Origin of the sequence: Escherichia sp. MOD1-EC7003, assembly GCF_002965065.1 — a bacterium.
Classification (GTDB): domain Bacteria; phylum Pseudomonadota; class Gammaproteobacteria; order Enterobacterales; family Enterobacteriaceae; genus Escherichia.
Window position 1 is genome coordinate 1 of sequence record NZ_PTRE01000079.1, and the last position, 53554, is coordinate 53554.

44 protein-coding genes, 2 tRNA genes and 3 pseudogenes are annotated in these 53554 nt (G+C 49.7%); 30 read left to right on the forward strand and 19 right to left on the reverse strand.

All coding sequences use genetic code 11. The annotated features are described in order from the left end of the window. Positions 1-235: 235 nt before the first annotated feature. The 4 genes from treA to dhaK form a co-directional block, all read right to left on the reverse strand. Positions 236-1933, reverse strand: a complete 1698-nt coding sequence (treA, locus tag A7090_RS14700; protein WP_105274579.1) for an alpha,alpha-trehalase — start codon at positions 1931-1933, stop codon at positions 236-238. 363 nt (positions 1934-2296) lie between these two features. Further along, entirely contained in the window at positions 2297-3715 is a 1419-nt protein-coding gene (gene dhaM, locus A7090_RS14710; protein WP_105274580.1) for a dihydroxyacetone kinase phosphoryl donor subunit DhaM, read from the reverse strand. Between the two features lie 10 nt (positions 3716-3725). Beyond that, positions 3726-4358: a dihydroxyacetone kinase subunit DhaL gene (gene dhaL, locus A7090_RS14715; protein WP_105274581.1), complete on the reverse strand. Its 633-nt coding sequence runs from the start codon at positions 4356-4358 to the stop codon at positions 3726-3728. A gap of 10 nt (positions 4359-4368) precedes the next feature. Then, positions 4369-5439 carry a dihydroxyacetone kinase subunit DhaK gene (gene dhaK, locus A7090_RS14720; RefSeq protein ID WP_105274582.1) on the reverse strand — a complete coding sequence of 357 codons (1071 nt, stop codon included), beginning with the start codon at positions 5437-5439 and terminating at the stop codon, positions 4369-4371. 227 nt (positions 5440-5666) lie between these two features. Between dhaK and dhaR the strand changes: the two genes are divergently transcribed. After that, positions 5667-7586: a dihydroxyacetone kinase operon transcriptional regulator DhaR gene (gene dhaR, locus A7090_RS14725; protein ID WP_105274583.1), complete on the forward strand. Its 1920-nt coding sequence runs from the start codon at positions 5667-5669 to the stop codon at positions 7584-7586. 98 nt (positions 7587-7684) lie between these two features. Here the strand turns inward: dhaR and ychF are convergent, their stop codons facing one another. Continuing rightward, a complete protein-coding gene (gene ychF / locus A7090_RS14730; protein ID WP_105274584.1) occupies positions 7685-8776 on the reverse strand; it encodes a redox-regulated ATPase YchF in 1092 nt (363 codons plus the stop codon). 116 nt (positions 8777-8892) lie between these two features. After that, positions 8893-9477 (reverse strand): aminoacyl-tRNA hydrolase, encoded by a 585-nt coding sequence (gene pth, locus A7090_RS14735; protein WP_105274585.1) that lies wholly within the window; start codon positions 9475-9477, stop codon positions 8893-8895. Positions 9478-9754: 277 nt separating this feature from the next. On the opposite strand from pth, the gene ychH reads away from it, so the two are divergent. Then, positions 9755-10033, forward strand: coding sequence for a stress-induced protein YchH (gene ychH, locus A7090_RS14740; protein WP_105274586.1), 279 nt, complete (start codon positions 9755-9757; stop codon positions 10031-10033). 54 nt (positions 10034-10087) lie between these two features. On the opposite strand, the gene dauA is transcribed toward ychH, so the two are convergent. The 4 genes from dauA to lolB all read right to left on the reverse strand — a co-directional run bounded on the left by dauA (position 10088) and on the right by lolB (position 14464). Further along, positions 10088-11767, reverse strand: coding sequence for a C4-dicarboxylic acid transporter DauA (gene dauA / locus A7090_RS14745; RefSeq protein WP_105274587.1), 1680 nt, complete (start codon positions 11765-11767; stop codon positions 10088-10090). A 124-nt stretch (positions 11768-11891) separates the two neighbouring features. Then, positions 11892-12839: a ribose-phosphate diphosphokinase gene (gene prs, locus A7090_RS14755; RefSeq protein WP_001298109.1), complete on the reverse strand. Its 948-nt coding sequence runs from the start codon at positions 12837-12839 to the stop codon at positions 11892-11894. A gap of 150 nt (positions 12840-12989) precedes the next feature. Further along, entirely contained in the window at positions 12990-13841 is an 852-nt protein-coding gene (gene ispE, locus A7090_RS14765; RefSeq protein ID WP_105274588.1) for a 4-(cytidine 5'-diphospho)-2-C-methyl-D-erythritol kinase, read from the reverse strand. After that, positions 13841-14464: a lipoprotein insertase outer membrane protein LolB gene (lolB, locus tag A7090_RS14770; protein WP_105274589.1), complete on the reverse strand. Its 624-nt coding sequence runs from the start codon at positions 14462-14464 to the stop codon at positions 13841-13843. Before lolB ends, ispE begins: the two co-directional genes overlap by 1 nt. A gap of 213 nt (positions 14465-14677) precedes the next feature. On the opposite strand from lolB, the gene hemA reads away from it, so the two are divergent. The 6 genes from hemA to kdsA are packed head-to-tail and all read left to right on the forward strand — an operon-like array spanning position 14678 to position 19982. Then, a complete protein-coding gene (gene hemA / locus A7090_RS14775; protein ID WP_105274590.1) occupies positions 14678-15934 on the forward strand; it encodes a glutamyl-tRNA reductase in 1257 nt (418 codons plus the stop codon). A 40-nt stretch (positions 15935-15974) separates the two neighbouring features. Then, positions 15975-17057: a peptide chain release factor 1 gene (gene prfA / locus A7090_RS14780; protein ID WP_105274591.1), complete on the forward strand. Its 1083-nt coding sequence runs from the start codon at positions 15975-15977 to the stop codon at positions 17055-17057. After that, positions 17057-17890, forward strand: a complete 834-nt coding sequence (gene prmC, locus A7090_RS14785) for a peptide chain release factor N(5)-glutamine methyltransferase (protein ID WP_105274592.1) — start codon at positions 17057-17059, stop codon at positions 17888-17890. The genes prfA and prmC overlap by 1 nt, the downstream gene beginning before the upstream one ends. Next, the gene (sirB2, locus tag A7090_RS14790; RefSeq protein WP_105274593.1) at positions 17887-18279 is read left to right on the forward strand and encodes an invasion regulator SirB2; all 393 of its coding nucleotides are present in this window, start codon (positions 17887-17889) and stop codon (positions 18277-18279) included. Before prmC ends, sirB2 begins: the two co-directional genes overlap by 4 nt. A 3-nt stretch (positions 18280-18282) precedes the next feature. Beyond that, the gene (gene sirB1, locus A7090_RS14795) at positions 18283-19092 is read left to right on the forward strand and encodes an invasion regulator SirB1 (protein WP_105274594.1); all 810 of its coding nucleotides are present in this window, start codon (positions 18283-18285) and stop codon (positions 19090-19092) included. A 35-nt stretch (positions 19093-19127) separates the two neighbouring features. After that, the gene (kdsA, locus tag A7090_RS14800; protein ID WP_105274595.1) at positions 19128-19982 is read left to right on the forward strand and encodes a 3-deoxy-8-phosphooctulonate synthase; all 855 of its coding nucleotides are present in this window, start codon (positions 19128-19130) and stop codon (positions 19980-19982) included. A 312-nt stretch (positions 19983-20294) separates the two neighbouring features. Here kdsA and A7090_RS14805 read toward each other — a convergent pair. After that, positions 20295-20925, reverse strand: a pseudogene (locus A7090_RS14805) (cytoplasmic protein); the annotation flags it as partial. Between the two features lie 132 nt (positions 20926-21057). Here A7090_RS14805 and A7090_RS14810 point away from each other — a divergent pair. The 4 genes from A7090_RS14810 to A7090_RS14830 all read left to right on the forward strand — a co-directional run bounded on the left by A7090_RS14810 (position 21058) and on the right by A7090_RS14830 (position 26723). Continuing rightward, a complete protein-coding gene (locus A7090_RS14810; RefSeq protein WP_105274597.1) occupies positions 21058-22614 on the forward strand; it encodes a bifunctional metallophosphatase/5'-nucleotidase in 1557 nt (518 codons plus the stop codon). A 469-nt stretch (positions 22615-23083) separates the two neighbouring features. Beyond that, positions 23084-23965 (forward strand): nucleoside-specific channel-forming protein Tsx, encoded by an 882-nt coding sequence (locus tag A7090_RS14820; RefSeq protein ID WP_095573863.1) that lies wholly within the window; start codon positions 23084-23086, stop codon positions 23963-23965. A 22-nt stretch (positions 23966-23987) separates the two neighbouring features. Continuing rightward, a complete protein-coding gene (locus A7090_RS14825; protein WP_105274598.1) occupies positions 23988-25598 on the forward strand; it encodes a bifunctional metallophosphatase/5'-nucleotidase in 1611 nt (536 codons plus the stop codon). Positions 25599-25691: 93 nt separating this feature from the next. Next, positions 25692-26723, forward strand: a complete 1032-nt coding sequence (locus A7090_RS14830) for a radical SAM protein (protein ID WP_241957273.1) — start codon at positions 25692-25694, stop codon at positions 26721-26723. 71 nt (positions 26724-26794) lie between these two features. Here A7090_RS14830 and chaA read toward each other — a convergent pair whose 3' ends face one another. Then, a complete protein-coding gene (gene chaA / locus A7090_RS14835) occupies positions 26795-27895 on the reverse strand; it encodes a sodium-potassium/proton antiporter ChaA (protein ID WP_105274600.1) in 1101 nt (366 codons plus the stop codon). Between the two features lie 463 nt (positions 27896-28358). Between chaA and A7090_RS14845 the strand changes: the two are divergent. Both A7090_RS14845 and chaC read left to right on the forward strand, forming a co-directional pair. After that, positions 28359-28520 (forward strand): annotated as a pseudogene (locus tag A7090_RS14845) (ChaB family protein); the annotation flags it as partial. Between the two features lie 157 nt (positions 28521-28677). Then, positions 28678-29373 (forward strand): glutathione-specific gamma-glutamylcyclotransferase, encoded by a 696-nt coding sequence (chaC, locus tag A7090_RS14850; protein WP_105274601.1) that lies wholly within the window; start codon positions 28678-28680, stop codon positions 29371-29373. Between the two features lie 43 nt (positions 29374-29416). Here the strand turns inward: chaC and ychN are convergent, their stop codons facing one another. Continuing rightward, positions 29417-29770, reverse strand: coding sequence for a DsrE/F sulfur relay family protein YchN (ychN, locus tag A7090_RS14855; protein ID WP_001169669.1), 354 nt, complete (start codon positions 29768-29770; stop codon positions 29417-29419). A 170-nt stretch (positions 29771-29940) separates the two neighbouring features. On the opposite strand from ychN, the pseudogene A7090_RS14860 reads away from it, so the two are divergent. Further along, positions 29941-30084 (forward strand): annotated as a pseudogene (locus A7090_RS14860) (inverse autotransporter invasin YchO); the annotation flags it as partial. Here the strand turns inward: A7090_RS14860 and narL are convergent. Then, positions 30085-30735, reverse strand: coding sequence for a two-component system response regulator NarL (gene narL, locus A7090_RS14865; protein WP_000070491.1), 651 nt, complete (start codon positions 30733-30735; stop codon positions 30085-30087). It abuts the pseudogene before it with no gap. Continuing rightward, positions 30728-32524, reverse strand: coding sequence for a nitrate/nitrite two-component system sensor histidine kinase NarX (gene narX / locus A7090_RS14870; RefSeq protein ID WP_105274602.1), 1797 nt, complete (start codon positions 32522-32524; stop codon positions 30728-30730). Before narX ends, narL begins: the two co-directional genes overlap by 8 nt. Positions 32525-32862: 338 nt before the next feature. On the opposite strand from narX, the gene narK reads away from it, so the two are divergent. From narK to A7090_RS14935, 12 genes are all read left to right on the forward strand, one after another. Beyond that, a complete protein-coding gene (gene narK, locus A7090_RS14880; protein WP_105274604.1) occupies positions 32863-34254 on the forward strand; it encodes a nitrate transporter NarK in 1392 nt (463 codons plus the stop codon). A 392-nt stretch (positions 34255-34646) separates the two neighbouring features. Next, on the forward strand, positions 34647-38390 hold the full coding sequence (locus A7090_RS14885; RefSeq protein ID WP_105274605.1) for a nitrate reductase subunit alpha: 3744 nt from the start codon (positions 34647-34649) through the stop codon (positions 38388-38390). Beyond that, a complete protein-coding gene (gene narH / locus A7090_RS14890) occupies positions 38387-39925 on the forward strand; it encodes a nitrate reductase subunit beta (protein WP_105274606.1) in 1539 nt (512 codons plus the stop codon). Before A7090_RS14885 ends, narH begins: the two co-directional genes overlap by 4 nt. After that, entirely contained in the window at positions 39922-40632 is a 711-nt protein-coding gene (gene narJ / locus A7090_RS14895; protein ID WP_105274607.1) for a nitrate reductase molybdenum cofactor assembly chaperone, read from the forward strand. The genes narH and narJ overlap by 4 nt, the downstream gene beginning before the upstream one ends. Continuing rightward, entirely contained in the window at positions 40632-41309 is a 678-nt protein-coding gene (narI, locus tag A7090_RS14900; RefSeq protein WP_105274608.1) for a respiratory nitrate reductase subunit gamma, read from the forward strand. The genes narJ and narI overlap by 1 nt, the downstream gene beginning before the upstream one ends. A 235-nt stretch (positions 41310-41544) precedes the next feature. Then, positions 41545-42552: a 3-oxoacyl-[acyl-carrier-protein] synthase III C-terminal domain-containing protein gene (locus A7090_RS14905; RefSeq protein ID WP_105274609.1), complete on the forward strand. Its 1008-nt coding sequence runs from the start codon at positions 41545-41547 to the stop codon at positions 42550-42552. Further along, on the forward strand, positions 42549-43565 hold the full coding sequence (locus tag A7090_RS14910) for an NAD-dependent epimerase/dehydratase family protein (RefSeq protein WP_105274610.1): 1017 nt from the start codon (positions 42549-42551) through the stop codon (positions 43563-43565). Before A7090_RS14905 ends, A7090_RS14910 begins: the two co-directional genes overlap by 4 nt. Further along, positions 43543-44349: an MBL fold metallo-hydrolase gene (locus A7090_RS14915; RefSeq protein ID WP_105274611.1), complete on the forward strand. Its 807-nt coding sequence runs from the start codon at positions 43543-43545 to the stop codon at positions 44347-44349. Before A7090_RS14910 ends, A7090_RS14915 begins: the two co-directional genes overlap by 23 nt. Then, the gene (locus A7090_RS14920; RefSeq protein ID WP_105274612.1) at positions 44346-45632 is read left to right on the forward strand and encodes a F390 synthetase-related protein; all 1287 of its coding nucleotides are present in this window, start codon (positions 44346-44348) and stop codon (positions 45630-45632) included. The genes A7090_RS14915 and A7090_RS14920 overlap by 4 nt, the downstream gene beginning before the upstream one ends. Then, on the forward strand, positions 45629-46231 hold the full coding sequence (locus A7090_RS14925; RefSeq protein ID WP_001296008.1) for a phosphatase PAP2 family protein: 603 nt from the start codon (positions 45629-45631) through the stop codon (positions 46229-46231). Before A7090_RS14920 ends, A7090_RS14925 begins: the two co-directional genes overlap by 4 nt. Beyond that, complete coding sequence (locus A7090_RS14930; RefSeq protein WP_097764408.1) at positions 46224-47348, forward strand: sterol desaturase family protein; 1125 nt, start codon at positions 46224-46226, stop codon at positions 47346-47348. Before A7090_RS14925 ends, A7090_RS14930 begins: the two co-directional genes overlap by 8 nt. Next, positions 47335-48426 carry a fatty acid desaturase family protein gene (locus A7090_RS14935; RefSeq protein ID WP_105274613.1) on the forward strand — a complete coding sequence of 364 codons (1092 nt, stop codon included), beginning with the start codon at positions 47335-47337 and terminating at the stop codon, positions 48424-48426. The genes A7090_RS14930 and A7090_RS14935 overlap by 14 nt, the downstream gene beginning before the upstream one ends. A 16-nt stretch (positions 48427-48442) precedes the next feature. On the opposite strand, the gene A7090_RS14940 is transcribed toward A7090_RS14935, so the two are convergent. The 4 genes from A7090_RS14940 to A7090_RS14955 all read right to left on the reverse strand — a co-directional run bounded on the left by A7090_RS14940 (position 48443) and on the right by A7090_RS14955 (position 50154). Beyond that, positions 48443-48527, reverse strand: a tRNA-Tyr gene (locus A7090_RS14940). A 33-nt stretch (positions 48528-48560) separates the two neighbouring features. Further along, positions 48561-48645: transfer RNA gene (locus A7090_RS14945), tRNA-Tyr, on the reverse strand. A 158-nt stretch (positions 48646-48803) separates the two neighbouring features. Further along, a complete protein-coding gene (gene purU / locus A7090_RS14950; RefSeq protein WP_105274614.1) occupies positions 48804-49646 on the reverse strand; it encodes a formyltetrahydrofolate deformylase in 843 nt (280 codons plus the stop codon). 49 nt (positions 49647-49695) lie between these two features. Then, positions 49696-50154: a YchJ family protein gene (locus A7090_RS14955; protein WP_105274615.1), complete on the reverse strand. Its 459-nt coding sequence runs from the start codon at positions 50152-50154 to the stop codon at positions 49696-49698. A 112-nt stretch (positions 50155-50266) separates the two neighbouring features. On the opposite strand from A7090_RS14955, the gene rssA reads away from it, so the two are divergent. The 3 genes from rssA (at position 50267) to galU (ending at position 53387) form a co-directional block, all read left to right on the forward strand. Then, on the forward strand, positions 50267-51172 hold the full coding sequence (gene rssA, locus A7090_RS14960; RefSeq protein ID WP_105274616.1) for a patatin-like phospholipase RssA: 906 nt from the start codon (positions 50267-50269) through the stop codon (positions 51170-51172). A gap of 91 nt (positions 51173-51263) precedes the next feature. Next, positions 51264-52277, forward strand: a complete 1014-nt coding sequence (rssB, locus tag A7090_RS14965; RefSeq protein ID WP_105274617.1) for a two-component system response regulator RssB — start codon at positions 51264-51266, stop codon at positions 52275-52277. A 201-nt stretch (positions 52278-52478) separates the two neighbouring features. Next, positions 52479-53387, forward strand: a complete 909-nt coding sequence (gene galU, locus A7090_RS14970; RefSeq protein ID WP_088551630.1) for a UTP--glucose-1-phosphate uridylyltransferase GalU — start codon at positions 52479-52481, stop codon at positions 53385-53387. Positions 53388-53554: the final 167 nt, after the last annotated feature.

Below are 53554 nucleotides of genomic sequence, written 5' to 3' on the forward strand. Positions count from 1 at the left end.
TACTTACTCATGCAAGCTCCTGGGGATTCACTCGCTTGCCGCCTTCCTGCAACTCGAATTATTTAGACTATAGAAGCGTAATAATTAACAAATTGATAAAACAAAATTAAAATAGTTTCTGATAAAAGAAAATAAAGACATAGACCGTATAATGAGTGGTGTTTGGTATTTCGTGGCGAAAAAAGAGCAATGCCAATTTTATGCACGTAATGGCATTGCCCGATGTACAGCAAAGTTAAGGCGTAGGTTCCACCTCTTTTTGTTTTACCGGCTGTGTTGTTGATTCGCTGAGTGGACGCGTCGCCGGAACATTGTCACACGGTTGCTCTTTCGGGCAGATCAAATCCAGCATTTTCAGCGTGACGCCATTGGTCCAGCCAAAGCCATCCTGCAATGGATATTCGCCACCGCCGCCCCCCGTTCCGGTGGTGCTGACATCATATTTCTCCACCAGCTTTTTCTCCCGGTCATAGGTGTGCTGAACATTGGTCAGGAAGTGCCAGCTAATGTCCATCGCCACCTCTTTTTGCCCGTAGTTTTGTAATCCTTCTGTCGCGACCCACTGCAACGGTGCCCAACCATTTGGCGCATCCCATTGTTGACCACTTTTCACCGATGTGGTGTTCAGGCCGCCTGGTTGCAGCAGATGTGTTTTCGTCGCCGTCGCCATTTTGCTGGCGCGATCTTTCGCTGCCACATTGACGTACAGCGGGAACAGGGCGGCTGCGGTTAACTGATTGCGCACTTTATGACTTTTCAGGTCGTAATCGGCATACCAGCCTTGTTGATCGTTCCACAGGTATTTTTCGATCCCTTTTTGACGGGCATTCGCCAGCGTATCGTACTGGTTTGCCATCGCGTTATCTCCGGCAGCTTTGCTGGCGCGGGCGAGGATTTTTTCCATTTTAAACATCAGGCTGTTCAGATCGACCGGTACGATGCTGGTGGTGCGTAAGGTATTTAACTGCTGCGGATTGTCCATCCAGCGCGAACTGAAATCCCAGCCAGAAGCAGCGGCAGAGCGCAGGTCGCGGTAAATTTCAGTGGCAGGCCGGTTCGGATTGCTTTTGGCTGTGGCAATATCTTCCACCCATGCCTCCGGTCGTGGCGTATCGCGATCGTCCCAGTAGCGGTTGAGAAGGGTTCCATCCTGAAGTTTTACAACGCGTTTTTCCTGTTGTCCGGCTTGCAGGTTTTCAACACCGTCCATCCAGTAAGCATATTCTTTTTGCATTTGCGGCAGGTATTGCTTCAACGCGGCATCGCCTTCATGCTGCGCCAGTAACTCTACCATCAGGGCAAAGAAAGGGGGTTGTGAGCGACTTAAATAGTAACTGCGGTTGCCGTTGGGAATATGACCGTAGGTGTCTATTTCATGAGCAAAATTGGTCACCATATCCGCGACTTTATCCCAGTGACCGCTTTCGGCAAGTCCTGACATGGTGAAGTAACTGTCCCAGTAATATACCTCGCGAAAACGTCCACCCGGCACGACATAAGGTTCTGGCAGCGGCAACAGAGAATCCCATTTTTCGGTGTTTTCGGTAGAACGCGTTAATACTGGCCAAAGTCCGTCAATATGTTCGCGCAGCGACTGCCCTTCTGGTGGAACATATTTCTCTCCCTCTTTCGGCAGGGTGAAATTGACGTCAACGAAATGGCGCAGATCAAAACCGCTCTGATTTTGCTGCATCCGATAATCAGCAAGGATCATCAGTGGATCGCTGTTCGGTACGGCATCGGCAAAGGTTTTTTGGTCCGGAAAAAGTTTGGCGTTTTGCACATCATTAAACAGCGGCCCTAACAAAATATCAGGCGGCTGTGGCGTTACTGGTGTTTCTTCTGCCTGCACCGATAGCGCAGCGAAACACAACAAAACGCAGGCTGGAATTGACGCCATTTTTTGCGGGCGAGAAGGGGCGGGGGCTTTCATCAATCATTCTCCTTTAGCGAAACCGAATAAAACGGTATTCAAGTATCAGAAAACCTTAGTTCAGGATCGCACTAACTGCATGATCGAAATCTCATTCTGCGAACTGTCAGGCATTTTAGAAAAGGGAATTAAAGGGATAAATCACGGCGAAATAGAGTGATCAAATAACATCTGTTTCTTAGCCAGTCAGCGACGTTAGGTTCGCGATTAGCGAAGAAAAAATCATCATAATTTGGTGAAAAATATTACAGGCAGTTAAAAAACATCCGTGCAGAATTGCACCGGTAAACGTGTTTCTCGGAGCAAATTTATAGCTAAGTAAATTGCCGGATGGCATCAGAACGATGCCATCTTAACGGAGGTTTAACTCTGACGGCTGAAACGTTGCGTTTTAACGTCCAGCGTTAGCGTTTCTTCAGGTTGTATCGCATACAGTTTCTCACCTTGCTGGCAAATCCAGCCAATCCCCAATTCACGGGCGATTAGGGCGCTGTGGGATACCGGACTTCCGGCGCTAAGGCAGATACCTTTTACAACCGCCGGATCCAGTTGCAGTACAGTGGAGGGATAAATGTTCTCTGCTAGTAAAATGGTTGGCGAGTTAAATTGCGGGAGTTCTTCTTTCGTTTGGGTCAGGTGGATCAGGGTGCGATGCAGAAGATCGTCCACATCAATATAGCGAGCCTGTAGATATTCATCATCCAGTTGCTGGTATTGCTGGCTAAGTTCTTTAAGAACGTGCTGCCAGGCATATTCTGCCGTGCAATGTTCATGCTGAAGAAGTTCGCTTGCCGCCGCCAGCAGTTCCTGATCATCTAACAGTGTATGGTGACCGGAAAAGATCGCGGCAATATCGTCAAGCCCACTGGCTTCAGCTTTCGCTGTTAACGTCATCAGATCTAATAACGTGAAATCAATGGCCTGACGTAATCGTTCTTGTTCTTCTTCCACGGTCAGGGTTGATTTTGCCTGTACCGTACATAAAACCGGTTGATAATAAAAAACTTTACCCGAAACAGGAGGAACGGGACGCAGAGTAAGTGGAGCAATTTCCTCCGTTTCACCAAAGTTGTCTTCAGCCAGCTGACGGAAAGCGACCAGCGCCTCTTCAGCCTCTGGCCCTTTCGCAATCAGGCGCAGCGTATCGTTATAGCGAACTTGTAGTAGCGCGATCTGGTTAATACTCTCCGGTGTGACGCATTTGCCGTTTTTCTCCAGCAACATATCGGCATTAAATGTCGATAAGGTATAAACCAACCGGGAGGCCGGACGTACGTGAAGGCCGTTGCGGTTTTTAATTACTATAGCCAGAGAACGGGCTTCTTCATCGTACGGTGAACATGTATTAGAGATTCCAGTGTCGGAGGACGGTAAACCCAGTTGTTCACGTTTGGCTTCCAGCGCATGCATGGCGTCATAGATAACTTTGTCGATATCTGCCCCTGAGGCCGCGCTGACCGTTGCTGCCAGTGTACCTTCGACCAAGGGTGCAGCACACAAACGTACTTTTGTGGCGATCTCGGGAGCCAGCAATTCCAGCGCAGTTTCAGCACTCAATAATGCGCTACCCATATCCATCATGACCAGCACATGGTCGGCATCGGCCACAGACTTGATGGCCTCCATCACTTTGACGGCATCTGTACCAATGGGATTTTGTGGATCGTCAATTCCCGCGGCAATGGCGATTTTACAACTATCACTCATTAACATCTGACGGGCTAATTCACCGACACCTTCTCCCAGTCGGCTGCTATGTGAAACTATGACCAGGTTTACCATCACCAGTTCCTTACTCTTTTGCGGCTAACGCCAGCATTTGCATCATAAACATCACCGAGGTCGCGCCGGGATCCTGGTGACCAATACTGCGTTCACCGAGATAACTGGCGCGGCCTTTGCGGGCTTGCATCGTAATCGTACTTTGTGCAGCGGATTCGGCGACGCTACTGGCAGCTTCGAGGGCTGCCGGAACAGAGAGATTTTGCTCGCTGGACTGACGTAACGATTCCACCACCGGCACCCAGACATCACACATGGTTTTATCGCCAGGTTCGGCTTTCCCACGACTGATTACGCCGTCCGCACCATCGCGGAACATCAGATAAAGCTCTTCCAGCGTCAGGCTTTGCCGTGCCTGGGTCGCCTGTGCGGCGCGGATAAAAAAAGTGCCGAACAGTGGACCACTGGCACCACCAACGCTGGAAAGCAGCGTCATGCCGGTATTCTTGAGAATGAAACCGATATCTTTATCTGCGATAGCTGGTAGTTTTTCTACCACCTTGCTAAAGCCACGGTTCATATTTAGTCCATGGTCAGCGTCGCCAATTTCGCGATCCAGTCCAGTAAGATACTCGCTCTCTGTGCTGAAAATATCGCCACAACGAGTGAGCCAGTTAACAATTTGAGTTCTGCTCAGTGACATTGTTATCTCCTTATTTACCCCAGTTAAGGGCCGGGGTGTGGACCGGGGCGTCCCAGAGTGCCAGCGTTTCGTCATCAACTTTCAGTAAGGTGATAGAGAAACCGGTCATATCCAGTGAAGTGCAGTACGCGCCAATTAAATTACGCTCGATAGTTAATCCCGCTTGCTGGCAACGTGTGGTCAGGCGGTTATAGACGCCGTACAGCTCAGAAAGCGGCGTTGCGCCAAGATTGTTAACCAGCGCAATCACCCGATCGCCAGACTGGAGTGGTTGTTTGGTTTGTGATTCTTCCTGCCAGCTGCCTTGTTGATAATCCCAGAAACGCAAAATGCGATGGTATGAGCCATTTTCCAGCAGGGTGTTGAACATTTCATCGACGGTTTGATCAAGGGAAGAGAAGGGGCGGCGGTCAATACCCGGTTCACCATGAATGCCGACGCCAAACTCCATCTCATTATCTGCCAGGGTAAAAGAAGGTTTGCCCGCGGCAGGAACGGTACAGGCACCGAGGGCGATACCTATTGAGTGGCCTTGATTATTCAACTTACGCCCCAGCTCCGCACAGGCGTCCAGTGAGTCGCCACGCTCTGCTGCTGCGCCTACGAGTTTTTCAATTAATACGGTGTTGGCAACGCCGCGCCGCCCGGCGGTATAAAGACTGTCTTTTACTGCAACGTCGTCATCAATGACCACAGTGGTCACTTTTACGCCGCTATCGTGCAGTAACTCGGTCGCTGTTTCGAAGTTAAGAATATCGCCGGTGTAATTTTTGATAATCAACAGAACACCTTCGCCGCCATCAATTTGCATGGCGCATTCAAAGATTTTATCGGGCGTCGGTGAGGTGAAAATTTCGCCCGGACAGGCCCCCGAAAGCATCCCCTGACCGATATAACCGCAGTGCATCGGCTCGTGCCCGCTGCCGCCACCCGACAGCAGGGCGACTTTTCCTGCAACCGGGGCATCAGCTCGGGTGACATACACCGGGTCCTGATGCAGTGTCAGCGATGGATGCGCTTTCGCGAGTCCTGCCAGTTGTTCGTTCAGTACGTCTTGCACATCATTGATCAATTTTTTCATTATTTTGCTCCAGCAATTATGGTAGGGCATGGATGATGTTCAACGACACGGCGACCACTGACTGCCGATGAATCCATTGTGCATCAGGCAAGGGAAAAGAAAATTAGCCCAAAATATGTTTCATAGTGAAACATATTCTTTAATGAATGTTCCATATTGAAACTTTTACGTGTATTAATACTAAAAATTGCGAGCCGGAACACCTTTTGTCATAAAGGATGCGGGATATGAGTGGCGCTTTTAACAACGATGATCGGGTCATCTCTCCCTTAATTGCAGCCTCCTGGGAGCGATGCAATAAGCTGATGAAACGGGAGACATGGAGCGTACCGCACCAGGCGCAGGGCATGACATTTGCTTCTATTTATCGGCGTAAGAAAGCGATGCTGACGCTCGGGCAGGCGGCACTGGAAGATGCGTGGGAATATATGGCACCGCGAGCGTGTGCGCTGCTTATTCTCGATGAAACCGCCTGTATTCTCAGCCGTAATGGCGATCCGCAAACGTTGCAGCAACTGGGGGCGCTGGGATTCAATGACGGTACGTATTGCGCCGAGGGAATTATTGGTACTTGTGCGCTATCGTTAGCTGCTATCTCTGGTCAGGCCGTGAAAACGATGTCCGATCAACATTTCAAACAGGCGCTCTGGAACTGGGCCTTTTGTGCAACGCCGCTGTTTGACAGCAAGGGCCGATTGACAGGAACAATAGCGCTGGCGTGTCCGGTTGAGCAAACTACCGCAGCTGATTTGCCGTTGACGTTGGCAATCGCACGCGAGGTCGGAAATTTACTGCTGACGGACAGTCTGCTCGCTGAAACTAACCGTCATTTAAATCAACTTAATGCCCTGTTAGAAAGTATGGATGATGGCGTCATTAGCTGGGACGAGCAGGGTAATTTGCAATTTATCAATGCCCAGGCGGCGCGGGTCTTGCGCCTTGACGCGACGGCAAGTCAGGGAAGGGCGATCACTGAACTCTTAACGTTACCTGCCGTATTGCAACAAGCAATAAAACAAGCACATCCGCTCAAACACGTAGAAGCAACCTTTGAAAGTCAGCACCAGTTTATTGATGCGGTGGTCACCCTTAAACCGATAATAGAAACGCAGGGAACCAGCTTTATTTTGTTGCTCCATCCCGTAGAACAGATGCGGCAGTTGATGACCAGTCAATTAGGAAAAGTCAGCCATACCTTCGCTCATATGTCACAGGACGATCCGCAAACCCGCCGCTTGATTCATTTTGGCCGCCAGGCAGCGCGCAGTAGCTTTCCTGTCCTGCTTTGTGGAGAAGAGGGCGTGGGCAAGGCATTGCTAAGTGAGGCTATTCATAATGAAAGCGAGCGTGCAGCAGGTCCTTATATCGCCGTCAATTGTGAGTTATATGGTGATGCGGCGCTGGTGGAAGAATTTATTGGCGGCGATCGCGTGGACAATGAAAATGGCCGTCTGAGTCGGCTGGAACTGGCGCACGGCGGCACGCTATTTCTTGAAAAGATTGAATATCTGGCGGTGGAGCTACAGTCTGCTTTGCTTCAGGTTATCAAGCAGGGTGTTATCACGCGATTGGATGCGCGGCGTTTAATACCGGTTGATGTCAAAGTGATTGCCACAACGACCGCGGACCTGGCAATGCTGGTGGAACAAAATCGTTTTAGTCGCCAGTTGTATTACGCGCTGCATGCGTTTGAAATTACCATCCCGCCTCTGCGTATGCGGCGCGGCAGCATTCCGGCGCTGGTGAATAACAAATTACGCAGTCTTGAAAAACGCTTCTCTACGCGTCTGAAAATTGATGACGATGCCCTCGCTCGCCTGGTTTCTTGTGCATGGCCAGGCAACGATTTTGAACTTTACAGCGTCATCGAGAATCTTGCACTGAGTAGCGATAACGGGCGCATTCGCGTCAGTGATTTACCTGAACATCTGTTTACCGAGCAGGCAACAGATGATGTGAGCGCTACGCGCCTTTCCACCAGTCTGTCATTTGCTGAAGTTGAAAAAGAGGCAATTATTAACGCAGCTCAGGTCACAGGCGGTCGTATGCAGGAAATGTCAGCTTTACTTGGGATTGGCCGCACCACACTGTGGAGAAAAATGAAGCAATATGGCATTGATGCGAGTCAGTTCAGGCGGCGGGGCTGATCGGCAGAAACAAATAAGCCATTATGTGACGCTACATAATGGCTTATTTTAGCGCCAGCTTTAAGACGCAAATGCTGGTCGTTGCGGGGCTTAACGTATTAAACGTTGAACAGGAAGTTCATCACATCGCCATCTTTAACGATGTAATCTTTACCTTCTGCACGCATTCTACCGGCTTCTTTCGCACCTTGTTCACCTTTGTAAGTGATGAAATCTTCAAACGCGATGGTTTGTGCACGGATAAAGCCTTTTTCAAAATCAGTGTGGATTTTACCAGCTGCCTGCGGCGCGGTTGCACCAACCGGAATGGTCCATGCGCGCACTTCTTTCACCCCAGCGGTGAAGTAAGTTTGCAGATTCAGCAGTTTATAACCAGCACGGATCACTCGGTTCAGGCCTGGCTCTTCTAGCCCAAGTTCTTGCATGAACTCGTCACGTTCTTCGTCGTCCAGTTCGGCAATGTCTGCTTCAACAGCCGCACAAACCGGAACCACAACAGAACCTTCTTTCGCCGCAATTTCACGCACCTGGTCAAGATACGGGTTGTTTTCAAAACCGTCTTCGTTGACGTTGGCGATGTACATTGTTGGTTTCAGCGTCAGGAAACTCAGGTAACGAATGGCCGCTTTCTCTTCAGCACTTAAATCCAGCGCGCGCAGCATACCTGCGTTTTCCAGTTGTGGCAGGCATTTTTCCAGTACCGCCAGCTCGGCTTTTGCGTCTTTATCGCCACCTTTGGCTTTCTTCTGTACGCGATGAATCGCACGTTCGCAGGTGTCGAGGTCTGCCAACGCCAGTTCGGTGTTGATAACTTCAATATCGTCTGCCGGGTTAACTTTACCGGAAACGTGAATAATGTTGTCATTTTCAAAGCAGCGAACAACGTGACCGATCGCTTCGGTTTCACGGATGTTGGTCAGGAACTGGTTACCCAGACCTTCGCCTTTCGATGCACCTTTTACCAGACCGGCGATATCGACAAATTCCATGGTCGTGGGAAGCGTACGCTGCGGTTTTACGATTTCAGCCAGTTGATCCAGGCGAGGGTCAGGCATTGGAACAACGCCTGTGTTCGGCTCGATGGTGCAGAATGGAAAATTGGCCGCTTCAATACCGGCTTTGGTCAGCGCGTTGAACAGGGTAGATTTCCCGACGTTGGGCAAACCGACGATACCGCATTTGAATCCCATGATTTAAATCACCTTAATATCTTAATAATCAACCTGTTATTGCTAACAGATTGCAGAAATGGAAATAACTTTGCCTATTATACACGGCACTCGGCAAAAATGCCGCAGACAACGACTTATTGTGCTTTAAAGGCGTGCAATCGGTTCGTTGCTTTGGTCAAGCCATCTGTAAACCACATTTCAGTACAACGTGCCGCTTCGTCGATGGCTTCATCAATTAACTTCTGTTCACTAACAGGTGGTTTGCCTAACACAAAACCGACAACTTTATTTTTATCGCCCGGATGACCGATTCCGATGCGTAAACGGTGAAAGTTAGGGTTATTACCCAATTTACTGATGATGTCTTTCAATCCATTGTGACCACCATGGCCACCGCCCAACTTAAATTTGGCGACGCCAGGAGGCAGATCCAGTTCGTCGTGGGCCACCAGAATTTCGTCCGGATTAATACGGAAAAAACTGGCCATCGCCGCAACGGCTTTGCCGCTGAGATTCATAAATGTGGTCGGGACTAACAGACGGACATCTTCGCTTGCGAGGGTAACTCGCGAGGTATAACCAAAGAATTTAGCCTCTTCGCGCAGGGGCGCGCGTAAACGCTCCGCCAATAAGTCAACGAACCAGGCGCCAGCATTATGTCGCGTTGCGGCGTATTCAGCGCCGGGGTTCGCCAGGCCGACAATCAATTTAATCGTCACGTTTTTTTGTCCTGAGTGAGTACATAACTGGCGCGTAGTTTACTGGTTGCGGCCCCGCTTGACAAAAAACAGCGTCTCAAACGCCGATAACGTAATAATTGCCTGTATGGACTATTAGATAGTCAAGGTGTTCAGGCGTTTATTTGTAAAGTTTTGTTGAAATAAGGGTTGTAATTGTGAGCACGCCCGCACATAACCTACAGGGTGTTGTCTATACTTTACACATAAGGAAGAGGGGGATTCCCTGTTACAACCCAGAAAGTTCCGGAGGTGACATATGAAACGCAAAAACGCTTCGTTACTCGGTAACGTGCTTATGGGGTTGGGTCTGGTGGTGATGGTGGTCGGTGTGGGGTATTCAATCCTCAACCAGTTACCACAGTTTTCTATGCCCCAGTATTTCGCACATGGTGCAGTGCTAAGTATTTTCGTCGGGGCCATTCTCTGGCTGGCGGGTGCTCGTGTTGGCGGGCATGAACAGGTGTGCGACCGTTACTGGTGGGTTCGCCACTATGACAAACGTTGCCGCCGTAGCGATAATCGCCGTCATAGCTAACAAATAATGCAGTTTGCTGACCAGTCAGTTTGCGCTGACTGGTCAATTTTGTACTTATAAATCTGCCATCGCCGCGCGACGATTCGGGAAGAACGCAAGGCGTCCCGGGATCGGTTGAATGCCTGCGCGAGCCATAGTGCGCAGTGGCTGGAATTCCACGTTGCACACGCGCAGTTCACATCCTTCGGGGAGACGCTTCACAAAGCGCTGGAACGCATCAAGACCACCAGCATCCAGTACCGGAACGGCATCCCACTTGAGAATAACAATCCGTTTGCCTTCAATGCGTGACTCGAGGTCCGTGAACAAGCCTTCTGCGGCAGCAAAAAACAGCGGGCCAATAACGCGTAGAACCAGGACATCGCCTGGAACGTCTGCGACTACCGGCGCCAGGCGAGTCATGCGCGCAATACGACGCATAAACAGCAGCGATGCCAGCACGATCCCCACGCTGATAGCAATAACCATATCAAACAGCACGGTCAGCGACATACACAGCAGCATGACGATGATGTCATCTTTCGGCGCATGACGCAGTAAGTCGACCACTTTGTGCGCTTCACTCATGTTCCATGCCACCATCAACAGCAGGGCTGCCATGGCAGAAAGCGGCAGCCAGGAGAGCAGCGGTGCCAGTACCAGTAGGGCAAGAATAACCAGAATAGAGTGGATCACCGCCGAGATAGGGGACGTTGCCCCGGCACGGACGTTAGCGGCAGAACGCGCGATGGCAGCTGTAGCGGTGATCCCCCCAAAGAACGGAGCGATAATATTCCCCAGTCCCTGTCCAACCAGTTCGCTGTTTGCTTTGTGTTTAGTCCCGGTCATACCATCCAGTACCACGGCGCAAAGCAAAGATTCGATTGCGCCAAGCATTGCCATTGAGAATGCCGCAGGAAGCAGGGTGCGAATAGAATCCCAGGTTAGCGTGAATTCTGAATTAGGCAGGTCCCACGGCAGTACCAGTTGCGGCAGCAGTTGTGGAATACCGTTACCCTGAGAACCATCGGCCAGGACGTAGTGGAATTGCGAACCGATGGTAGCAACATGTCCACCGAGCAGGTTAACAATCCCCATCACTGCACAACCTGCCAGCAAGGCCGGAAGGTGGCCGGGTAAACGAATACCCAAACGAGGCCAGAAAATCAGAATACCAAGCGTCACGATACCAATTGCGGCATCGCCTACGTTAATGGTCGGCAGCGCCATAAATAATGCGCCGACTTTTTGTAGATAATGTTCCGGGACATGGGCCATTTGCAGACCGAGAAAGTCTTTAATCTGCATAGTACCGATGGTGATCCCAATACCTGAGGTGAATCCTAAGGTAACGGAAACCGGAATATACTCAATCAGGCGACCAAAGCGTGCCAGCCCCATCAGGATCAAAAAGATCCCCGACAGCAACGTCGCAACCAGCAGCCCTGCCAGCCCAAACTGTTGCGAGACGGGATAGAGAATTACCACAAATGCCGCAGTCGGACCGGAAACGCTAAAACGCGATCCCCCCGTCAGAGCAATGACAATCCCTGCAACAGCGGCGGTATATAAACCGTACTGTGGCGCCACACCACTACCAATAGCTAACGCCATTGCCAGCGGGATAGCGATAATCCCGACGGTTATCCCGGCAATCAGGTCACGGGTAAACCGTGCGGCAGTATATTTTTCTTTCCAGCAAGCGTCGATCAGAGCGCGGAAAGGCATCACATGTGAGGAAAATATTTTGTTCACAATAATGTTTCATCCGTGAGCGCATCATCTGTCAACTAAATGGCAGGTGAAGGAGGCATAGGTCATACAAATGGATATTACAGACAAAAAAACCCGCCGCAGCGGGTCTTTGAGCCGGGTTCGATTAATGTTCGAACATGGCAGAGATCGATTCTTCGTTGCTGATACGACGAATCGCTTCGGCCAGCATACCTGACAGGGTCAGAGTACGCACGTTCGGCAGTGATTTGATTTCATCGCTCAGCGGAATGGTATCGCAGACAACGACTTCATCAATTACAGAGTTACGCAGGTTGTTCGCCGCGTTGCCAGAGAAGATCGGGTGAGTCGCGTACGCAAATACACGTTTAGCACCACGTTCTTTCAGCGCTTCAGCAGCTTTACACAGCGTACCGCCAGTGTCGATCATATCATCGACCAGTACGCAGTCACGACCTGCAACGTCACCGATGATATGCATCACCTGGGAAACGTTCGCACGCGGACGACGTTTGTCGATGATTGCCATATCGGTATCGTTCAGTAGCTTAGCGATAGCGCGGGCACGCACAACGCCGCCGATGTCTGGAGAAACCACAATTGGGTTATCCAGATTCAGCTGCAGCATGTCTTCCAGCAGGATCGGGCTACCAAATACGTTATCAACCGGAACGTCGAAGAACCCCTGAATCTGTTCAGCGTGCAGATCCACCGTCAGCACACGGTCAACACCGACGCTGGAGAGGAAATCTGCAACCACTTTTGCAGTGATTGGTACACGAGCGGAACGGACGCGACGGTCCTGGCGCGCATAGCCAAAGTAGGGGATAACAGCGGTGATACGACCTGCGGAAGCACGACGCAGGGCATCAACCATAACGACCAATTCCATCAGGTTGTCGTTAGTAGGGGCACAAGTGGACTGGATGATGAAAATATCACCACCGCGTACATTTTCATTAATTTGTACGCTGACTTCGCCATCGCTAAAGCGACCTACAGCGGCGTCGCCGAGTGAAGTGTACAGACGGTTGGCAATACGTTGTGCTAGTTCCGGGGTGGCGTTACCAGCAAAAAGCTTCATATCAGGCACGAGAAGAACCTCAGGCATGCGTCCATTGGTGGAAAGAATCTGCCGAAAACTGTGCGGGCCAGGCATGATTCTTTCCAGGCGGTGTATTAAAGAGCGCGATGCAACGTCTGGAACAAGGTGACGTTGTCACCGAAACTCAGCTTGCCCGGCTTAAAGCATGGCTCTGTGCAATGGGGAAAGATTGACACCTTTCGCCACAAAGCCATTGAGCCATTCCGGGGCTTGCTCTAGCACCTGGCGGGCTTCAGACTCTGTATCAAATTCAGCAAAGACACAGGCCCCTGTCCCAGTCAGGCGCGACGGGGCGTATTCTAACAGCCAGGAAAGCACCGCATCAACCTCGCGAAAACGTTTTCTTGCGATAACCTCGCAATCATTGCTGAATTCACATTTTAGCAACGTTTTTATTGACCTTTTTGGCGTATTGCGCGGGAGTTCAGGATCTTTAAAAATCACCGGAGTCGGAATACTTACACCAGGGTGCGCCACCAGATACCATTTCTCTGGTGGATTCGCCGGCGTTAATATTTCACCAACGCCTTCGGCAAAAGCGGCATGACCCCGTACAAAGACAGGAACATCTGCACCCAGCGTCAAACCTATTTCTGCCAGTTCATCAATGCTTAGTTCGCATTGCCAAAGATGATTTAACGCCACCAGCACAGTTGCTGCGTTGGACGAGCCTCCACCCAGACCGCCGCCCATTGGCAAACGCTTGTCAATGCTGATATTCGCACCGCTTCTGGTCGGAAGTCGCCCGCGGGTGGCTGCTGTTTTCATCAGCAACCGAGCGGCGCGAACGATCAGGTTATCTTCATGTTCCACGCCTTCAACTGGGGTTAACAGCCGAATATCTCCGTCGTCACGAAGCTCAATGCTGATGGTGTCGCCGTAATCAAGAAACTGAAACAGTGTTTGCAGCGTGTGGTAACCATCCTCACGCTGACCGGTAATGTATAAAAACAGATTAAGTTTTGCCGGAGAGGGCCACTGTGTCCGCATTATTTTACTATCCAGTTATCCATTTTTAACTTGATGCGCTGACCACCGTCGGTGAGTTCCATATTGGCTGGCATCGCAGGTTGCGTTTTGGTGTCATAACTACCGTAAACAACTTTCCAGTTTTTGCCATTCTGGCTGTAGGAGATTTCGCTCAGGCGATATTGATCGTCCAGTTTGTAGTCGGTTGCATCACCCGGTAAACCTAAAATCCACTGGCGCAAGCTGTTGAGTGGAATCGGCATTCCGGTCAATTTGCCAATCATCTCTTCGGCGTCATCGGCGGTATAACGCTGACCTTTATTGTCGACTAACTGCACGTTACCCGGCTGAGCATTCAGCTCCAGTTCGGTGCTGCCCAATGGGTTAGTCAGCAGCAGGCGGTAACTGTCCTGGCCGGTTTGCTGCCAGAAAAAGCGGGCGTACACTTTTTGTTGGTCAGAAATATAAGCGAACGCACCGCGAGTCTGATACTGATTGAGATTGCGCACGTCTTGCTGATGCTGACGCCATTGTGGTGAATCCGGGCTTTTGCCAGGACCTTTGGGCGTGGTAACGGAACAGGCAGTGAGCATAAGAGCAGCCAGCGGTAGCAGGTGGATAAGACGAAGATCGGGCAGGGGCATAGTGATGACAAGTCCTTGAGATGCGTTGCAGTTATAACCTTTAATGGTAGCGTTACCGTCCGCAATCGTCTATGTTCACGTTGTCTTAATTGCCAGAATCTAACGGCTTTTGACAATTACTCCAAAAGGGGGCGCTCTCTTTTATTGATCTCCCGCATCCTGTATGATGCGAGCAGACTAACCTTATCAACGTTGGTATTATTTCCCGCAGACATGACCCTTTTAGCACTCGGTATCAACCATAAAACGGCACCTGTATCGCTGCGAGAGCGTGTATCGTTTTCGCCGGATAAGCTCGATCAGGCGCTTGACAGCCTGCTTGCGCAGCCGATGGTGCAGGGTGGTGTGGTGTTGTCGACGTGTAACCGCACGGAACTTTATCTTAGTGTTGAAGAGCAGGCTAACCTGCAAGAGGCGTTAATCCGCTGGCTTTGCGATTATCACAATCTTAATGAAGAAGATCTGCGTAAAAGCCTCTACTGGCATCAGGATAACGACGCGGTTAGCCATTTAATGCGTGTTGCCAGCGGCCTGGATTCACTGGTTCTGGGGGAGCCGCAGATCCTCGGTCAGGTTAAAAAAGCGTTTGCCGATTCGCAAAAAGGTCATATGAAGGCCAGCGAACTGGAACGCATGTTTCAGAAATCTTTCTCTGTAGCGAAACGCGTTCGCACTGAAACAGATATCGGCACCAGTGCTGTGTCTGTCGCTTTTGCGGCTTGTACGCTGGCGCGGCAGATCTTTGAATCGCTCTCTACGGTGACGGTTCTGCTGGTTGGCGCGGGCGAAACCATCGAGCTGGTAGCGCGTCATCTGCGCGAACACAAAGTACAGAAGATGATTATCGCCAACCGTACTCGTGAACGTGCTCAAATTCTGGCCGATGAAGTCGGCGCTGAAGTGATTGCCCTGAGCGATATTGACGAACGGCTGCGCGAAGCCGATATCATCATCAGTTCCACCGCCAGCCCGTTACCGATTATCGGTAAAGGCATGGTGGAACGCGCATTAAAAAGCCGTCGCAACCAACCAATGCTGTTGGTGGATATTGCCGTTCCGCGCGATGTTGAGCCGGAAGTTGGCAAACTGGCGAATGCTTATCTTTATAGCGTTGATGATCTGCAAAGCATCATCTCGCATAACCTGGCGCAGCGTAAAGCTGCAGCTGTGGAAGCTGAAACGATTGTTGCTCAGGAAACCAGCGAATTTATGGCGTGGCTGCGCGCGCAAAGCGCCAGCGAAACCATTCGCGAGTATCGCAGCCAGGCAGAGCACGTTCGCGATGAGTTAACTGCCAAAGCGTTAGCGGCTCTTGAGCAGGGCGGCGACGCGCAAGCCATTATGCAGGATCTGGCATGGAAACTGACTAACCGCCTGATCCATGCGCCAACGAAATCACTTCAACAGGCTGCCCGTGACGGGGATAACGAACGCCTGAATATTCTGCGCGACAGCCTCGGGCTGGAGTAGCAGTACATCATTTTCTTTTTTACAGGGTGCATTTACGCCTATGAAGCCTTCTATCGTTGCCAAACTGGAAGCCCTGCATGACCGCCATGAAGAAGTTCAGGCTCTGCTGGGTGACGCGCAAACTATCGCCGACCAGGAACGTTTTCGTGCATTATCACGCGAATATGCGCAGTTAAGTGATGTTTCGCGCTGTTTTACCGACTGGCAACAGGTTCAGGAAGATATCGAAACCGCACAGATGATGCTCGACGATCCTGAAATGCGTGAGATGGCGCAGGATGAACTGCGCGAAGCGAAAGAAAAAAGCGAACAACTGGAACAACAATTACAGGTTCTGTTACTACCCAAAGATCCTGATGACGAACGTAACGCCTTCCTCGAAGTCCGTGCCGGAACCGGCGGCGACGAAGCGGCGCTGTTCGCTGGCGATCTGTTCCGTATGTACAGTCGTTACGCCGAAGGTCGCCGCTGGCGTGTAGAAATCATGAGCGCCAGCGAAGGTGAACATGGCGGTTATAAAGAAATCATCGCAAAAATTAGCGGTGATGGCGTGTATGGTCGTTTGAAATTTGAATCTGGCGGTCATCGCGTGCAGCGTGTTCCTGCCACGGAATCACAAGGTCGTATTCATACTTCTGCTTGTACCGTTGCGGTAATGCCAGAACTGCCTGACGCAGAACTGCCGGACATCAACCCGGCAGATTTGCGTATTGATACTTTCCGCTCTTCAGGGGCGGGTGGCCAGCACGTTAACACCACCGATTCGGCAATCCGTATTACTCACTTGCCGACCGGTATTGTTGTTGAGTGCCAGGACGAACGTTCGCAGCATAAAAACAAAGCGAAGGCGCTTTCAGTGCTCGGTGCTCGCATCCACGCTGCAGAAATGGCAAAACGTCAACAGGCCGAAGCGTCTACCCGTCGTAACCTGCTGGGGAGCGGCGATCGCAGCGACCGTAACCGTACTTACAACTTCCCGCAGGGGCGTGTTACCGATCACCGCATCAACCTGACGCTCTACCGTCTGGATGAAGTGATGGAAGGTAAGCTGGATATGCTGATTGAACCGATTATCCAGGAACATCAGGCCGACCAACTGGCGGCGTTGTCCGAGCAGGAATAATGGAATATCAACACTGGTTACGTGAAGCAATAAGCCAGCTTCAGGCGAGCGAAAGCCCACGGCGGGATGCTGAAATCCTGCTGGGGCATGTTACCGGCAAAGGGCGTACTTTTATTCTCGCCTTTGGCGAAACGCAGCTGACTGACGAACAATGTCAGCAACTTGATGTGCTACTGACGCGTCGTCGCGATGGTGAACCCATTGCTCATTTAACTGGAGTGCGAGAATTCTGGTCGTTGCCGTTATTTGTTTCGCCAGCGACCTTAATTCCGCGCCCGGATACGGAATGTCTGGTGGAACAGACACTGGCAAGGTTACCTGAACAACCTTGTCGCATTCTCGATCTCGGGACGGGCACCGGAGCAATCGCTCTGGCGCTGGCCAGCGAACGCCCGGATTGTGAGGTTACGGCGGTTGACCGCATTCCCGATGCTGTCGAACTTGCGAAGCGCAATGCCCGGCATCTGGCGATCAAAAATATCCACATTCTGCAAAGCGACTGGTTTAGCGCGCTTGCCGGGCAGCAGTTTGCAATGATTGTCAGTAATCCACCGTATATTGACGAGCAGGACCCACATCTTCAACAAGGCGATGTTCGCTTTGAGCCGCTGACTGCGCTGGTTGCGGCAGACAGTGGAATGGCAGACATCGTGTATATCATCGAACAGTCGCGTAACGTGCTGGTATCCGGCGGCTTTCTGCTTCTGGAACATGGCTGGCAGCAGGGCGAAGCGGTGCGACAGGCATTTATCCACGCGGGATATCATGAAGTTGAAACCTGTCGGGACTATGGTGATAACGAGCGCATAACGCTTGGCCGCTATTATCAATGACAAGTTTTTCTACGCTGCTTAGCGTTCATCTCATTAGCATCGCGCTTTCTGTTGGACTATTAACCTTACGTTTCTGGCTACGTTATCAGAAGTATCCACAGGCATTTGCTCGCTGGACGCGCATTGTGCCGCCGGTTGTCGATACGATGTTATTGTTAAGCGGTATTGCGTTGATGGCTAAAGCGCACATCCTGCCATTTTCCGGGCAGGCTGAATGGCTGACTGAAAAGCTGTTTGGAGTTATCATTTATATCGTTTTGGGTTTTATTGCACTCGATTACCGTCGTATGCACAGTCAGCAGGCGCGCATTGTTGCCCTCCCGCTGGCGTTGGTGGTGCTGTACATCATCATTAAACTCGCCACCACAAAAGTACCGTTACTGGGGTAAGTCATGAGATCGTTAGCTGATTTCGAATTTAATAAAGCGCCATTGTGCGAAGGCATGATCCTGGCTTGCGAAGCAATCCGCCACGATTTTCCCTCGCAAGATGTTTACGACGAACTGGAGCGTCCCGTTAGTCTGGCGAAGGAAGAAATCAGCCAGCTTCTGCCTTTAGAAGAGCAGTTGGAAAAACTGCTCGCGCTGTTTTACGGCGACTGGGGATTTAAAGCCTCACGCGGTGTTTATCGTCTTTCCGATGCATTATGGCTGGATCAGGTGTTAAAGAATCGGCAGGGCAGTGCGGTATCGTTAGGTGCCGTTTTATTATGGGTCGCGAATCGTCTCGATTTGCCGCTGCTGCCGGTCATTTTCCCGACGCAGCTGATATTGCGCATTGAATGTCCGGATGGCGAAATTTGGCTGATTAACCCTTTTAACGGTGAATCGTTAAGCGAACATATGCTGGACGTATGGTTAAAGGGAAATATCGGCCCGTCTGCGGAACTGTTTTATGAAGACCTTGATGAAGCTGATAACATTGAGGTAATCCGCAAATTGCTGGATACACTCAAAGCCTCGTTGATGGAAGAAAATCAGATGGAGCTGGCGTTACGCACCAGCGAAGCTTTATTACAATTTAACCCGGAAGATCCCTATGAAATTCGCGATCGCGGGTTGATTTATGCGCAACTGGATTGTGAACACGTTGCGTTGAACGATTTAAGTTATTTCGTTGAACAGTGTCCGGAAGACCCGATCAGCGAAATGATACGTGCGCAAATAAATAACATCGCGCATAAACATATTGTGCTGCATTAATTAATCGACATTTTACTCAAGATTAAGGCGATCCTATGAAACAAAAAGTGGTTAGCATTGGCGACATCAACGTAGCAAATGACCTGCCATTCGTACTGTTTGGCGGTATGAACGTGCTGGAATCTCGCGATCTGGCGATGCGCATTTGCGAGCACTACGTAACCGTGACCCAGAAACTGGGTATCCCTTACGTGTTCAAAGCCTCTTTTGACAAAGCCAACCGTTCCTCCATCCACTCTTATCGTGGACCAGGCCTGGAAGAAGGGATGAAAATATTCCAGGAGCTAAAGCAGACTTTTGGCGTGAAAATTATCACCGACGTTCACGAACCAAGCCAGGCACAGCCAGTTGCTGATGTCGTGGATGTGATTCAGTTACCGGCGTTTCTTGCTCGCCAGACTGATCTGGTGGAAGCCATGGCGAAAACCGGTGCGGTAATTAATGTTAAAAAACCGCAGTTCGTGAGTCCAGGCCAGATGGGTAATATCGTTGATAAATTTAAAGAAGGCGGCAACGAAAAAGTGATTCTTTGCGATCGTGGCGCTAACTTCGGCTATGACAACCTGGTTGTCGATATGCTGGGCTTCAGCATAATGAAGAAAGTGTCTGGCAACTCGCCGGTGATTTTCGATGTGACCCACGCACTGCAATGCCGCGATCCGTTTGGCGCAGCTTCCGGCGGTCGTCGTGCTCAGGTGGCTGAGCTGGCACGTGCCGGTATGGCGGTAGGTCTGGCGGGGCTGTTTATTGAAGCGCATCCCGACCCGGATCACGCGAAATGTGATGGTCCATCCGCGCTGCCGCTGGCTAAACTGGAACCGTTCCTCAAGCAAATGAAAGCGATTGATGATCTGGTGAAAGGTTTCGAAGAACTGGATACCAGCAAGTAATTTTTTGTTTTGAAATCAAAAGCCTTACCGCTATTTGGTAGGGCTTTTTTATGTCTGTCAGATACAGAAAGGCCGTAAGTTGTCATTACGGTAGCCTGATGTTCGTTTTCGCGTTACACGAACGTAGATCGGGGCCTTATTGCAGAGGAGATTAAGGCGAATATTAATGACCAGAAGTCGTTGCTGTAAGTTTACTGTTGTAACTCTGTACCAGGGAAAACAGTATTTGCGTTACATGCCCTGCAGATAATTGAGCGTTGTGGGTAAGCGCTGTTTGCATCGTGTGGATAAAGCGTCTGCTGGCTGCTAAAGAGACCGCACTTCCATACTGAATTTCATCGAACTGACTGCGGTTTAGAAATTGCGTATTGCGCATATCAACGCGTTGTACGATGTCACTATGATGCAAATCAGGCTCAACATGTCCTTTCCAGCAATAACGCAACGTTTCCCCGATCGGATGCTGAGTAAAATTAGTGGAGAGGTGAAGAATATTACCTCGCGCGGTATCAAAGGTGAGCAGAACATACAGTTTCTGGCCCGCGCTCTCTCCTTGAAAAGGCACAATAAGAGGAACCGTTTCAATTCGTTCTGGTGGTGCTATTTCTCTTTGTAAAAGCTGTTTGGGTGTCCAGACTTTTTTGCAGACGCGACACTGAACGCGCTGTGTTCCCTGTGGATTATGACCATAGCAAATAATTTCTTTGCTGTAACAGACGGGACAAAAAAGACCGATTTTACAAGCATATGCAGTTAAGTATGCCGATAGCCAGTCACGAAATTGTTGCCCATCAAACAGGGGAGGGTAACTTCCACATGCCTGGCAGTGCAATGCTGGATATCCCAGCCTGTAGTCTGGCCAACTGTAATCAGCAGATGTTGGTAACCCTAAATTGCGACAACCAAACGTTTTGCAGGTATTAATTGTAAATAGTGTCGACATAAGCCACCAACGATTTCAAGAGGTCGTTGATTCTGCCCTGTAACTCTTGATAGGTAGTGTGAGCAGACTCACATAAAGAAACTTTTCAAAACGTAAAGTAACAAATCTTTATATAACTGAAAGGAACGGGTTATGAAGATAAAAATAATTACTGTGGGTATTCTGTTGGCATTACCATTTTGGGCCTGTGCAAAGGATGTCACAATTATTTATAGCAATGATCTCCATGCGCATGTGGAACCTTATAAAGTGCCATGGATTGCTGATGGCAAACGGGATATTGGTGGTTGGGCAAACATCACTACTCTGGTAAAACAGGAAAAAGCAAAAAATAAGGCAACATGGTTTTTGGATGCCGGGGATTATTTTACCGGACCGTATATTAGTAGCCTCACTAAGGGCAAAGCAATTATTGATATCATGAATACCATGCCATTTGATGCTGTGACAATGGGAAATCATGAATTCGATCATGGCTGGGACAATACGTTATTACAGCTTAGCCAGGCGAAATTCCCAATTGTGCAGGGAAATATATTTTATCAGAACAGCAGCAAAACATTGTGGGATAAACCTTATACCATTATTGAGAAAGATGGTGTGAAAATCGGTGTAATAGGTTTACACGGCGTATTTGCATTTAATGATACTGTTTCCGCCGCGACACGCGTAGGTATTGAAGCCAGGGATGAAATTAAATGGCTGCAACATTATATCGACGAACTAAAAGGTAAAGTTGATTTGACCGTGCTGCTGGTCCATGAGGGCGTGCCAGCTCGTCAATCCAGTATGGGGAGTACTGATGTACGTCGTGCGCTGGATAAAGATATTCAGACTGCAGGACAGGTAAAAGGATTGGATATTCTGATTACCGGACATGCGCACGTTGGTACACCGGAACCGATTAAAGTCGGTAATACACTAATTCTGTCAACCGACAGTGGTGGTATTGATGTTGGAAAACTGGTTCTGGATTACAAAGATAAACCGCATCACTTTACGGTGAAAAATTTTGAGCTGAAAACCATTTATGCTGATGAGTGGAAACCTGACCCACAAACGAAGTCAGTCATTGATGGCTGGAATAAGAAACTTGATGAAATTGTGCAACAAACCGTAGCGCAGTCGCCGGTTGAATTAACGCGCGCTTATGGTGAATCCGCGTCACTGGGGAACCTGGCAGCGGATGCTTTGCTGGCAGCAGCAGGTAAAGATACACAATTAGCGTTAACCAACTCTGGCGGTATCCGCAATGAGATCCCGGCGGGGGCAATTACGATGGGAGGCGTCATCAGTACGTTTCCGTTCCCTAATGAACTGACTACGATGGATCTCACTGGTAAACAATTACGTAGTTTGATGGAGCACGGAGCCAGCCTGAGTAATGGGATTTTGCAAGTATCTAAAGGCATGGAAATGAAGTACGACAGCAGTAAACCAATCGGTCAACGTGTTGTCGAGCTTACGCTTAATAATAAGCCGATTGAGGATGCAACGATTTACCATATTGCTACCCAAAGCTTCCTTGCTGATGGCGGCGATGGTTTTACCACGTTTACTGAGGGTAAAGCGCGCAACACAACGGGCGGTTATTATGTCTACCATGCAGTGGTTGATTATTTCAAGGCGGGTAATGCCATTACGGACGAACAACTTAACGGTATGCGTGTTGCTGATGTGAAGAAATAAATACGCTTGATGTACTGCGTTCTGTATTACAGTAATTTATTAATAGATAGGGTTCACAGGATATTTATTATCTTTAGAGATGATTTTTAAATAAATTTATTATTATCCCTTCACCACCTCCAGGGAGGTGGTGACAGGTATTGTTTTAAATAAAAAGGTATCTATGGTGGTGATGGATTTGAGACCTTCCTAAAAGGAACGAATGTCAAAACTATTAACAGCACCACTTCTGCAGAATCGATCATTGATTATATTAAGGCACATAGCCCATTAAAACATGATCTTGAAATGAGGGTAGTTGATGTAAGCGCAGCTAAATAGGCACAATGAATTAGCAGTAACATCAGTTATGGTTGAGATATTAATATATCTCAATCATATAATAGCAAAGTATTAAAGAACGTGATGTGTATTATTTATTACAGGAATAGTATTATTTTAATAAGCCTCAGTGGAAGGAGTTATATTTATGCAAAAAATAAAATATCTTTTATCAGGAGTATTTATATTGTTGCCCGTGGTAACGTTTGCTGATTCTGGAGATAATGAATATTTATCTGGCTGGTGGCATCAAAGTATTAATATAGTAGGAAGTAATTCTACTCGCTTTGGGCCACAGAAAAGATCAGATCTATATCCAGAATATCGCGCATGGGCTCATGTGGATTGGTTTGATTTCTATGGTTATGCGGATTTACCTAAATTTTTTGGTTTAGGAAATGATAATGACATTGGCATTTGGGATAACGGCTCACCATTTTTTATGGAAATAGAGCCGCGTTTTAGTATCGACAAATTAACGGGATTAGACTTAAGTTTTGGTCCATTTAAAGAATGGTATTTTGCTAATAATTATATCTACGATGCGGGAACGAATGAAGGGCAGCGTCAGAGTACCTGGTATATGGGGTTAGGGACTGATATCGATACAGGGCTACCGATGATGTTGTCTGCAAACATCTATGCTAAATATCAAGGAAACAATTATAATGCTGCTAATGCGAATGAATGGGATGGTTATCGTTTCAAAGTAAAATATGTTGTTCCGATTACTACCGTTTGGGGTGGTAAATTAAATTATGTCGGTTTTACTAACTTCGATTTTGGTTCGGACTTAAAGGAAGAATCAGGTGGTAAGCAACAGTTTTATTCTCGTACAAATAACTCAATAGTTTCCACTCATGTACTCAGTCTGGTTTATTCTCACTGGAGTTATGGCGCAACTCTTCGCTATTTTTATCATGGCGGGCAATTTGATGAGGGGAGTAACGCATTTAATAGTAAAGGAGAAATGACCACGATAGATTCAACAGGATGGGCTTATTATTTAACTGTCGGGTATACTTTTTAAATAACTTTGAAAGGAATTATTTATGAAAATAAAAAATATTGCTGCGGGTATCCTGCTGACACTACCGCTCTGGGCTTGTGCAAAAGAGGTTACTATTATTTATACTAACGATCTCCATGCTCATGTTGATACATACAAACTCCCGTATGTTGCAGACGGTAAACGAGCAATCGGTGGATTCGCTAATATAACAACATTAGTAAAACAAGAAAAAGTAAAAAATAAAGCTACCTTTTATTTTGATGCGGGTGACTATTTTACCGGTCCATATATCAGTAGTCTGACAAAGGGGCAGGCAATAATCGATATTATGAATACCATGCCCTTTGATGTGGTATCCATTGGTAATCATGAATTCGACCATGGTTGGGATAACCTTCTCCGACAGTTAAGTAAGGCAAATTTCCCCGTTTTATTGGGAAATGTCTTCCATAAGGACAGTGAAATACCGTTCTGGAATAAACCATACACCATTCTGGAAAAGGACGGTGTAAAGATTGGCGTTATTGGACTACACGGTGTGTTTGCATTTAATGACACAATTTCAGAGCTCTCAATCCAGGGACTCGATAATGATAACAACAATCGCTTTGATAAATCAGCGGCCAGTCTCAAGAATCAGGGGATTGAGGCTCGCGATGAGGTGAAATATCTGCAGCATTATCTGGATGAACTACGAGGGAAAGTTGACATTACGGTCGCTCTCATCCACGAAGGTGTTCCGGCGCGTCAGTCCAGTATCGGTAACACCGATGTCAGGCGTGCGCTGGATACAGATATTCAGACTGCAAGTAAGGTCAAAGGCCTTGATATTCTCATTACCGGGCATGCCCATGTAGGAACACCTGAACCTATCAAAGTGGGAAATACATTAATCCTTTCGACCGACAGCGGCGGTATTGATGTAGGGAAACTGGTGCTCAATGTAGATCCTGCCGCCCATACCCATAAAGTGAAAAGCTTTGAGTTGAAAACACTTTATGCGGATGAATGGAAACCTGATCCGACAACTCAGAAAGTTATTGATGGCTGGAATAAAAAACTGGCAGATATCGTGCGCCAGCCGGTCGGTGAATCACCTGTCACGTTAACGCGTGCCTATGGTGAATCATCACAACTTGGCAACCTGTTTACGGATGCAATGCTTGTTGCTGCACCGAATGCGCAGATTGCACTGATCAATTCCGGTAGTTTACGTGCGGATATCAATGCTGGCCCCATTACCTTTGGTGATATTACCAGCACATTTCCCTTTAAGAATGAACTTACGGAAATGGATCTCAGCGGCAAAGATCTGCGTAACCTGATGGAACATGGTGCATCGCTCACTAACGGCATATTACAGATGTCAAAGGGAGCTGAAATGCATTATATCCCGCAAAAACCAGTAGGCCAGAGAATAGAATCTTTCACAATCAACGGTAAAGCGGTTGTGGATACAGAGACTTATCATGTTGCAACAACGACGTTTCTTGCACTGGGTGGCGATGGTTTTCTGGCATTTAAGGAAGGAAAAAATGTACAAGTTCGTGCTGGACATAATATGTCCGATGTTGTGATTGATTATTTGAAATCAGGACACAAAATAGTTCCGGCACAGATTAATGAAATGCGAGTTAACGCCAGTAAATAATAAAATTAATATTGATGATGCAATTCATTCTATGGATTGCATCATTCCCTTACGCATTATAAAACAAACAGAAACAGGACCATAAGAATGATAATGAAATGTGCCAGTACATCCTGTAATTTACGTTGTTCGTATTGCTATTTCGATAAGGTCCAGTCCTGCTCTGAATGTACAACGTGCAATTCAGATGATGAGACGTTACAGTTATTTATTCGTCAGAAAATCAATGCTCATAAAACGGGTAATGTGATATTTTTCTGGCAAATTCAGGAACTAACACCTGACAAGCTTAACTTCTTTAAGCGAGTTATTAAGTTACAACAGCAAGTTGTACAAGGTAATAAAATTATTAATACCGTACTGATCAATGGTGTTCTGTTGGATGACAGTTGGTGCGAATTTTTCAAAAGATATCAGTTTATTATTAGCATTTCAGTGAATGTTAATACTTCGTTGCATAATAATCTCTGCGACACGATTTCTGATAAACCAACGGCTCGCCAGATTGAAGCGGCGGTGAGATTGCTGCGAAAACATGATGTTGAATTTAGCACTCTGACCGTTATTAACGCTATAAATAGCCAGCAACCTCTGCAGATATATCACTATCTTAAAAATCTGGGCAGTCGCCATATGCAGTTTATCCCTCTGCTTGAACCGCTTGCTCAAGAAGGGGGAGATACGCACAGCCTTGCGCCAGCAGCATTAGGGATCTTTTTGAAAACGATTTTTTACACCTGGGTTCGTCTGGATATTGGAACGATAAAAATCCCTGTTTTTGAGCACGCTTTTGCGTCGTGGTGTGGATTACCTGCGCCGAATTGTGTTTTCGCATCATTTGATGTTAGTGCGTTCACGACGCGGAAAAACACAAAGAATCAAATAGTCGAACAGTGTAAACCGCTACTGGCAGCGGAGTGTATGAGTTGTAATATAGAATTCGCCTGTCACGGCGGTTGTCCAAAACAGCGTATCGCGTTTTCCCGAAACGGCCTTCCAGCCCTCAATTATTTTTGCGAAAGCTATCAGTCTTTTTTCTCTTATGTTGAACCTTATATGTTGATGATGAAGGCCCTGTGGGAACAAAATTATGCGCCTTCCGATATTCGCCAGTATTTGGCCTGATACAGCTCTCTGTATGAGGGGGAAGGGAGAAAAACTTCCCCCGATTTTCGTCATCGGGGGAAAGGCCGTCGTCAGGCAAATATCGTCATCAAATAGGCGGCAAACAGCGCCAGATGCGCTGCGCCATTGAGCACGTTAGTACGTCCGGTGGAGAAGGAGATATGGCACAGCACTAAAGAAGCGACCATCACCACCATTTCTGGCGCACCAAGTGCAAACTGCAATTCGTTACCCGTCATAAAGGCAATTAGCGTGACAACAGGTACGGTAAGCGAAATGGTTGCTAACACTGAACCAAAGAACAGATTCATCGCGCGCTGCACCTGGTTGTTCAACACTGTTTTTAACGCACCTAAACCTTCCGGCGACAGAATCAACAGTGCCACCAGGAAGCCAGTAAAGGCGACAGGGGCATTCATGCTGTCGAGCAATGTCTCCAGCGGGTTGGCGTTCATTTTGGTGACCGCAATAACAGCAATCAGATGGACAATCAACCAGATGGCATGCCACAGGCTGCTGTGGGCAGACGGTTTACCGTGGTGCGGGTCGTCATCATCGCTGTCATCTTCGTGTTCGTAGACAAACAAACTTTGATGCGTTTTGGTCTGGATCAGCAAAAATACGCCATACATTGCCGCAGAAATTAATGCGACCAGTAACGCCTGGCCGGTTGAAAAATTCGCCACAGGCAGAGCCATTGGGAATACTAATACAATTATCGCCAGGGGGAACAGTGCAATTAAATACTGCTTGATACCAAACAGATTCATATATTGGGTGGCAAACTTACGTCCACCCAACAATAATGCAAAACCAACCAGCCCACCGGTAACAATCATAATGATTGAATAGAGTGTATCACGCATTAGCGTCGGCGCCGCGTCGCCGGTTGCCATTAGAGCTGAAATCAAACTGACTTCAAGAATAACCACTGAAAGGCTAAGAATTAGCGAACCGTAAGGTTCTCCCAGGCGATGGGCTAATACGTCCGCATGACGGACAACACTAAAGGCGCTACTTAAAATACCAATGAGCGCAAGAAGATTGATGGCAATGACTACTGGTAGTGTCTGGCTGCTTCCCCACAGGAATAGCACTACCAGCGCCAGAACCGGGAAAATAAGCGAAGTCTCCTTGTGGCGGGTTTTTACCGCCTCTTGAGCATTTGACATTATGGTTATCCCTTTGCAGATGAATTTATCGGAAATGTAAAAAATAGGCAGGAAAAATAACAGAAAGTGTCTGGATATCGGTAACATTTTACGAATTTTTACCCCGCTGTCGATTTTTTACTCATTGGGGTATAAAAATAAGCAATGCGTTTAGACAATGTTTGTTTTAGCGTTTATTGAGAAGAGTCTGACACGAAAATTCTTATGTTTTGGCAAGAGTGGATATTGTTGACCACACTTAATATTCAACTTTGTAAAAGGAGTCAACAATGCCGTATAAAACGAAAAGCGATCTGCCGGAAAGCGTAAAGCACGTGCTACCGTCTAATGCCCAGGATATCTATACTCTAAATAATTCGAGTTGCAGGAAGGCGGCAAGCGAGTGAATCCCCAGTCACTTACATAAGTAAGTGACTGGGGTGAGCGAACGCAGTCGCAGCACATGCAACTTGAAGTATGACGAGTATATAAAGAAGCGTTCAACAGCGCATGGGATCAATATAAAAATAAAGAAGATCGGCGTGATGACGCCAGTCGCGAAGAAACGGCGCATAAAGTGGCCTGGGCTGCTGTGAAGCATGAATATGCCAAAGGGGATGATGATAAATGGCATAAAAAATCGTAAAACCGGTAGCTGAGTTAAAGCTATTCGTGCGGTGTTGCCTTGCAAGTGGTCTGTTGATTGCATATTGTCCCGTTAGTGGTTTCAAAATGAGCAGTAAAAATGTCCGGAAGACACCAAAAAGTTGTCGCAGGGAAGTATGCAGTGGTGGAGGTGTAAGGTGATAACGCGTGATTTCTTGATGAATGCCGATTGTAAAACGGCATTTGGTACTATTGAAGAATCACTCTTATGGTCAGCAGAACAACGGGCAGCTTCGCTGGCGGCGACGCTGGCTTGTCGACCTGATGAGGGACCGGTGTGGATCTTCGGCTATGGATCGTTGATGTGGAATCCGGCGCTGGAGTTTACCGAGTCGTGCGCCGGTACACTGGTTGGATGGCATCGCGCGTTCTGCCTGCGCCTGACTGCCGGACGCGGGACTGCGCACCAGCCGGGACGGATGCTTGCACTGAAAGAAGGGGGACGCACCACAGGCGTCGCCTATCGACTGCCAGAAGAGACGCTGGAGCAGGAACTAACCCTGTTGTGGAAGCGCGAGATGATTACCGGCTGTTATCTGCCAACCTGGTGTCAGCTTGATCTTGATGATGGGCGCACAGTCAACGCCATTGTGTTTATTATGGACCCGCGACATCCAGAATATGAATCTGATACTCGCGCTCAGGTCATAGCGCCGTTGATTGCGGCGGCGAGCGGCCCGCTGGGAACTAACGCACAGTACCTGTTTTCACTGGAACAAGAGCTTATCAAACTGGGAATGCAGGACGATGGGCTGAATGATTTGCTGGTATCGGTAAAAAAACTGCTGGTGGAGAATTTTCCGGATGGTGTGTTACGGCCTGGATTCGCCTGAGTAAACTTCCCTCATAGTGGGGCGTCAGACGCCCCCTCAAACATTAAAATGTAAGCACTTTATCGGCTGACAGCGTCCATTGCGCCAGTTCCACAAGAGTACCGATTTCCACCCCATCAATCAGAGGAAGTGTGCTAATCCCGCGCCCGTCAGTACAGGTTTTGCACAATTTTACCGGTACATTCTGAGCGGTAAGGATCTCCAGCATTTGCTGAATGTTGTAGCCTTCCCCTGGTTTTTGCCCGCGTAACCCGGCGGTGACCGCATCAGACATCAGGAACAGACGCAAATCCAGATTGCTCTCCTGCTCTCGTAGCGCAATGGCCAGCCGCAAGCTGTTAAACAAGGATTCGCTCCCGTAAGGTGCGCCATTGGCAACGATTACGATTTTTTGCATTATTTACTCCTGTATTCAGGGAATTAGACACTTATCCTCTATCTTACTGCTTCTCTACTGTATGACCAATCGGTCACCTTTTTAAGGACTTGTCTGAAAGCTGAAGAGAGTACGACAAAAATGATCTGTCACCACGTTGCTTTAACACTGCGGTTATTCATTTTTTGGGAGGGGAAGGGGCGAGCAATCACTGGCGATTGTCGGTGGTGGTGGAAGATAACCAGGGGCAGCGTGTCTCCTCCAATGAGATCACGCTAACGCTTGTCGAACCATTTGATGCATTGTCGAACGATGAACCGCGCCGGGAACCGTAATCAGAAAATGCGCTCCTGATGCACCCATACCGCTGCTTCCACGCGAGACTTGAGCTTCATTTTCTTCAGCATGTGCTTGACGTGCACTTTTACTGTGCTTTCGGTGATATCCAGGCGGCGGGCAATCATCTTGTTCGGCAAACCTTGGGCAATCAGCTTGAGAATATCGCGCTCGCGTGGGGTTAACTGGTTAACATCGCGTTCAGTAGTGGCACGGTTAGCGCGCAAGCTGGCGGCCAGAACAGGTGTTAATGCTTCGCTTAATACCATTTCGCCAGCAGCTGCCTGATGCAACGCTTTCAGCAGATCTTCCGGTTCCATATCTTTTAACAGATAGCCATCCGCGCCGCGTTTCAGGGCTGTGACCACATCTTCTTCATGGTTAGAGACGCTGAATACCACAATGCGCCCGGAGAGGGACTTTTCACGCAGTTTATCCAGCGTTTCCAGACCGTTCATGCCGGGCATATTGAGATCTAACAGGATCAGATCGGGATCAAGAGATTCTGCCAGTTCAATACCCTGTTCGCCATTACTTGCTTCGCCAACCACGGTGATATCTGGTGCCATACTGATAAGCTGTTTTACGCCAGTTCGCAGCATCGGGTGATCGTCGATCAGCAGGATAGTGGCCGGTTCCTGATTACTCATGGGTATCTCCTTGGACGTCTGTGAAAGTTTTTTCGGGAATAAAGGTGACCACCACTTCGGTGCCACCTGATTCACGACGGTGGACGCGGCAATCGCCTCGTAAACTTTGCGTACGGTCGCGCATTATTATCATGCCGTAATGATTGCTGCGGATGGCATTTTCAGGCACACCGCAGCCGTTATCCTGGACGGTCAGTTTGACCTGATTGTCGTTTTGCGCCACTGTCACCGCCACCTCACTCGCTTGCGAATGTTTGAGGGCGTTACTTAATGCCTCACGGGCAATTTGCAACAAGTGGATTGCCTGATGCGAAGGCACCAGACGAGGCGGCAATTGATAATCCAGCTTCACCGGGAAGCCAAATTTGGCGCTGTACTCTTCGCAACTCGCCTCCAGCGCCGGACGTAATCCAGGCTCGGTGAGCTGCAAACGGAATGTGGTGAGCAATTCACGCAACTGCGCCCAGGACGCATTCAGTTCGTTACGGATCTGACTTAACAGTTCGCGGCTGCTTTCTGGCAGCGCATCGCCCTGCATCTGTAAACAACTCACCTGCATCTTCATGCAAGAGAGAGATTGGGCAATCGAATCATGCAGTTCGCGCGCAATGGTTGCACGCTCTTCCATCACGATCAACTGTTGCTGACGTTCCTGATGGCGATCCAGCGCCAGCGTGGCGGTGAGTTGTTCAACCAGGGTATCCACCAGTTGTTGTTGGTCATGGCTAAGATGACGCCCCTGCGGCAGGGTCGCCAGCAAAATACCGTACTGCGTATGAGAGTCAGCCAGCCGCCACTTCAGGGTAGTGCCGCGATCGCCAACGGGTAATACGCCGCGCGGGCAGAGCTGGCAGCCTTTATCATCGCAAGTCATATCTGGCTGGCAGGTAAACTCCTGATGATTCTCTTCATCATCAGTGTCATACACCCGCAGTTCGATATCACGTAGCAGAGTTAAGTTCTGTAAGCCGTTGAGTACAGGTGACAGGCGTTCACACAGCGGGGCGTGGGAATGCAAACGGCGGTTGGCCTGCCATAAAAAAGAGAGGATTTGATTTTTATGCTCCAGTCCGGCGGTTTTCTCCTGAACCCGCTGCTCAAGTACGGCGTAACTTTCTGCCAGTTCTGCAGACATATTGTTCAACGCAGTTCCAAGCATCGCCATTTCGTTGCGCCCGCTGATGTTCGCGCGTTGGGTAAAATCGCGATGGCTGACGGCACTCGCCATTGCCAACAGCTGCCGCCACGGTTGTAGCAGTCGCGCCCGCAACCAGATAATAGTGAACACCAGTAAAAGTGCCATAAATACCGCCATTACCCGATGGACCAGCACCACTGTCTCAATGCGCATTTCCGTGGTGCGGTCAAAACCAGACACCAGCTGATCAAGCCCGGCAACAAACTGGCTGACGTCTGCTGACACCGTTTCACGATTTTGTGCACGAACCAGAGCAGGGATCAGTTCATTACGCCAGTAATCTTGTAAACCCTGTAATTGCGCCAGTTGTCCGTCTCGTTCTGCTGCTCGAGTCAACTCGGCGCTAAATGCTGTTTGTTCCATCTCTTTAATTAAGGGCTTGTCTTTCTCGCTTAATGGCACTGCCGCCAACAGACGGTAACTTTGCATGCGCAGCGATCCCGCTTTGTTTATCGCATGGGCGCTGCCCTGAACGCCTTGCACCAGCCAGCCAGAAACCGCCATCCCCGCCATTCCAATCGCAGTAGAAAGCAACACAATAAGCGCAACCTGATTAACCAGGGTAAGCGGAGAGAGACAACGTTTAAGCATGTAAACCTCTTCCTTCAGGCTTTAAATGAACAATAACCTTAATGAATGTGACGATACATTCTGGAATGGCCGTATTCTCGGCTATTGGCTGAAGTATACCCATACCCGGAAAGAGTTACTCCTTATTTTCCGTGTGGTTAGTTGCTTTACATCAGCAAGGATAGGGATTTTACAGTACCGTGAAAAATCTCATAATTTTTATGAAATCGCAGTACTCACTATGGATAATAATAAATATTCATGATGGATAAAGTTATCTTATCGTTTGATTTACATCAAATTACCTTTAGCTACAAACAATAAGGTGGCAGACATCGAAACGAGTATCAGAGGTGTCTATGAGTCACTCATCAGCCCCCGAAAGGGCTACCGGAGCCGTCATTACAGATTGGCGACCGGAAGATCCTGCGTTCTGGCAACAACGCGGTCAGCGTATTGCCAGCCGCAACCTGTGGATTTCCGTTCCCTGTCTGCTGTTGGCGTTTTGCGTATGGATGTTGTTCAGCGCTGTCGCGGTGAACTTACCGAAAGTCGGTTTTAATTTTACGACAGATCAGCTATTTATGTTGACTGCGCTGCCTTCGGTTTCTGGCGCATTGTTACGTGTTCCATACTCCTTTATGGTTCCTGTCTTCGGTGGTCGTCGCTGGACGGCATTCAGCACCGGTATTCTGATTATTCCTTGCGTCTGGCTGGGTTTTGCCGTGCAGGATACCTCCACGCCTTATAGCGTCTTCATCATCATCTCTCTGCTGTGCGGCTTTGCTGGCGCGAACTTCGCATCCAGTATGGCAAACATCAGCTTCTTCTTTCCGAAACAGAAGCAGGGGGGCGCGCTGGGCCTGAATGGTGGGCTGGGTAACATGGGCGTCAGCGTCATGCAGCTGGTTGCTCCGCTGGTGGTATCACTGTCGATTTTCGCAGTATTTGGTAGCCAGGGCGTCAAACAGCCTGATGGGACTGAGCTGTATCTGGCAAATGCGTCCTGGGTATGGGTGCCGTTTCTTGCCATCTTCACCATTGCGGCGTGGTTTGGCATGAACGACCTTGCTACCTCAAAAGCCTCCATCAAGGAGCAGTTGCCGGTACTTAAACGGGGTCATCTGTGGATTATGAGTCTGCTGTATCTGGCAACTTTCGGCTCCTTCATTGGCTTCTCTGCGGGCTTCGCGATGCTCTCAAAAACGCAGTTCCCGGATGTCCAAATTCTGCAATACGCTTTCTTCGGGCCGTTTATTGGTGCGCTGGCGCGTTCTGCAGGTGGTGCATTATCTGACCGTCTGGGCGGTACCCGTGTCACGCTGGTGAACTTTATCCTGATGGCGATTTTCAGCGGCCTGCTGCTCCTGACCTTACCGACTGACGGGCAGGGCGGAAGCTTCATGGCATTCTTCGCAGTCTTCCTGGCCCTGTTCCTGACCGCGGGACTGGGTAGTGGTTCCACTTTCCAGATGATTTCCGTGATCTTCCGTAAACTGACGATGGATCGCGTGAAAGCAGAAGGCGGCTCTGACGAACGAGCTATGCGTGAAGCGGCAACCGACACTGCGGCAGCACTGGGCTTCATCTCCGCGATTGGCGCGATTGGTGGCTTTTTTATTCCGAAAGCGTTCGGTAGCTCGCTGGCATTAACGGGGTCGCCAGTTGGTGCAATGAAAGTATTTTTGATTTTCTATATCGCCTGCGTGGTGATTACCTGGGCGGTATACGGTCGGCATTCTAAAAAATAAAGCGTAATATTTGATTATCCTTTGCGCGGCATGATGTCGCGCTTTTTTTATTTGCCATTTAGTTACAACATACTCTAAATCTGATGATTATTTCTTTAACATCACTTAAACATTATTAATGTGTCATCCATGAGAGATACTCCTTAATACCCACCTGTCTAAAAATCCGAAGTGTTTACATGTGCTCATGTATAAAATCTATTGCTTTACAGTTGGTTAGATAAATATCATTGATCACCCTAAAGGGGTATCTTAGGAATTTGCTTTATTTTTCATCCCTGTCACTCTTGATCATTATCAATTTCCACGCTGTTTCAGAGCGTTACCTTGCCCTTAAACATTAGCAATGTCGATTTATCAGAGGGCCGACAGGCTCCCACAGGAGAAAACCGATGAGTAAATTCCTGGACCGGTTTCGCTACTTCAAACAGAAGGGTGAAACCTTTGCCGATGGGCATGGCCAGCTTCTCAATACCAACCGTGACTGGGAGGATGGATATCGCCAGCGTTGGCAGCATGACAAAATCGTCCGCTCTACCCACGGGGTAAACTGCACCGGCTCCTGCAGCTGGAAAATCTACGTCAAAAACGGTCTGGTGACCTGGGAAACTCAGCAGACTGACTATCCGCGTACTCGTCCGGACCTGCCAAACCATGAACCTCGCGGCTGCCCGCGTGGTGCCAGCTACTCCTGGTATCTTTACAGCGCCAACCGCCTGAAATACCCAATGATGCGTAAACGCCTGATGAAAATGTGGCGTGAAGCGAAGACGCAGCATAGCGATCCAGTTGAGGCATGGGCTTCTATCATTGAAGACGCCGATAAAGCGAAAAGCTTTAAGCAGGCGCGTGGACGTGGTGGTTTTGTTCGTTCTTCCTGGCAGGAAGTGAACGAACTGATCGCCGCATCTAACGTTTACACCATCAAAAACTACGGCCCGGACCGTGTCGCTGGCTTCTCGCCGATTCCGGCAATGTCGATGGTTTCTTACGCATCGGGAGCGCGCTATCTCTCGCTGATTGGCGGTACTTGCTTAAGCTTCTACGACTGGTACTGTGATCTGCCTCCGGCGTCTCCGCAAACCTGGGGCGAGCAAACTGACGTACCGGAATCCGCTGACTGGTACAACTCCAGCTACATCATCGCCTGGGGGTCAAACGTGCCGCAGACGCGTACCCCGGATGCTCACTTCTTTACTGAAGTGCGTTACAAAGGCACTAAAACTGTTGCTGTCACGCCGGACTACGCTGAAATCGCCAAACTGTGCGATCTGTGGCTGGCACCGAAACAGGGCACCGATGCGGCAATGGCGCTGGCAATGGGTCACGTGATGCTGCGTGAATTCCATCTCGACAACCCAAGCCAGTATTTCACCGACTATGTGCGTCGCTACACCGACATGCCGATGCTGGTGATGCTGGAAGCGCGCGACGGTTACTACGCCGCGGGGCGTATGCTGCGCGCTGCCGATCTGGTTGATGCGCTGGGCCAGGAAAACAATCCGGAATGGAAAACAGTCGCCTTTAATACCAACGGCGAAATGATTGCACCGAACGGCTCTATTGGCTTTCGTTGGGGCGAGAAGGGCAAATGGAATCTTGAACAGCGCGACGGCAAAACTGGCGAAGAAACCGAGCTACAACTGAGCCTGCTGGGTAGCCAGGATGAGATCGCTGAAGTGGGCTTCCCGTACTTTGGTGGCGACGGAACTGAACACTTCAACAAAGTGGAGCTGGAAAACGTTCTGCTGCACAAACTACCGGTAAAACGCCTGCAACTGGCTGATGGCAGTACCGCCCTGGTGACCACCGTTTATGATTTGACGCTGGCAAACTACGGTCTGGAACGTGGCCTGAACGACGTTAACTGCGCGACCAGCTATGACGACGTGAAAGCCTACACCCCGGCCTGGGCCGAGCAGATTACTGGCGTTTCTCGCAGTCAGATTATTCGCATCGCCCGTGAATTTGCCGATAACGCTGATAAAACGCACGGTCGTTCGATGATTATCGTTGGTGCGGGGCTGAACCACTGGTATCACCTCGATATGAACTATCGTGGTCTGATCAACATGCTGATTTTCTGCGGCTGTGTCGGTCAGAGCGGTGGCGGCTGGGCACACTATGTAGGTCAGGAAAAACTGCGTCCGCAAACCGGCTGGCAGCCGCTGGCGTTTGCTCTTGACTGGCAGCGTCCGGCGCGTCACATGAACAGCACCTCTTATTTCTATAACCACTCCAGCCAGTGGCGTTATGAAACCGTGACTGCGGAAGAGCTGCTGTCGCCGATGGCAGATAAATCCCGCTATACCGGACATCTTATCGACTTTAACGTTCGTGCAGAACGCATGGGCTGGCTGCCGTCTGCGCCACAGTTAGGCACTAACCCGCTGACTATCGCTCGCGAAGCAGAAAAAGCGGGGATGAATCCGGTGGATTACACGGTGAAATCCCTGAAAGAGGGGTCCATCCGTTTTGCGGCTGAACAACCAGAAAACGGTAAAAACCACCCACGTAACCTGTTCATCTGGCGTTCTAACCTGCTCGGTTCTTCCGGTAAAGGTCATGAGTTTATGCTCAAGTACCTGCTGGGGACAGAGCACGGCATCCAGGGTAAAGATCTGGGGCAGCAGGGCGGCGTGAAGCCGGAAGACGTGGAGTGGCAGGACAACGGTCTGGAAGGCAAGCTGGATTTGGTGGTGACTCTGGACTTCCGTCTGTCGAGCACTTGTCTCTACTCAGACATCATTTTGCCGACGGCGACCTGGTACGAAAAAGACGACATGAATACTTCGGATATGCATCCGTTTATTCACCCACTGTCTGCGGCGGTTGATCCGGCCTGGGAAGCGAAAAGCGATTGGGAAATCTACAAAGCCATCGCCAGGAAATTCTCCGAAGTGTGCGTCGGTCATCTGGGTAAAGAAACCGACATCGTTACGCTGCCGATCCAGCACGACTCTGCCGCTGAACTGGCGCAGCCGCTGGAGGTGAAAGACTGGAAAAAAGGCGAATGCGACCTGATCCCTGGTAAAACCGCACCGCACATTCTGGCCGTAGAGCGCGATTACCCGGCAACTTACGAACGCTTTACCTCTATCGGCCCGCTGATGGAGAAAATCGGTAACGGCGGTAAAGGGATTGCCTGGAACACCCAGAGCGAAATGGATCTGCTGCGTAAGCTCAACTACACCAAGGCTGAAGGTCCGGCGAAAGGCCAACCGATGCTCAACACCGCAATTGATGCGGCAGAGATGATCCTGACGCTGGCACCAGAAACCAACGGTCAGGTAGCCGTGAAAGCCTGGGCTGCCCTGAGCGAGTTTACTGGTCGTGACCATACGCATCTGGCGCTGAATAAAGAAGACGAGAAGATCCGCTTCCGCGATATTCAGGCACAGCCGCGCAAAATCATTTCCAGCCCGACCTGGTCTGGCCTTGAAGATGAACACGTTTCTTACAACGCCGGCTACACCAACGTTCACGAGCTGATCCCATGGCGCACGCTCTCTGGTCGTCAGCAGCTGTATCAGGATCATCAGTGGATGCGTGATTTCGGTGAAAGCCTGCTGGTTTATCGTCCACCGATCGACACCCGTTCGGTGAAAGAAGTGATGGGGCAGAAATCTAACGGTAATCCGGAAAAAGCCCTCAACTTCCTGACGCCGCACCAGAAGTGGGGGATCCACTCCACTTACAGCGATAACCTGCTGATGTTGACTTTGGGGCGCGGTGGTCCGGTGGTCTGGCTGAGCGAAGCCGATGCCAAAGAGCTGGGTATTGCCGACAACGACTGGATTGAAGTTTTCAACAGCAACGGTGCGCTGACTGCCCGTGCGGTTGTCAGCCAACGTGTTCCGGCAGGAATGACCATGATGTACCACGCTCAGGAACGTATCATTAACCTGCCTGGTTCAGAAATCACCAGCCAGCGCGGCGGTATTCATAACTCGGTCACTCGTATCACGCCGAAACCGACGCATATGATCGGCGGCTATGCTCATCTGGCATACGGCTTTAACTACTACGGCACCGTAGGTTCTAACCGCGATGAGTTTGTTGTAGTGCGTAAGATGAAGAACATTGACTGGTTAGATGGCGAAGGCAATGACCAGGTACAGGAGAGCGTAAAATGAAAATTCGTTCACAAGTCGGCATGGTGCTGAATCTCGATAAATGCATCGGCTGCCACACCTGTTCAGTTACCTGTAAAAACGTCTGGACCAGCCGCGAAGGCGTGGAATACGCGTGGTTCAACAACGTGGAAACCAAACCAGGCCAGGGCTTCCCGACTGACTGGGAAAACCAGGAAAAATACAAAGGCGGCTGGATCCGTAAAATCAATGGCAAACTGCAACCGCGCATGGGTAACCGTGCCATGCTGCTGGGTAAAATTTTCGCTAACCCGCATCTGCCGGGGATCGACGATTATTACGAGCCGTTCGATTTTGACTACCAGAGCCTGCATACCGCGCCGGAAGGCAGCAAATCGCAGCCGATTGCCCGTCCGCGTTCGCTGATTACTGGCGAACGGATGGCGAAAATCGAAAAAGGGCCGAACTGGGAAGATGACCTGGGCGGTGAGTTTGACAAACTGGCGAAAGACAAGAACTTCGACAACATCCAGAAGGCGATGTATAGCCAGTTTGAAAACACCTTCATGATGTATTTGCCGCGCCTGTGCGAACACTGCCTGAATCCGGCATGTGTGGCGACCTGCCCGAGCGGTGCGATTTACAAGCGTGAAGAAGATGGCATCGTATTGATCGACCAGGATAAATGCCGTGGCTGGCGTATGTGCATCACCGGATGCCCATACAAAAAAATCTACTTCAACTGGAAGAGCGGTAAGTCTGAGAAATGCATCTTCTGCTATCCGCGTATTGAAGCCGGTCAGCCGACGGTGTGTTCAGAAACCTGTGTCGGTCGTATCCGTTATCTTGGCGTGCTGCTGTACGATGCCGACGCTATTGAACGTGCAGCCAGCACCGAGAACGAGAAAGATCTCTATCAGCGTCAGCTGGAAGTGTTCCTCGATCCGAGCGATCCGACGGTTATCGAGCAGGCGATTACAGACGGTATTCCGCTGAGCGTTATTGAAGCCGCACAGCAGTCGCCGGTTTATAAAATGGCGATGGAATGGAAACTGGCGCTGCCGCTGCATCCGGAATATCGCACTCTGCCGATGGTCTGGTACGTGCCGCCTCTGTCTCCGATTCAGTCTGCGGCAGACGCAGGGGAGTTGGGCAGCAACGGCATTCTGCCAGACGTCGAAAGCCTGCGTATTCCGGTACAGTATCTGGCGAATCTGCTGACCGCCGGTGATACCAGACCGGTACTGCGCGCGCTGAAACGTATGCTGGCGATGCGTCATTACAAACGCGCTGAAACCGTTGACGGTAAAGTCGATACCCGTGCACTGGAAGAGGTCGGCCTGACCGAAGCCCAGGCACAGGAGATGTACCGTTATCTGGCGATTGCTAACTACGAAGATCGCTTTGTGGTGCCGGGCAGTCATCGTGAACTGGCACGGGAAGCCTTCCCGGAGAAAAATGGCTGCGGCTTTACCTTTGGTGATGGCTGCCACGGTTCAGATACCAAATTCAATCTGTTCAACAGCCGCCGTATTGATGCCATCGATGTAACCAGTAAAACGGAGCCGCACCCATGATTGAACTCGTCATTGTATCGCGTCTCCTTGAATATCCGGATGCTGCCTTATGGCAGCATCAACAAGAGATGTTTGAGGCTATTGCCGCGTCGAAAAATCTGTCGAAAGAAGATGCCCATGTGCTGGGCATTTTCCTGCGCGATTTAACGGCGATGGATCCGCTGGATGCCCAGGCGCAGTACAGCGAACTGTTTGACCGTGGTCGCGCCACGTCACTGTTGCTATTCGAACATGTTCACGGTGAATCCCGCGACCGCGGTCAGGCGATGGTGGACCTGCTGGCGCAGTATGAGCAGCATGGTTTGCAGTTAAACAGCCGTGAATTGCCGGACCATCTGCCGCTGTATCTGGAGTATCTGGCACAGCTGCCGCAAAGCGAAGCCGTGGAGGGGTTGAAAGATATCGCGCCGATTCTGGCATTGCTGAACGCGCGTTTGCAACAGCGTGCAAGCCGTTATGCCGTGCTGTTTGATCTGCTGCTGAAACTGGCGAATACCGCTATCGACAGCGACAAAGTGGTGGAAAAAATTGCCGACGAAGCGCGCGACGATACGCCGCAAGCGCTGGATGCCGTCTGGGAAGAAGTGCAGGTTAAATTCTTTGCTGACAAAGGCTGCGGTGATTCGGCAATCACTGCTCATCAGCGGCGTTTTGCCGGTACTGTCGCGCCGCAATATCTGAATATTACCACTGGAGGACAGTACTAATGCAATTCCTGAATATGTTCTTCTTTGATATCTACCCGTACATAGCCGGGGCGGTCTTCCTGATTGGTAGCTGGCTTCGTTATGACTATGGGCAGTACACCTGGCGCGCGGCGTCCAGTCAGATGCTGGATCGTAAAGGGATGAACCTGGCGTCGAATCTGTTCCATATCGGTATTCTGGGGATTTTTGTCGGTCACTTCTTCGGTATGCTGACGCCGCACTGGATGTATGAAGCCTGGCTGCCGATTGACGTGAAACAGAAAATGGCGATGATTGCTGGTGGTGCCAGCGGCGTGCTGTGTCTGATTGGCGGTGTGCTGTTGCTGAAACGCCGCCTGTTCAGCCCACGCGTGCGTGCAACGACTACCGGAGCGGATATTTTGATCTTGTCGCTGCTCGTTATTCAGTGTGCGCTGGGCCTGCTGACCATTCCGTTCTCTGCTCAGCATATGGACGGTAGTGAGATGATGAAACTGGTTGGCTGGGCGCAGTCGGTGGTGACCTTCCAGGGGGGGGCTTCTCAATATCTCGAGGGTGTTGCGTTTATCTTTCGTCTACACCTGGTGCTGGGGATGACGTTATTCCTGCTGTTTCCGTTCTCGCGTCTGGTGCACATCTGGAGCGTACCGGTGGAATATCTGACACGTAAGTATCAGTTGGTGCGCGCTCGTCACTAAGCGCAATAAAGTGCCTGATGCGCTGCGCTTATCAGGCCTACAGAGTCATACAATTTATTGATATTACGTGATATGTAGGCCGGATAAGGCGTTCACGCCGCATCCGGCATAACGCAAAGCACGTTGTCAGTCTTCTGAAATCACCAGTTACACAGTGCCGATTTTTCGGATTGTAGGGAAACGTACTTCATCTATATGATTGGTCCACCTATGGAGCAGTGAAGGAGCACTGACCGTGGCTCGACCGAATCAACCGACGATCTCCGCGGCGTTAAAAATAATCGCCACGGGGATCGCTTTACCCCCTGATAAAATCACTTCTCAACAACTGGATGTTCAGTTAAATAAGCCAGTTGGCTACGTGGAGCGACGTTCCGGTATTTGCTGGCGTTATTTCGCCCGTAACGATGCCAGCCAGGCCGAACTGGCGGCAAAGGCTTTGCATAATGCGCTATCGGCTGCTTCGTTAAAACCGTGTGATATTGACCTGCTAATTTGTGCCTCGGCTATTGCCGTACAGGCATTACCCTGTAGCGCAATTCATATTCTTAAAGCCGCAGCCATGCCCGTAGGCGTTGCCGGGTTTGATATCAACAGTAGCTGTGTGAGCTTTATTTCTGCTCTGGAAGTTGCTGCTGGATTATTAAACTGTGGAGCATACCAGCGAATTGCCATCGTCTCGGCAGATATTGCTTCACGCGGTATCGACTGGGATCATGAAGAGTCTTCATTAATTTTTGGTGATGGTGCGGCGTGTGCGATTGTCGAGCGGGGCGATGGGCACAGCGGGATTATCGCCAGCCTGATCGAAATGTATCCCGAAGGCAGCGAACTGTGTGAAATACGCGCCGGCGGTACGCGGCGTAATCCTCGTTCTGGTGTGAGTGACAGCGACTTTCTTTTTCATATGCAGGGGAAACCGCTGTTTCGTTTTGCTTCTTCGCTTATTGAAGATTATTTTTCTCGGTTGCTGCAAAAAAGCAGCCTGCAACTGGATGATATCGGCACGGTCGTTCCACATCAGGCCAGTCATCTTTCCCTTGAGCATATGCGTAAACGGCTGCGAGTGCCGGAATCTGCGCTCATCGATGTGTATCGTTTTTACGGCAATCAGGTCGCGGCCTCTATCCCCACGGCGCTGCATGAAGCAGTGATTAGCGGTCGTTTCACAGCGGATAAACCTGTAATGTTGATTGGCACGGCAGCGGGACTAACGCTGGCTGGCATGGTGCTTTTACCGTGAAGATCCTCGTAACAGGGGCGACCAGCGGCCTTGGGCGAAATGCCGTGCAATATTTGTTGCAATCGGGTGAGTCGGTTGTGGCAACAGGGCGAAATTGTGAGGTTGGCAGAAGCCTGACAAACGCAGGCGCACAGTTTGTGGCTCTCGATTTAACCGAGGCAACCGAGGATGACTGCGCCCGCCTGATGGACGGCTGCGATGCCGTCTGGCACTGTGCGGCAAAGTCCTCGCCCTGGGGCGACAAAACGGTGTTCTGGCTTGCCAATGTCAAAGTGACCCACACTCTGGCACAGGCGGCAGGCAGGCTGAATATTCCCCAGTTTATCCATATCTCCACGCCTGCGGTTTACTTTGATTTTCAACATCACTATGACCTGCCAGAAACTTATCTTGCGCGAGCATTCTCCAGCCATTATGCCAGCAGTAAATATGCCGCTGAGCAGGTTATTGCTGGCGCTGTTTCTCGATATTCTGCCACGAGATTTATTCTTTTGCGTCCCCGTGGTTTGTTTGGCCCCCATGACCAGGTAATTGTTCCTCGTCTGATGCAGCAATTGCAACAGGGTGGCGGTTGCTTACGTTTGCCGCGCGGGGGCGACGCGTTATTGGATCTCACGTTCGTGCAAAACGTGGTGTATGCCATGCGGCTGGCAACGAACGTTGAAGGTTTACGCTCGGGCAGTATTTACAACATCAGCAATCACCAGCCGCAGCAGCTATCGGTGATGCTTGACGCCTTGCTGCACCAGCAACTGGGCTTGAGTTACCGCATTGCTGCTGTTCCCTGGTCGCTGCTTTCTCTGGTCGCGCGTGGCCTGGAACTGTACGGGAAGTGCGTTAATCAGGAACCTGTTATCACACGATACAGCGCCGGAACACTCTGTTTCGATATGACGCTGAGTGCGCAAAAGGCCATTACAGAGCTGGGATATCGCCCGCGCTTTTCGATGGAACAAGGTATTGCAATCACGGGACAATGGCTGAGGGAACATGGCAAAAATAACCGCATTTGAAACGGGCTGGTGTACCCATATTAGCTGTATTGCGCTGAAAGGGGCAGGGCTGAAAGTGTGCAAATTCCCCTCCCGTGCCTGGCTGCTGGAGGTGGGCGACAAACGGTGGCTGTGGGACACAGGCTATTCATCGTGGTTCGAACACTACACGCAATCTGGTGTGTTTCGTCTTTATCGCCAGGTCACGCCGGTTTATTTCGATCCGCAACAGGCGCTGGTGCGGCAACTTTCTGCCACCGGCCTCGCAGCGAAAGATGTTGATGCGATTATTCTGTCGCATTTTCACGCTGATCATATTGCTGGTTTGCGTGATTTCCCTGATGTTTCCTGCATCTGTTCTGGTGAAGGCTGGCGGCAAGTAAGAACTCTGCGTGGTGTCACTGCGCTGCGCCAGGCCTTTGTGCCAGGGCTAATCCCGGAGAATTTTGACTCCTCACTGCGCTTTATTGAAAGTTTCGCATCGGTGAATTTGCCCGCGCAACTGGCACCGTTTGAGTGCGGCTATTTGCTGCCAGAAAGCAATGGCGAAATTATTCTCGTGCCGCTTCCCGGACATGCTGCCGGACATATTGGCGCGTTTGTGTTAACCGACAACGGCTGGACTTTACTGGCTGGCGATGCGGCATGGGCGCCAGCTAACTACCGGGATCTGCGAGGGCCTTCACCACTGGCGCATCTGGTTATGTCCGACAGCCACGCCTACTACCACACGCTTGGGCAACTCCATCAGCTTTGGCAAAACGGTGTAGTGGAGATTCGTTTGTGCCATGAGGGGGATTTATGATCCCGTTGATGTTGATCTGGCGCTACTTTCGTACCCGCAAGCTGCATTTCACCGATCGCGAGGCACTGGAAAACTGGCAGGCAAAAAGGCTGCATCAGTTCCGGCAAAATGTCTTATCTCATAGCACGTGGTTTCAGCGTTATCTGACGTTGCCCTTTAATCAGTGGCCAATGATGGATAAGGCGTTAATGATGACGCACTTCGATGAGATGAATACCGCAGGTTTAAAGCGCGACGAACTTCTCGATTGTGCAATGCGCAGTGAGCAGAGTCGTGATTTCAAACCCTGCGTTGGTAAGTTCAGCGTTGGGCTTTCATCAGGTACATCCGGGCGTCGTGGACTTTTTGTTGTTAGCCCGCACGAGCAACAGATGTGGGCCGCCGGTGTGCTGGCAAAAGTGTTGCCCGACGGTTTATTTGCCAAAGAGCGGGTGGCGCTGTTTCTGCGCGCGGACAATAACCTGTATCAAAGCGTGAATAATCGCTGGTTAAGTCTCGATTTTTACGATCTGCTAGCGTCATTTCAGGCGCAACTCAAACTTCTCCAACAGCGAGCGCCCACGATTATTGTCGCGCCAGCTCAGGTATTACGCGCACTGGCGCTGGAGGTAATGGCCGGCGAATTGACGCTAAAGGTCAAAAAAGTGATTTCGGTGGCGGAAGTTCTGGAGCCGCAGGATCGGGAATTACTGCGCAACGTGTTCCACAATGTGGGGGAAATTTATCAGGCGACAGAAGGCTTTCTCGCTTCCACCTGCCGGTGTGGAACGTTACATCTCAACGAAGAGTTTGTTCACATTGAACCGCAATGGCTGGATGAGCACCGTTTCGTGCCGATCGTCACAGACTTTACCCGCACCACACAGCCGATAGTGCGTTATCGACTGGATGATGTGCTGGTGGCAAGCGAACAACCATGCCCCTGTGGCAGTGCAACAATGGCGATTGCGCGTATCGAAGGGCGGCAGGATGACCAACTGCAACTACCAACAAGATCCGGCGATATTCAGACCGTTTTTGCCGATGCCTGTAGTCGTGTGCTGGCAATGGTACTGCCGCTAACAGTCGATTATCGCCTGCTACAAACCGGGTCAGCACAATTGACGTTAATCGCCGATTGCGAGCTGTGGATGCTGGAGCATTGCCGGGAGGCTTTGAATGCCTTGTTTATACGCCAGGATATCGCTGTCGGGCAATTAATTTGGTCGCTGGAACCGCAAACTGTGCCAGTCTCTTTTACAGCCAAGCGGCGGCGCATTGTGCGTCAGTGGGGGCGGGAATGAGCAATTCACTGCTACGCCTGAAACAGATGCTGCTGGGCTGGGGAACCGTTGGGGTTATCTACAACTTTAGCGACTACCTGCAAGGTGAGGGATATCAATTAACACCGTCAATAATTGATAATTTGATTGCGTTTTCCCCCTCCGCTGTGTGGCTGTATCTCTCGTTTTTTTTCATTGTGCCGTTAGGTTATTTATCCACGCCACTTTGCCACCTGCGCTGGCTGGCCCGTTCAATGCAAATTTCCGCACTGGTGGCAGGCGTATTTTATCTTCTCTGGCCCACAACCATGCATTATCCCTCGTTTGATCAGATGGGGATATCCGCGGGCGCACTCAACAGGCTGATCGCCATTGACTCAAGCCAGAACTGTTTTCCCTCCTTACACGCCGCGCTAACGCTGTTGGCGGTATGGGCGATTGCCAAAAAGGGGAACCGTTGGCTGACGCTAATGAGCGTGGTCTGGGCGATAGCAATCGCCTTTTCGATTCTGCAATTACGCAGACATTTATTTATCGATTTAGTAGGCGGCGCGTTGCTGGCGTCGATTTGCGGTTGGATATGCGCAACATGCGAGAAAAGGAAGACACAATATGAGTGATTTATTATTCCCCATCATATCGATGGTGCTGTTGGTGTTAGCCGAAGCAGGCGTGTTGCAATTCACCGGGCGGCAAAAAGTGGACTGGCTGGACGTTATTTTTAATATCAACTCCGGTCATATGATGCTGTGGTTATTTCGCTGCCTGGAAGTGCTCTGCTATGGCCTGGTGGTCAATCACTTCAGCCTTGGACTGTTTGATAATGCGCCGGTGATCCTGCTGTGGTTGTTTACTATCCTGGCATGGGATTTCGGCTTTTACTGGCTGCATCGCTGGCATCACGAAATGCGCCCGCTGTGGGCGGTACATGTGGTGCATCATCAGGGGGAACACTACAACCTGTCATTAGGCGTGCGGAACTCGTGGTACTCCTCGTTAACCTCAATCCCGTTTTTTATGCTGCTGGCGATGCTTGGTGTGCCGTTGCAGATCTTTTTGGCGGTTTCTATTATTCACTATAGTTGGCAATTTTTTAACCATAACGCACTAACGCCGAAACTGGGCTGGCTGGAAAAAGTGCTGATCACGCCTTCGCATCATCGCGTCCATCATCTGAATCAAAAGCAATATGCCGATACCAATTACGGTGGCACCTTTTTGTTGTGGGATAAACTTTTCGGTTCGTATAGTGCCGGGCCGGAATACGACGTAGGCTACGGCGTAAAAAATAGTCGCTTGTCCTGTAACCCGATGCGCGAGAGTAATCTGCCGTTTTTACGCTTGATGGGCTTTCGCTCATTTGGCAAAGCGATTGAAGGTCGCTACCAGAGTTCTCCATGGGCGGTAGGGGCAGGGGTGATCCTGCTGTTTATGCTGGTGCTTGGCTACATTCAACAATATGGCTATGGCATTGAGTTTATTACCAGCGAGCAAGCCGTATTATTTGTTCTGCTGGCGGCAGGCTCCGTTGCGCTGGGGGGCATGAGCGACGGGCAGCATTGGGGTATGATTTTGTGGTGCTCTGTGACGTTGTCACTGCTCTATTTTATTGTCTATATGTGTTCATGGAGTACTCTGCTCTGGAAGGGATTAGTGGGTATTCTGCTGGCCCATTGCCTGTTATTTGTAATCGGCGTAGGACGTAAATCGCTAAGGAAACAGTATGAACCTGTTTAATCCCGACAGGTTAATCACTTTTCCTGCCGATGATCCACAACTGGTGAAACAACTGCAAAGCGGTACGAAAGTTTATCTGGCGAAATCAGGCGATCACCGGTATGCCGACGGATGGGCATTCGTCAAAATGGCGGTGTTGATTATTGCTTGTTTCTCCTGTTACTTACTGGCGTTGTTTCAACGTCAATGGGGACTGTATCTGTTGTGGTATCTCGCGATGATGTTTTGCGCCATGTTGTTAGCGGTCAATGTGGTGCATGACGCTTCGCATGATGCGTTTTTGCGTGGTAAAAAGACCAATGCCCGGCTTAACCGGTGGGTTGCTTTTCCTATGGGGCTAGATCCGGACTGCTGGCGAGTGCGCCACGTTCGCTTTCATCACGGTTTTACCAATATTGAATTTTACGATCCAGACACAGCAGAAAATGGCATTCTTCGCCAGACGCCGTGGCAACGGTGGCGACCTTTTATGCGCCAGCAACATCGCTATTGGCCACTGGTCGCCGCGCTCACCTTTCCCTGGTATATCTGGGTAGTGGACTGGCTCGATCGCGCAGGGTTTACGCCGGTCACGCGACATCTGGCCCTGCGAGGCTTTGCTGGCTGGGGATATTTCTTAGCCGGGAAACTGGCGCATTGTGCGCTGTGTCTGATACTTCCCTGGCTTTTGTCTGATTTTAGTTTTATGACCATCCTGCTGACTTATCTGCTCAGCCAGCTGCTGGCGTCATTGATTTTTGTGACGTTGATTATTGGAACGCACTGGGCGAAGGGATATACGCAGTTACCACCAGAAGAGGGCAAAATGCCCGTGGGCAGACTGGCGCATACCTTTGCTACCACCTTTGACTGGACGCCGCAACCTGCATGGCTTGGCTACTGGCTGGGCGGGATTAATCTGCACCTTACCCATCATCTGTTTCCTCACTGGCATCATCGCCATTATCCGGCGCTAAGCCGCATTATTGCACAAATTGCCAGCCAGCAAGGTCTGGATTATCAGTTGTTGACGTTAGCGGATTTGTTGAGGCTACAGCAGCAGTTTTTACGGCGAATGGGGGAGAAGGTGAAGGCTTGATAATGGAATCAAGTGATGGTGGTGGGGGAAGGATTCGAACCTTCGAAGTCGATGACGGCAGATTTACAGTCTGCTCCCTTTGGCCGCTCGGGAACCCCACCAGGGGTAATTCATATTGTAGGTAATGCTTAAGATGGTGGTGGGGGAAGGATTCGAACCTTCGAAGTCGATGACGGCAGATTTACAGTCTGCTCCCTTTGGCCACTCGGGAACCCCACCACGGGGTAATGCTTTTTACTGGCCTGCTCCCTCACTGGGAAGCGGGACGCATCATATCAAATGATGCGCCGCTGTAAAGGGTTACGTTCAGAAAAATGAACTGGTTGCGTAATTTTCATCCGTAACGGATTAAAGCTAACCAGTTATTTTGCGGGCGATTAAAGAATAATCGTCCGGTTACCGTAAACAAATACACGCTGCGCCAGTACTTTGTAGAGCGCGCGGCTTAATACGTTCTTCTCGACGTCACGACCTGCGCGCATCATATCTTCAGCGGTGTAGGTATGATCGACATGAATAACATCCTGCATAATGATGGGACCTTCATCCAGATTATCATTCACATAGTGAGCAGTTGCGCCAATAATCTTCACGCCACGCTCATAGGCCTGGTGATACGGACGTGCACCGATAAACGCTGGCAGGAATGAATGGTGAATATTGATAATTTTATTCGGGAAGCGCGCCACGAACTCCGGCGTCAATACCCGCATATACTTCGCCAGCACCACATAGTCAGGCTGATAAGCATCAATGGCATCAGCCATCTTTTGATCGTGCTCATTACGGCTTAACCCTTCATGACTTACCAGCTCAAATGGAATATCAAAACGCTCGACCAGGGAACGTAAAGTCTCGTGGTTACCAATAACCGCCGCGATTTCGACATCCAGGCCACCATAGTTGGCCTTCATCAGCAGATCGCCAAGGCAATGCGCTTCTTTAGTCACCAGAATCACTATCCGGCGACGACCGGCGGGATTCAGCTCACGCACGGAGCCTTCTGGCAATGCGCTATCGAGATCTGCCAGTAGGGTGGAATCATTAAAAATGCCTTCCAGTTCCGTGCGCATAAAAAAGCGCCCGGTACGGTGATCAACAAATTCATTGTTCTGCACGATATTTAACTCGTGCTTGTAGCAAATATTGGTAATACGCGCGATCAGACCTTTTTGGTCCGGACAAATAGTACGCAGAACTTTACGTTGGAGTGAATGCATTGCTGGAAAAACCTTGTTGAGAGTGTTTGCTAAACCGTACCGTCAACCATTATTGGCCGCAGCACTTTTTAAATTTTTTACCTGAACCACAAGGGCAGGGATCGTTGCGGCCAAACTGCGGACGTGTACCGTCAATATAGTACCATTGACCGTTTTCTTTCAAAAATCGCGAACGTTCAATTATTGCACCTGTTTTACTACCTTCGGTAAATCGAGCAACAAAACTGACAAATCCGATATTGTCGCCGTCCTGCCAGCAGTGTTCAAATACCGTCAATCCCAACCATTCAGTATGCGCAAATCCGGCAATTAATTCGGCACGTAACGCCGCCGCACCACAAGATGGATGCCCGGTGTTTATTAAATAATCTGCGTCTTGCATCACAAAAGCGCAGTAACGCGAACGCATGAGATGTTCTGGATCAGGTGCAACCTTTTCACCAGACACATAAGGGTGGCAACATAGGCTATACTCGACAGCACTACCACAGGGACAAAGCTGAGACACAAATAATCTCCCTGGAAACAATAACGGCGTATTAACCGCCTGAGTAGCACTATGTTAACCGAGCAGTAGCGATGTGGCTACGATTGCATTCCAGGGGAATCTTGCGGGAATAATGAGAAAGATAAAAATAGGGCTGGCGCTGGGATCTGGCGCGGCGAGAGGTTGGTCGCATATTGGTGTGATTAATGCGCTAAAAAAAGTGGGTATTGAAATTGATATCGTTGCAGGATGTTCAATTGGTTCACTGGTGGGCGCTGCCTATGCATGCGATCGATTATCCGCGCGGGAAGATTGGGTGACCTCTTTCAGTTATTGGGACGTTTTACGCCTGATGGATCTCTCCTGGCAGCGTGGTGGATTACTGCGCGGCGAGCGTGTCTTCAATCAATATCGCGAAATAATGCCGGAAACAGAGATCGAAAATTGTTCCCGTCGCTTCGCGGCTGTTGCCACCAATTTAAGTACAGGGCGCGAATTATGGTTTACTGAAGGCGATCTCCATCTTGCTATTCGCGCATCATGCAGTATTCCAGGACTAATGGCTCCCGTTGCGCATAACGGCTACTGGCTGGTGGATGGCGCAGTCGTTAACCCAATTCCGATTTCCCTCACGCGTGCATTGGGGGCTGATATTGTGATAGCGGTCGACCTGCAGCACGATGCTCATTTGATGCAACAAGATCTGCTCTCCTTTAATGTCAGTGAAGAAAATAGCGAGCATGACGATCCTCTGCCGTGGCATGCGCGTCTGAAAGAAAGGTTAGGTAGCATAACGACACGTCGGGCGGTGACAGCGCCAACGGCAACAGAGATTATGACCACTTCTATCCAGGTGCTGGAGAACCGCCTTAAAAGGAACCGAATGGCAGGGGATCCACCCGATATTCTGATTCAACCTGTCTGCCCGCAAATATCCACGCTGGATTTTCATCGCGCCCACGCCGCCATTGTGGCCGGGCAGCTGGCGGTGGAAAAGAAAATGGACGAGCTTTTGCCGTTGGTACGCACCAACATTTGACCAGAATTTTTATCTACACTTAAGTTAATTCTGACAGGCGCGGGGGGCAATAGCATGCCACTATTGAGTAAAGTCAGTCAGGGGAGAGAACATGACGCAGCCATTGGTCGGAAAACAGATTCTCATTGTTGAAGATGAGCCGGTATTTCGCTCGCTTCTGGATTCATGGTTTTCCTCATTGGGAGCAACAACGGTACTGGCGGCTGATGGGGTGGATGCTCTTGAGTTGCTGGGAGGTTTCACTCCAGACCTGATGATATGTGATATCGCGATGCCACGAATGAACGGGCTTAAACTGCTGGAACATATACGTAACAAAGGAGACCAGACTCCAGTTCTGGTGATATCTGCCACTGAAAATATGGCCGATATTGCCAAAGCGTTACGTCTGGGCGTTGAAGATGTTCTGCTGAAACCGGTTAAAGATCTGAATCGCTTGCGCGAGATGGTTTTTGCCTGCCTCTATCCCAGCATGTTTAATTCCCGCGTTGAGGAAGAGGAAAGGCTTTTCCGCGACTGGGATGCAATGGTTGATAACCCTGCCGCAGCGGCGAAATTATTACAGGAATTACAACCGCCGGTTCAGCAGGTGATTTCCCATTGCCGGGTTAATTATCGCCAATTGGTTGCCGCGGACAAACCCGGCCTGGTGCTTGATATTGCCGCACTTTCGGAAAACGATCTGGCATTTTATTGCCTTGATGTCACCCGAGCTGGACATAATGGTGTACTTGCTGCCTTGTTATTACGCGCATTGTTTAACGGATTATTACAGGAACAGCTTGCACACCAAAATCAACGCTTGCCAGAGTTGGGTGCTTTATTGAAGCAGGTAAACCATTTACTCCGTCAGGCCAATCTACCGGGGCAGTTTCCGCTATTAGTTGGCTATTATCATCGCGAACTGAAAAATCTCATTCTGGTTTCTGCGGGTCTGAATGCGACGTTAAATACCGGCGAACACCAGGTGCAAATCAGTAATGGTGTTCCGTTAGGCACTTTAGGTAACACTTATTTGAATCAATTGAGCCAGCGATGCGATGCCTGGCAATGCCAAGTTTGGGGAACAGGTGGTCGGTTGCGCTTGATGTTGTCTGCAGAATGAGCAAACGATAACGCGGGCTAAAATTGCATTACCTGCTAATGTCGGCTGGTGGTACTATCGTCGCCATTCGTATAAGTAATTGTCTTAATTATGCTAACGCGCCTCCTTTTCAGAACTTAGCCCCTCCAGGGTGCTGATATACTGGGATGCGATACAGAAATATGAACACGTTCAAAACACGAACAGTCCAGGAGAATTTAAATGGCTGCCATTAATACGAAAGTCAAAAAAGCCGTTATCCCTGTTGCGGGATTAGGAACCAGGATGTTGCCGGCAACGAAAGCCATCCCGAAAGAGATGCTGCCACTTGTCGATAAGCCATTAATTCAATACGTCGTGAATGAATGTATTGCAGCAGGCATTACTGAAATTGTGCTGGTTACTCACTCATCTAAAAACTCTATTGAAAACCACTTTGATACCAGTTTTGAACTGGAAGCAATGCTGGAAAAACGTGTAAAACGTCAACTGCTTGATGAAGTGCAGTCTATTTGCCCACCGCACGTGACTATTATGCAAGTTCGTCAGGGCTTGGCGAAAGGCCTGGGACACGCGGTATTGTGTGCTCACCCGGTAGTGGGTGATGAACCTGTGGCGGTTATTTTGCCTGACGTTATTCTGGATGAATATGAATCCGATCTGTCACAGGATAACCTGGCAGAGATGATCCACCGCTTTGATGAAACTGGTCATAGCCAGATTATGGTTGAACCGGTTGCTGATGTGACCGCATATGGCGTTGTGGATTGCAAAGGCGTTGAATTAGCGCCGGGTGAAAGCGTACCGATGGTCGGCGTGGTAGAAAAACCGAAAGCGGATGTTGCGCCGTCTAATCTCGCTATTGTGGGGCGTTACGTACTTAGTGCGGATATTTGGCCGTTGCTGGCGAAAACCCCTCCGGGAGCTGGTGATGAAATTCAGCTCACCGATGCAATTGATATGCTGATCGAAAAAGAAACGGTTGAAGCCTATCATATGAAAGGGAAAAGCCATGACTGCGGTAATAAATTAGGTTACATGCAGGCCTTCGTTGAATACGGTATTCGTCATAACACCCTTGGTACGGAATTTAAAGCCTGGCTTGAAGAAGAGATGGGCATTAAGAAGTAACACCATACAGGTGTTCCACGAAACGGCGTTGAGTAATCGACGCCGTTTTTTTATCTTATTCTTATTAAATTGTCTTAAATCGGACAATAAAAAATCCCGCCGATGGCGCTGAGGAATCCCCAGTAATGGGCGGGTAAAAAAAGACAGGCATAGAGTTTTGTGATCTA

Coding starts and splice junctions, on each gene's coding strand:
- treA (WP_105274579.1), bottom strand. CDS start 1,933: ATGAAAGCCCCCGCCCCTTCTCGCCCGCAAAAAATGGCGTCAATTCCA.
- dhaM (WP_105274580.1), bottom strand. CDS start 3,715: ATGGTAAACCTGGTCATAGTTTCACATAGCAGCCGACTGGGAGAAGGT.
- dhaL (WP_105274581.1), bottom strand. CDS start 4,358: ATGTCACTGAGCAGAACTCAAATTGTTAACTGGCTCACTCGTTGTGGC.
- dhaK (WP_105274582.1), bottom strand. CDS start 5,439: ATGAAAAAATTGATCAATGATGTGCAAGACGTACTGAACGAACAACTG.
- dhaR (WP_105274583.1), top strand. CDS start 5,667: ATGAGTGGCGCTTTTAACAACGATGATCGGGTCATCTCTCCCTTAATT.
- ychF (WP_105274584.1), bottom strand. CDS start 8,776: ATGGGATTCAAATGCGGTATCGTCGGTTTGCCCAACGTCGGGAAATCT.
- ychH (WP_105274586.1), top strand. CDS start 9,755: ATGAAACGCAAAAACGCTTCGTTACTCGGTAACGTGCTTATGGGGTTG.
- ispE (WP_105274588.1), bottom strand. CDS start 13,841: ATGCGGACACAGTGGCCCTCTCCGGCAAAACTTAATCTGTTTTTATAC.
- lolB (WP_105274589.1), bottom strand. CDS start 14,464: ATGCCCCTGCCCGATCTTCGTCTTATCCACCTGCTACCGCTGGCTGCT.
- hemA (WP_105274590.1), top strand. CDS start 14,678: ATGACCCTTTTAGCACTCGGTATCAACCATAAAACGGCACCTGTATCG.
- prfA (WP_105274591.1), top strand. CDS start 15,975: ATGAAGCCTTCTATCGTTGCCAAACTGGAAGCCCTGCATGACCGCCAT.
- prmC (WP_105274592.1), top strand. CDS start 17,057: ATGGAATATCAACACTGGTTACGTGAAGCAATAAGCCAGCTTCAGGCG.
- sirB2 (WP_105274593.1), top strand. CDS start 17,887: ATGACAAGTTTTTCTACGCTGCTTAGCGTTCATCTCATTAGCATCGCG.
- sirB1 (WP_105274594.1), top strand. CDS start 18,283: ATGAGATCGTTAGCTGATTTCGAATTTAATAAAGCGCCATTGTGCGAA.
- kdsA (WP_105274595.1), top strand. CDS start 19,128: ATGAAACAAAAAGTGGTTAGCATTGGCGACATCAACGTAGCAAATGAC.
- A7090_RS14810 (WP_105274597.1), top strand. CDS start 21,058: ATGAAGATAAAAATAATTACTGTGGGTATTCTGTTGGCATTACCATTT.
- A7090_RS14820 (WP_095573863.1), top strand. CDS start 23,084: ATGCAAAAAATAAAATATCTTTTATCAGGAGTATTTATATTGTTGCCC.
- A7090_RS14825 (WP_105274598.1), top strand. CDS start 23,988: ATGAAAATAAAAAATATTGCTGCGGGTATCCTGCTGACACTACCGCTC.
- A7090_RS14830 (WP_241957273.1), top strand. CDS start 25,692: ATGAAATGTGCCAGTACATCCTGTAATTTACGTTGTTCGTATTGCTAT.
- chaA (WP_105274600.1), bottom strand. CDS start 27,895: ATGTCAAATGCTCAAGAGGCGGTAAAAACCCGCCACAAGGAGACTTCG.
- ychN (WP_001169669.1), bottom strand. CDS start 29,770: ATGCAAAAAATCGTAATCGTTGCCAATGGCGCACCTTACGGGAGCGAA.
- narL (WP_000070491.1), bottom strand. CDS start 30,735: ATGAGTAATCAGGAACCGGCCACTATCCTGCTGATCGACGATCACCCG.
- narX (WP_105274602.1), bottom strand. CDS start 32,524: ATGCTTAAACGTTGTCTCTCTCCGCTTACCCTGGTTAATCAGGTTGCG.
- narK (WP_105274604.1), top strand. CDS start 32,863: ATGAGTCACTCATCAGCCCCCGAAAGGGCTACCGGAGCCGTCATTACA.
- A7090_RS14885 (WP_105274605.1), top strand. CDS start 34,647: ATGAGTAAATTCCTGGACCGGTTTCGCTACTTCAAACAGAAGGGTGAA.
- narH (WP_105274606.1), top strand. CDS start 38,387: ATGAAAATTCGTTCACAAGTCGGCATGGTGCTGAATCTCGATAAATGC.
- narJ (WP_105274607.1), top strand. CDS start 39,922: ATGATTGAACTCGTCATTGTATCGCGTCTCCTTGAATATCCGGATGCT.
- narI (WP_105274608.1), top strand. CDS start 40,632: ATGCAATTCCTGAATATGTTCTTCTTTGATATCTACCCGTACATAGCC.
- A7090_RS14915 (WP_105274611.1), top strand. CDS start 43,543: ATGGCAAAAATAACCGCATTTGAAACGGGCTGGTGTACCCATATTAGC.
- A7090_RS14920 (WP_105274612.1), top strand. CDS start 44,346: ATGATCCCGTTGATGTTGATCTGGCGCTACTTTCGTACCCGCAAGCTG.
- A7090_RS14925 (WP_001296008.1), top strand. CDS start 45,629: ATGAGCAATTCACTGCTACGCCTGAAACAGATGCTGCTGGGCTGGGGA.
- A7090_RS14930 (WP_097764408.1), top strand. CDS start 46,224: ATGAGTGATTTATTATTCCCCATCATATCGATGGTGCTGTTGGTGTTA.
- A7090_RS14935 (WP_105274613.1), top strand. CDS start 47,335: ATGAACCTGTTTAATCCCGACAGGTTAATCACTTTTCCTGCCGATGAT.
- purU (WP_105274614.1), bottom strand. CDS start 49,646: ATGCATTCACTCCAACGTAAAGTTCTGCGTACTATTTGTCCGGACCAA.
- rssA (WP_105274616.1), top strand. CDS start 50,267: ATGAGAAAGATAAAAATAGGGCTGGCGCTGGGATCTGGCGCGGCGAGA.
- rssB (WP_105274617.1), top strand. CDS start 51,264: ATGACGCAGCCATTGGTCGGAAAACAGATTCTCATTGTTGAAGATGAG.
- galU (WP_088551630.1), top strand. CDS start 52,479: ATGGCTGCCATTAATACGAAAGTCAAAAAAGCCGTTATCCCTGTTGCG.